The sequence below is a fragment of the Stenotrophomonas sp. LMG 10879 genome (genome assembly GCF_002750935.1).
In the GTDB taxonomy this organism is placed as follows: Bacteria; Pseudomonadota; Gammaproteobacteria; order Xanthomonadales; family Xanthomonadaceae; genus Stenotrophomonas; species Stenotrophomonas lactitubi_B.
Genome location: NZ_PEJT01000017.1, coordinates 1 through 56,220, shown reverse-complemented (window position 1 = coordinate 56,220; position 56,220 = coordinate 1). Strand labels below are relative to the sequence as shown.

At 66.8% G+C, this 56,220-nt stretch carries 53 protein-coding genes and 7 tRNA genes (1 of these 60 only partly in view); 30 read left to right on the top strand and 30 right to left on the bottom strand.

What is annotated here, in order from left to right; genetic code table 11:
- The 3 genes from CR919_RS20060 to CR919_RS20050 form a co-directional block, all read right to left on the bottom strand.
- Positions 1-1,096: the 5' portion of a CocE/NonD family hydrolase gene (locus CR919_RS20060; RefSeq protein ID WP_025878501.1), read on the bottom strand. The gene continues 815 nt to the left of window position 1, outside the view; only the first 1,096 of its 1,911 coding nucleotides appear in the window; it begins with the start codon at positions 1,094-1,096; its stop codon lies off the left edge, out of view.
- Between the two features lie 202 nt (positions 1,097-1,298).
- Positions 1,299-1,685, bottom strand: coding sequence for a DUF4440 domain-containing protein (locus CR919_RS20055; RefSeq protein WP_099821519.1), 387 nt, complete (start codon positions 1,683-1,685; stop codon positions 1,299-1,301).
- On the bottom strand, positions 1,685-3,043 hold the full coding sequence (locus CR919_RS20050; protein ID WP_099821518.1) for an MFS transporter: 1,359 nt from the start codon (positions 3,041-3,043) through the stop codon (positions 1,685-1,687). The genes CR919_RS20055 and CR919_RS20050 overlap by 1 nt, the downstream gene beginning before the upstream one ends.
- Before the next feature lie 105 nt (positions 3,044-3,148).
- Between CR919_RS20050 and CR919_RS20045 the strand changes: the two genes are divergently transcribed.
- Positions 3,149-4,054, top strand: a complete 906-nt coding sequence (locus CR919_RS20045) for a LysR family transcriptional regulator (protein ID WP_099821517.1) — start codon at positions 3,149-3,151, stop codon at positions 4,052-4,054.
- A gap of 102 nt (positions 4,055-4,156) precedes the next feature.
- Here the strand turns inward: CR919_RS20045 and CR919_RS20040 are convergent, their stop codons facing one another.
- Positions 4,157-6,952 (bottom strand): glycoside hydrolase family 3 C-terminal domain-containing protein, encoded by a 2,796-nt coding sequence (locus tag CR919_RS20040; protein ID WP_099821516.1) that lies wholly within the window; start codon positions 6,950-6,952, stop codon positions 4,157-4,159.
- A gap of 336 nt (positions 6,953-7,288) precedes the next feature.
- On the opposite strand from CR919_RS20040, the gene CR919_RS20035 reads away from it, so the two are divergent.
- Together CR919_RS20035 and CR919_RS20030 are read left to right on the top strand one after the other, a co-directional pair.
- A complete protein-coding gene (locus CR919_RS20035) occupies positions 7,289-7,723 on the top strand; it encodes a glyoxalase (protein WP_099821515.1) in 435 nt (144 codons plus the stop codon).
- An 86-nt stretch (positions 7,724-7,809) separates the two neighbouring features.
- Positions 7,810-8,514, top strand: coding sequence for an AraC family transcriptional regulator (locus tag CR919_RS20030; protein WP_099821514.1), 705 nt, complete (start codon positions 7,810-7,812; stop codon positions 8,512-8,514).
- A gap of 8 nt (positions 8,515-8,522) precedes the next feature.
- Here CR919_RS20030 and CR919_RS20025 read toward each other — a convergent pair whose 3' ends face one another.
- A complete protein-coding gene (locus tag CR919_RS20025; protein ID WP_243380363.1) occupies positions 8,523-9,401 on the bottom strand; it encodes a sterol desaturase family protein in 879 nt (292 codons plus the stop codon).
- Positions 9,402-9,755: 354 nt separating this feature from the next.
- Between CR919_RS20025 and imuA the strand changes: the two genes are divergently transcribed.
- From imuA to CR919_RS20005, 4 genes are all read left to right on the top strand, one after another.
- Entirely contained in the window at positions 9,756-10,370 is a 615-nt protein-coding gene (gene imuA / locus CR919_RS20020) for a translesion DNA synthesis-associated protein ImuA (protein ID WP_099821512.1), read from the top strand.
- Between the two features lie 9 nt (positions 10,371-10,379).
- Entirely contained in the window at positions 10,380-11,789 is a 1,410-nt protein-coding gene (locus CR919_RS20015; protein WP_099821511.1) for a DNA polymerase Y family protein, read from the top strand.
- A gap of 5 nt (positions 11,790-11,794) precedes the next feature.
- Positions 11,795-14,905 carry an error-prone DNA polymerase gene (locus CR919_RS20010; RefSeq protein ID WP_099821510.1) on the top strand — a complete coding sequence of 1,037 codons (3,111 nt, stop codon included), beginning with the start codon at positions 11,795-11,797 and terminating at the stop codon, positions 14,903-14,905.
- A gap of 82 nt (positions 14,906-14,987) precedes the next feature.
- On the top strand, positions 14,988-15,494 hold the full coding sequence (locus CR919_RS20005; protein ID WP_099821509.1) for a hypothetical protein: 507 nt from the start codon (positions 14,988-14,990) through the stop codon (positions 15,492-15,494).
- 102 nt (positions 15,495-15,596) lie between these two features.
- On the opposite strand, the gene ptsJ is transcribed toward CR919_RS20005, so the two are convergent.
- A complete protein-coding gene (gene ptsJ / locus CR919_RS20000) occupies positions 15,597-16,883 on the bottom strand; it encodes a transcriptional regulator PtsJ (protein WP_099821508.1) in 1,287 nt (428 codons plus the stop codon).
- Positions 16,884-16,958: 75 nt separating this feature from the next.
- On the opposite strand from ptsJ, the gene CR919_RS19995 reads away from it, so the two are divergent.
- The 10 genes from CR919_RS19995 to CR919_RS19950 all read left to right on the top strand — a co-directional run bounded on the left by CR919_RS19995 (position 16,959) and on the right by CR919_RS19950 (position 25,408).
- Positions 16,959-17,732, top strand: coding sequence for a YggS family pyridoxal phosphate-dependent enzyme (locus CR919_RS19995; protein ID WP_099821507.1), 774 nt, complete (start codon positions 16,959-16,961; stop codon positions 17,730-17,732).
- Positions 17,729-18,442 (top strand): glutamine amidotransferase, encoded by a 714-nt coding sequence (locus CR919_RS19990; RefSeq protein WP_099821506.1) that lies wholly within the window; start codon positions 17,729-17,731, stop codon positions 18,440-18,442. Before CR919_RS19995 ends, CR919_RS19990 begins: the two co-directional genes overlap by 4 nt.
- Entirely contained in the window at positions 18,427-18,651 is a 225-nt protein-coding gene (locus CR919_RS19985) for a hypothetical protein (RefSeq protein ID WP_032975245.1), read from the top strand. Before CR919_RS19990 ends, CR919_RS19985 begins: the two co-directional genes overlap by 16 nt.
- A 68-nt stretch (positions 18,652-18,719) precedes the next feature.
- Positions 18,720-19,247, top strand: coding sequence for a hypothetical protein (locus CR919_RS19980; protein WP_099821505.1), 528 nt, complete (start codon positions 18,720-18,722; stop codon positions 19,245-19,247).
- Entirely contained in the window at positions 19,244-19,783 is a 540-nt protein-coding gene (locus CR919_RS19975; protein WP_099821504.1) for a hypothetical protein, read from the top strand. Before CR919_RS19980 ends, CR919_RS19975 begins: the two co-directional genes overlap by 4 nt.
- 148 nt (positions 19,784-19,931) lie before the next feature.
- Positions 19,932-20,441 carry an RNA polymerase sigma factor gene (locus tag CR919_RS19970; protein ID WP_099821503.1) on the top strand — a complete coding sequence of 170 codons (510 nt, stop codon included), beginning with the start codon at positions 19,932-19,934 and terminating at the stop codon, positions 20,439-20,441.
- Positions 20,438-21,361, top strand: coding sequence for a FecR domain-containing protein (locus CR919_RS19965; protein WP_099821502.1), 924 nt, complete (start codon positions 20,438-20,440; stop codon positions 21,359-21,361). The genes CR919_RS19970 and CR919_RS19965 overlap by 4 nt, the downstream gene beginning before the upstream one ends.
- Before the next feature lie 79 nt (positions 21,362-21,440).
- Positions 21,441-23,915, top strand: coding sequence for a TonB-dependent receptor (locus tag CR919_RS19960; RefSeq protein WP_099821501.1), 2,475 nt, complete (start codon positions 21,441-21,443; stop codon positions 23,913-23,915).
- Positions 23,902-24,702 carry a ChaN family lipoprotein gene (locus CR919_RS19955; protein WP_099821500.1) on the top strand — a complete coding sequence of 267 codons (801 nt, stop codon included), beginning with the start codon at positions 23,902-23,904 and terminating at the stop codon, positions 24,700-24,702. The genes CR919_RS19960 and CR919_RS19955 overlap by 14 nt, the downstream gene beginning before the upstream one ends.
- Entirely contained in the window at positions 24,695-25,408 is a 714-nt protein-coding gene (locus tag CR919_RS19950; protein WP_099821499.1) for an energy transducer TonB, read from the top strand. The genes CR919_RS19955 and CR919_RS19950 overlap by 8 nt, the downstream gene beginning before the upstream one ends.
- Here CR919_RS19950 and CR919_RS19945 read toward each other — a convergent pair.
- The 8 genes from CR919_RS19945 to CR919_RS19910 all read right to left on the bottom strand — a co-directional run bounded on the left by CR919_RS19945 (position 25,405) and on the right by CR919_RS19910 (position 35,416).
- Positions 25,405-25,839, bottom strand: coding sequence for a RidA family protein (locus CR919_RS19945; protein ID WP_049464364.1), 435 nt, complete (start codon positions 25,837-25,839; stop codon positions 25,405-25,407). The genes CR919_RS19950 and CR919_RS19945 overlap by 4 nt on opposite strands.
- A gap of 114 nt (positions 25,840-25,953) precedes the next feature.
- A complete protein-coding gene (locus tag CR919_RS19940) occupies positions 25,954-26,856 on the bottom strand; it encodes a cation diffusion facilitator family transporter (protein WP_099821498.1) in 903 nt (300 codons plus the stop codon).
- A 28-nt stretch (positions 26,857-26,884) separates the two neighbouring features.
- Positions 26,885-29,173 carry an Orn/Lys/Arg decarboxylase N-terminal domain-containing protein gene (locus CR919_RS19935; RefSeq protein ID WP_099821497.1) on the bottom strand — a complete coding sequence of 763 codons (2,289 nt, stop codon included), beginning with the start codon at positions 29,171-29,173 and terminating at the stop codon, positions 26,885-26,887.
- A gap of 20 nt (positions 29,174-29,193) precedes the next feature.
- Complete coding sequence (gene adiC, locus CR919_RS19930; RefSeq protein WP_099821496.1) at positions 29,194-30,546, bottom strand: arginine/agmatine antiporter; 1,353 nt, start codon at positions 30,544-30,546, stop codon at positions 29,194-29,196.
- A gap of 78 nt (positions 30,547-30,624) precedes the next feature.
- A complete protein-coding gene (locus tag CR919_RS19925; RefSeq protein ID WP_099821495.1) occupies positions 30,625-32,067 on the bottom strand; it encodes a DcaP family trimeric outer membrane transporter in 1,443 nt (480 codons plus the stop codon).
- A gap of 520 nt (positions 32,068-32,587) precedes the next feature.
- The gene (gene dsbG / locus CR919_RS19920; protein ID WP_099821494.1) at positions 32,588-33,430 is read right to left on the bottom strand and encodes a thiol:disulfide interchange protein DsbG; all 843 of its coding nucleotides are present in this window, start codon (positions 33,428-33,430) and stop codon (positions 32,588-32,590) included.
- A gap of 30 nt (positions 33,431-33,460) precedes the next feature.
- Entirely contained in the window at positions 33,461-34,264 is an 804-nt protein-coding gene (locus CR919_RS19915; protein ID WP_099821493.1) for a TlpA disulfide reductase family protein, read from the bottom strand.
- A gap of 84 nt (positions 34,265-34,348) precedes the next feature.
- Positions 34,349-35,416, bottom strand: coding sequence for a helix-turn-helix domain-containing protein (locus tag CR919_RS19910; protein WP_099821492.1), 1,068 nt, complete (start codon positions 35,414-35,416; stop codon positions 34,349-34,351).
- Between the two features lie 183 nt (positions 35,417-35,599).
- Between CR919_RS19910 and CR919_RS19905 the strand changes: the two genes are divergently transcribed.
- The 7 genes from CR919_RS19905 to CR919_RS19875 all read left to right on the top strand — a co-directional run bounded on the left by CR919_RS19905 (position 35,600) and on the right by CR919_RS19875 (position 36,976).
- The gene (locus CR919_RS19905; protein ID WP_099821491.1) at positions 35,600-35,998 is read left to right on the top strand and encodes a heavy metal-responsive transcriptional regulator; all 399 of its coding nucleotides are present in this window, start codon (positions 35,600-35,602) and stop codon (positions 35,996-35,998) included.
- Between the two features lie 144 nt (positions 35,999-36,142).
- Positions 36,143-36,218: transfer RNA gene (locus tag CR919_RS19900), tRNA-Ala, on the top strand.
- Positions 36,219-36,271: 53 nt separating this feature from the next.
- Positions 36,272-36,347: transfer RNA gene (locus CR919_RS19895), tRNA-Glu, on the top strand.
- Positions 36,348-36,530: 183 nt separating this feature from the next.
- A tRNA-Ala gene (locus CR919_RS19890) sits at positions 36,531-36,606 on the top strand.
- Positions 36,607-36,655: 49 nt separating this feature from the next.
- Positions 36,656-36,731, top strand: a tRNA-Glu gene (locus tag CR919_RS19885).
- Between the two features lie 44 nt (positions 36,732-36,775).
- Positions 36,776-36,851 (top strand) — tRNA-Ala (locus CR919_RS19880).
- Positions 36,852-36,900: 49 nt separating this feature from the next.
- Positions 36,901-36,976 (top strand) — tRNA-Glu (locus tag CR919_RS19875).
- Between the two features lie 63 nt (positions 36,977-37,039).
- Here CR919_RS19875 and CR919_RS21140 read toward each other — a convergent pair.
- The gene (locus tag CR919_RS21140) at positions 37,040-37,456 is read right to left on the bottom strand and encodes a GNAT family N-acetyltransferase (RefSeq protein WP_133119648.1); all 417 of its coding nucleotides are present in this window, start codon (positions 37,454-37,456) and stop codon (positions 37,040-37,042) included.
- Positions 37,457-37,534: 78 nt separating this feature from the next.
- Here CR919_RS21140 and CR919_RS19870 point away from each other — a divergent pair, with 78 nt between their 5' ends.
- Positions 37,535-38,491, top strand: a complete 957-nt coding sequence (locus CR919_RS19870) for an SOS response-associated peptidase family protein (protein ID WP_165787295.1) — start codon at positions 37,535-37,537, stop codon at positions 38,489-38,491.
- 9 nt (positions 38,492-38,500) lie between these two features.
- On the opposite strand, the gene CR919_RS19865 is transcribed toward CR919_RS19870, so the two are convergent.
- A complete protein-coding gene (locus CR919_RS19865; RefSeq protein ID WP_099821489.1) occupies positions 38,501-38,881 on the bottom strand; it encodes a response regulator in 381 nt (126 codons plus the stop codon).
- Positions 38,882-39,020: 139 nt separating this feature from the next.
- On the opposite strand from CR919_RS19865, the gene CR919_RS19860 reads away from it, so the two are divergent.
- Positions 39,021-39,106: transfer RNA gene (locus tag CR919_RS19860), tRNA-Leu, on the top strand.
- Positions 39,107-39,187: 81 nt separating this feature from the next.
- Positions 39,188-39,754 carry a GNAT family protein gene (locus CR919_RS19855; protein ID WP_099821488.1) on the top strand — a complete coding sequence of 189 codons (567 nt, stop codon included), beginning with the start codon at positions 39,188-39,190 and terminating at the stop codon, positions 39,752-39,754.
- Positions 39,755-39,772: 18 nt separating this feature from the next.
- On the opposite strand, the gene CR919_RS19850 is transcribed toward CR919_RS19855, so the two are convergent.
- Together CR919_RS19850 and CR919_RS19845 are read right to left on the bottom strand one after the other, a co-directional pair.
- Entirely contained in the window at positions 39,773-41,608 is a 1,836-nt protein-coding gene (locus CR919_RS19850; protein ID WP_099821487.1) for a methyl-accepting chemotaxis protein, read from the bottom strand.
- Between the two features lie 255 nt (positions 41,609-41,863).
- Positions 41,864-42,157: a hypothetical protein gene (locus CR919_RS19845; protein ID WP_099821486.1), complete on the bottom strand. Its 294-nt coding sequence runs from the start codon at positions 42,155-42,157 to the stop codon at positions 41,864-41,866.
- Between the two features lie 160 nt (positions 42,158-42,317).
- On the opposite strand from CR919_RS19845, the gene CR919_RS19840 reads away from it, so the two are divergent.
- Together CR919_RS19840 and CR919_RS19835 are read left to right on the top strand one after the other, a co-directional pair.
- Positions 42,318-43,406, top strand: coding sequence for a DUF5694 domain-containing protein (locus CR919_RS19840; protein ID WP_099821485.1), 1,089 nt, complete (start codon positions 42,318-42,320; stop codon positions 43,404-43,406).
- 23 nt (positions 43,407-43,429) lie between these two features.
- Positions 43,430-43,750: a putative quinol monooxygenase gene (locus tag CR919_RS19835; RefSeq protein ID WP_243380356.1), complete on the top strand. Its 321-nt coding sequence runs from the start codon at positions 43,430-43,432 to the stop codon at positions 43,748-43,750.
- A 32-nt stretch (positions 43,751-43,782) separates the two neighbouring features.
- Here CR919_RS19835 and CR919_RS19830 read toward each other — a convergent pair whose 3' ends face one another.
- The 10 genes from CR919_RS19830 to CR919_RS19785 all read right to left on the bottom strand — a co-directional run bounded on the left by CR919_RS19830 (position 43,783) and on the right by CR919_RS19785 (position 53,899).
- The gene (locus CR919_RS19830; protein ID WP_099821484.1) at positions 43,783-44,022 is read right to left on the bottom strand and encodes a hypothetical protein; all 240 of its coding nucleotides are present in this window, start codon (positions 44,020-44,022) and stop codon (positions 43,783-43,785) included.
- A 64-nt stretch (positions 44,023-44,086) separates the two neighbouring features.
- The gene (locus tag CR919_RS19825; protein ID WP_099821483.1) at positions 44,087-46,288 is read right to left on the bottom strand and encodes a PAS domain-containing protein; all 2,202 of its coding nucleotides are present in this window, start codon (positions 46,286-46,288) and stop codon (positions 44,087-44,089) included.
- A gap of 202 nt (positions 46,289-46,490) precedes the next feature.
- Positions 46,491-48,884: a Tex family protein gene (locus CR919_RS19820; RefSeq protein ID WP_099821482.1), complete on the bottom strand. Its 2,394-nt coding sequence runs from the start codon at positions 48,882-48,884 to the stop codon at positions 46,491-46,493.
- A gap of 207 nt (positions 48,885-49,091) precedes the next feature.
- On the bottom strand, positions 49,092-49,307 hold the full coding sequence (locus tag CR919_RS19815; protein WP_025879252.1) for a hypothetical protein: 216 nt from the start codon (positions 49,305-49,307) through the stop codon (positions 49,092-49,094).
- A gap of 757 nt (positions 49,308-50,064) precedes the next feature.
- Positions 50,065-50,517 carry a hypothetical protein gene (locus tag CR919_RS19810; RefSeq protein ID WP_099821481.1) on the bottom strand — a complete coding sequence of 151 codons (453 nt, stop codon included), beginning with the start codon at positions 50,515-50,517 and terminating at the stop codon, positions 50,065-50,067.
- The gene (locus CR919_RS19805) at positions 50,514-50,717 is read right to left on the bottom strand and encodes a PspC domain-containing protein (protein WP_025879254.1); all 204 of its coding nucleotides are present in this window, start codon (positions 50,715-50,717) and stop codon (positions 50,514-50,516) included. Before CR919_RS19805 ends, CR919_RS19810 begins: the two co-directional genes overlap by 4 nt.
- Before the next feature lie 50 nt (positions 50,718-50,767).
- Complete coding sequence (locus tag CR919_RS19800) at positions 50,768-51,136, bottom strand: YfeK family protein (protein WP_099821480.1); 369 nt, start codon at positions 51,134-51,136, stop codon at positions 50,768-50,770.
- Positions 51,133-52,200 carry a class III poly(R)-hydroxyalkanoic acid synthase subunit PhaC gene (locus CR919_RS19795; protein WP_099821479.1) on the bottom strand — a complete coding sequence of 356 codons (1,068 nt, stop codon included), beginning with the start codon at positions 52,198-52,200 and terminating at the stop codon, positions 51,133-51,135. The genes CR919_RS19800 and CR919_RS19795 overlap by 4 nt, the downstream gene beginning before the upstream one ends.
- A gap of 3 nt (positions 52,201-52,203) precedes the next feature.
- Positions 52,204-53,262 (bottom strand): class III poly(R)-hydroxyalkanoic acid synthase subunit PhaE, encoded by a 1,059-nt coding sequence (gene phaE, locus CR919_RS19790; protein ID WP_099821478.1) that lies wholly within the window; start codon positions 53,260-53,262, stop codon positions 52,204-52,206.
- A 22-nt stretch (positions 53,263-53,284) separates the two neighbouring features.
- Entirely contained in the window at positions 53,285-53,899 is a 615-nt protein-coding gene (locus CR919_RS19785; protein ID WP_025879258.1) for a phosphatidylcholine/phosphatidylserine synthase, read from the bottom strand.
- A gap of 345 nt (positions 53,900-54,244) precedes the next feature.
- On the opposite strand from CR919_RS19785, the gene CR919_RS19780 reads away from it, so the two are divergent.
- On the top strand, positions 54,245-54,895 hold the full coding sequence (locus CR919_RS19780) for a class I SAM-dependent methyltransferase (protein ID WP_099821477.1): 651 nt from the start codon (positions 54,245-54,247) through the stop codon (positions 54,893-54,895).
- Between the two features lie 11 nt (positions 54,896-54,906).
- Here CR919_RS19780 and CR919_RS19775 read toward each other — a convergent pair whose 3' ends face one another.
- Both CR919_RS19775 and CR919_RS19770 read right to left on the bottom strand, forming a co-directional pair.
- Positions 54,907-55,395 carry an 8-oxo-dGTP diphosphatase gene (locus CR919_RS19775; protein ID WP_099821476.1) on the bottom strand — a complete coding sequence of 163 codons (489 nt, stop codon included), beginning with the start codon at positions 55,393-55,395 and terminating at the stop codon, positions 54,907-54,909.
- A 40-nt stretch (positions 55,396-55,435) separates the two neighbouring features.
- Positions 55,436-55,948, bottom strand: a complete 513-nt coding sequence (locus tag CR919_RS19770; RefSeq protein WP_099821475.1) for a DUF1249 domain-containing protein — start codon at positions 55,946-55,948, stop codon at positions 55,436-55,438.
- Between the last annotated feature and the right edge of the window lie 272 nt (positions 55,949-56,220).

Genomic DNA, 56,220 nt, shown 5'->3' with positions numbered 1-56,220 from the left:
CGTCGCGGCGGAACTGCAGCGCGGTATCGCCGTCGAACTTCAGCGCCCCCAGCTGGCTGCCGTCATAGTTCACCTGGCTGTGCCGCCACGGCCCCATCACCAGGTAGTTGTGCGTATTGCCGGTATCGCGTCCTTCCATCGCCTGGTAGGCATGGTTGGCGCCCCACATGTCCTCCTGGTCCCACAGGCCCTGCAGCCACATGGTCGGCACCTTCAGCGGCGTCTTCGCCATCACCGCATCCAGCGCCTGGCCCTGCCAGAACGCATCGTATGCGGGGTGCTGTACCAGCTTCTTCCACCAGGTCAGCTGGTCCACGCCGGTAAAGCGGGCGTAGTCACCGGCCGAGCCGATGCGCAGGAAGGTGCTGTAATCGTCGTAGCCCAGCGACGGCAGTGGCGTGCCCTTGCCGCGCTTCTCGGTCTGCATGGCGAAGTAGTTGAAATTGACCTGGCGGAAGGCGCCGTAGTTGAGCCAGTCGTCACCCATCCAGCCATCGACCATCGGGCTCTGCGGCGCGGCCACCTTCAGTGCCGGGTGTGGATCGGTCAGTGCCATCACCACGGTGAAGCCTTCATACGATGAACCGAGCATGCCAACCTTGCCGTTGGTTTCCGGCACATGCTTGACCAGCCAATCGATGGTGTCCCACGCATCGGTGGAATGATCGACCTTGGTACCGTTCAGCGGCCCGCGCAGCGGCCGGGTCATCACGTAATCGCCTTCGGAGCCGTACTTGCCACGGATATCCTGGAACACGCGGATGTAGCCGCCATCGACGAACACTTCATCGCCCTGCGGCAGCAGATCGCGCATGCGCGGAGAATCACTGCGGCTGGCGCGGCCGGCGGCGTCGTACGGTGTGCGGGTCAGCAGGATCGGCGCATTGTGAGCGCCCTTGGGCACCACGATCACCGTATACAGCTTGGTGCCATCGCGCATCGGCACCATCACCACGCGCTTGTCGTAGTCGCGGCCCACATCGGGAGCGACGAAGGGTTTTCCGCTGATATCCGGGGTCATCGGCGGCGTGTCGGCGGCCAGCACGGCGCTGGACAGGCTCAGGGCTACGGCAACAGCAACGGCACGCACACGCATGGACATCACCTCCCGGCAGGAAAGGTTCCAGCCTACTCCCGTAGCCCCCGGCAAAGCGCGTGCCTGCTTTGCATTCTGCGGCGTTTACAGGCAGGACTGATGGCACATGTGCGGGCCGCTGCCGCTGCGTTCGCCGGGCATGGCCCAGCGCTACCCGTTCGCGGACAACCACGATAGCGCCGGGCCATGCCCGGCGGATCCATCACGTCACCGGCACTTCATGCAACGCCAGCCAGCGCCAGCGCCCGTCTTCCTGCCGCAGCACCGCCAGCGATTCCCGCCATGTGGGTTCGCCCGCGCCTACGGCATGTACCTCGCGATAGCGCAGCAGCGCCAGCGGCATCGGCGCTTCCATCGCCTGCACAGCCTCGATGGCGATCTGCAGCCCAGGTCGTGCACCGTGGCCACCCGCGAACAGCGCCTGCACTGCACTGCGGTCCAACCTGCGTCCGGCAATGCCGACCATGCTGAAGTCCGCGCAGAAATGCGCCATCAGATCGTCCAGTGCATCGGCCGCGATCTCCGCGCGGAACCAGGCCTGCAGCTTGTCGTGCAGAAGGTGGATTTCGTGTTCGGCGGTCATGTCCATCAAGCGGTCTCGGTCGTGGAAAGGGAATGCAGCTGCGCGCGGTGCAGCAGCGCCATCGGCAACAGGGTGAGTACGGCGGCCAGTCCCAGCGCCACGCCGGTGGCATGCGCCGGCCACCACTGCATGGCCAAGGCCAGCAGCAGCGCGATGGCGGCGGTACCCAGGCAGAAGCTGAGCTGGCGGTTGAGGTTCCACAGCGCACTGGCATCGCCCAGTGCCTCGGCGTCCACACCATGGAATGCCAGCGTCTGCGCGGTGCTGCTGCACAGGCTGCCACCCGCACCCATCAAGGCGAACAGCATGGCGGCCAGCACGAACGGTGGCTGTGATTGCAGCGCCATCAGCAGCAGACCGCTGGCCTGCAGGACCATGCCCAGCCGCAGTACCGTGCCCGGCCCGACGCACGCCAGCAATCGCCGGCTGCCGGTGATCGCCAGTGCCGAGGCCAGCGCCCACGGCAGCATCAGGGCGCCGATCTGCGCAGCGCTGTAACCGGCGTGGTTCAACTGCAGGGTGCTGGCCAGCTGGCTGCCGATGAACACACCCGGCACCGCCAGATAGACCAGCATCGCCATGCGCAGGCCTCGATGGGACAGCAGCGACCAGCGCAGCAGCGGCTGCGGCTGCCGGCGCGCATGGCGTAGATGAGCGACAGCCAGCACTGTCGCCAGCAGCAGCAACCCTGCACCGGCGAAGCGATGGCCGGGCTCACCCAGCCAGGTCAGCGCCAGCAGCAACGCGCCCAGCGCAGACATCGCGGTGGCCAGTGCATAGCCCTGCAGGCGTGGCGCACTGCGCCGGCCATCGGCTGGCATCCACGCCAGTACCAGGGCGATCGCCAGCACCGCCAGCGGCAGGCTGGCCCACAGCACGCCGCGCCAGGACAGCCACTGCACCAGCAGGCCGCCGAGTGCAGGCGCCAGTGCCGGCACCAGCAACGCCACCAGCAGGATGCGCCGGGTCAGCGCACCGCGTTGTTCAGGCGTGCACTGCCGGTACGCCGCCGCCTGCGCCACCGGAATCAGCAGGCCACCGGCCAGCCCCTGCAGCAATCGCCAGCCCAGCAGCCAGCCGATGGACGGCGCGGCGCCGGCCAGGCCCGCGGCCGCCGTGAACAGCAACAAGGCAAGCAACAACAGGCGACGCTCACCGCAGCGCGCGGCCAACCACGGCGCCAGCGGAATCACCACGCTCAGGCCCAGCATGTAGGCGGTGCCCACCCAGGCCAGGGTGCCGATGTCCGCATGCAGCTCGGCCGCCAGCGCCGGGTAGGCCACCGTGGCGATGAACATGTTGACCAGGTCCAGGGCGAACACCAGCAGGAAGATCGCCTCATGGCGCAGGCGGGGGGACGGCATTGGCGGCGCTCCAGCAGGGAAGCGACCAGCATGCCGTCCGGGCCTTGTTGGAAAAACACGACAACAGCTGCAACACTGTCAAACCTGCTTTGACAATCAATCGCCATGGTCAGCCTCGATCGCTTCGATATCTTCCGCGCCGTGGTCGAGGCGGGCAGCCTGACCGCCGCTGCCGAGCGCCTGGGCCTGAGCCGCGCCGTGGTCAGCTTCAACCTGAAGCGATTGGAGCAGGAACTCGGGGTAACCCTGCTGCTGCGCAGCACCCGCCACCTTGCGCTGACCGAGGCCGGCGAACAGTTCCTGCAGCACTGCGTGCAGGCACTGGATGCTGCGCAGGCCGCGATCGATGCCGCGCGTCGCGACCAGCATCAGCTGCAGGGCATGCTGCGCCTGACGACCACCCCGGAGTACGCGCAGCTGCGGCTGATTCCGGCGCTGGAAGCCTTCCGCACGCAGCATCCAGCGCTGGTGCTGCATCTATCGACCTCGCCGGCACCGGCCGACCTGATTCCCGAACGCTTCGACCTGGCGATCCGTCTCGGCCGCCTGCCGGACTCGGGACTGCATGCCAGCGAGCTGGAGCGGCATCCGTTGTGTGCAGTCGCCGCGCCCGCTTTGCTGGCTCGCCTGCCATCCGCCGATGCTGTCGATGACCCCGTACAGTTGGGCACCCTGCCCCGCCTCGGCTATCCGCGCCTGGCCGATGTGCCGGTGGTCGCAGCGGATGGCAGCGATGCCCTGTTCGCCACCAACCCGGGCAACGCGGTGGTACGCGTGGATGGGGCCAGCAGCCTGCGCGCGTTCGCCGTGGCCGGTGCAGGCGTCACCGTGCTGCCACGCTGGCTGATCGAGGACGACCTCGCCCACGACCGCCTGCGGCCGGTGTTGCGCCAGCACCGCTTCCCGCAGCAGAGCGTGTACGCGGTATACCCGCACAGCAACCAGCCCTCGCCGAAGGTGCGGCAGCTGATCGATTTCCTGCGCGTGTGGTTTGGTGACGACGCCGGCTGAATCCCTCGCCCGCCGGCCATGCCCGGCGAGCGCAGCGGCAACACCACAAACCAACACGGCCCCTTGCGGGGCCGTGTCTTCATGCATCAGGACCGCGCCGTATCAGCGCAGCACCTGCTCCACCAGCTGCACGTCCACGCTCTGCAGCGGCTCGGCAGCATTGCGCGACAGCTGCACCTGGTAGGTGCCGCCATCGATCTTCCACTGGCGGGCCTGTGCATCGTAATGGGCCAGGGTCTTCGGCTCGGCTTCGATGCGGATACGGCGCTGTTCGCCCGGCTGCAGCTCGACCTTGTCGTAGCCGATCAGGCGGATCGGCGTGGTGCTGCCGGCCGGCAGCTTCAGGTACAGCTGGGCGACATCTGCACCCGCGCGCTTGCCGGTGTTGCGGATGTCGACGCTGGCGACCAAGCGCGAACCTTCCACGCTCACCTTCAGGTTTTCATAGGCGAACGAGGTGTAGGACAGGCCGTGACCGAACGCGAAGGTCGGGGTCAGGCCCTTGGCCGCCATCCACTTGTAGCCGACGTTGGCGCCTTCGATATCGAAATCGAACACATCGCCGAACGGCTTGGCCGGCTTGAAGCCGAGGCCATCGATGTGCGGACGCGGAAGCTGCGATTCGTCCACCACCCAGGTCACCGGCAGGCGACCGGACGGATTGGCCTGGCCGGTCAGCAGGGCGGCAATGCCTTCACCGCCGCGGATGCCCGGGTACCAGGCCTGCAGCACCGCCGGCACCTGTGCCAGCCACGGCGTGCGCACCGGGCCATTGGTCTCCAGCACCAGCACGGTCTTCGGGTTGGCCTTGGCCACCGCTGAAATCAGCGCGTCCTGGTTGTCCGGCAACTGCATGTCCGGCAGGTCCACCGATTCGGCTGCCCACTGGGTAGCGAACACGATAGCCACATCCGCCTGTGCCGCGGCCTTGGCCGCAGCGACGGCATTGGTGCCGTCCACATAGGTGATGGTGGCATCCGGACGTGCGGCACGCAGCGATTCCAGCGGCGAGGACGGATGGAAGATCACCGGGCCGGGCCAGGTGGTCGGCAGCACGCCCGGCACCGCATTGGTGCCCTTGGCCGTGACGCCCACCATCGACGAACCACCGCCACCGATCACGCCCTTGTCGGCATGGCCACCGATGATGACGATGCGCTTGGCGCTGTCGGCCAGCGGCAGCAGGCTGCCTTCATTGCGCAGCAGCACGCTGCCTTCTTCCACCGTGCGCTGGGCCACGGCGAAACCGGCCTCTGCGTCGACCTTCTGGTGCTGCGGCGGATTGTCGAAGTTGCCGTGCAGGAACATCGTGCGCAGGATGCGCGCCACCATGTCGTTCAGGCGCGCCTGCGGCACCACGCCGCCGTGCACGGCCAGACGCAACGGCTCATCGAAGAACACCGCCGCATCGAACACTTCACCAGCCGACTGCTGGTCCAGGCCGGCCAGCGCCGCCTTCGAACCGCTGTGCACGCCGCCCCAGTCGGACATCACGAAACCGGGGAATTTCCACTCCTGCTTCAGCACCTGGTTCATCAGGTAGCCGTTCTCGCAGCCGTAGGTGCCATTGATCTTGTTGTAGGAACACATCGCCACGCCCGGACGACCGGCTTCCAGCGCGATTTCGAACGCCAGCAGGTCCGACTCGTGCATCGCCTGTTCGCCGATGCGCACGTCGTGGAAGTTGCGGCGGGTCTCCATGTCGTTCAGCGCGAAGTGCTTCATCGACGAAATGACGTGCTGGCTCTGCACGCCCTGGATCACCGCGCCGACCATCGAACCGGCCAGCAGCGGATCTTCACCGGCGTATTCGAAGTTGCGGCCGTTGCGCGGGTCACGCTGCAGGTTCACGCTGCCGGACAGCAGGATGTTGAAGCGCTGCTGCCAGGCTTCGCGACCCATCGTCGCGCCGCCGGCAAAGGCAACACCCCGGTTCCAGGTGGACGCCGTGGACGGGCCCGACGGCATCGCCGTGGCGAAATCACCCGGGCGGATGCCACCCGGATTGGTCACGCCCACGCCGGCGTCGGCCGACTGCTGCGACGGAATGCCCAAACGCGCCACGCCCGGTACGAAACCGGCCGAACCCACCGCACCTTCCGGCAGCTTGCCGCCATCCTTGCCCAGCCCGAAGTAGCTGTGCAGCATCTGGAACTTCTCGTCCTCGGTCATCGCCTTCAGCAGCAGCGCAGCGCGCGCATCAGCGGTGAGGGTGGTATCCATCCACGGCTGCTCGCCGCCCTTGTCGGCGGCATACGCCAAGGTCAGCAGGGTCGCGCGCAGCGTGCTGCCTTCCACCTTGAACGGCGCACTGCTGGCAGCCTGGAAACCATCGCTGAAATAGCTGGCATCGGCTTCCAGGGCCACGCGTGCCGGGTCGAAGCCGGCGGCCTTGGCCGATTCACCGGCTACCGCACCAAGCAGCACCGCCGGCGCGCCGAGCCGCGAACGCGACACCAACGCCGGCAATTGCGTGGCACCGGCGCCTGCGTCGGTGTAGACCGCCACCGCATGGCGGCCGTCATCCAGACGCAGATAGTTCAGGCCCGGCTGGTCCGGGCCGGATTCGGCGGCGATCGGCAGCCGGGTCAACACGGCCTGGCCGTGCTGGGTCTGGCCATCATCCTTGCCGGCGGCGATGAAGCGGTACTGGTAGCCCAGGCCATCGGCCAGCAACTGCAGCGGATCGACCTGGCCGATGCCGCGCTGCACCTGGCGAACGCTGACCGCGTCCACCTGCAGGGTCTTCAACTGTGCAGCCAGGGCCGGCATCGCGTCCGCTGTCGGCGCCTGCTCCAGGGTCAGCACGGTGAAGGCGGCGGAGTCGGCCCAGGCCGGGGTGGCCAGTGCGGCAGACAGGGCCAGGGACAGGGCGAGCGGCTTTGTAAACGTTTTCATCGGCGGGCGTAATTCCGTTGCCAAGGCAATCGGTCCAGGGAAAGTGCCGCCGAAGGGTGCAGCGTCATGCCGCGCATGCGTTGCCGGGCAACGCCTTGCAGGCCAGAGGACGGACCGGTCTGCGCGCGGGACCCTCCTCCCGTGCGTGACAACCTGCCTGTCCGGGCCGCGCAGGGCGACCCATCATGTGAAGAGTGTGCGAGGGCGTTCATCGCTGTCAACAGGACCTAAGTCACAGGCGCCACCTGCACGATGGTTATCAGCCCATCACCGGCGGTCATCAGCGGGCCGCGCGAGGCTGCCGATAATGGATCTCCCCGGCGACGAATCGAGCCCATGACCGTACATCGCGACTTCGACCATCTCTGGCGCGACCGCTGTGACACCTCCAGCCAGCGCAGCCCGCGCGTGCTGATCCGGGTATTCGTCGCCCCCGGCGAGCTGGAACGCAGCGTGGCCTTCTACGAGCAGCTGCAGGGTGTGGTCGCCGATGCCGGCTTTCCGTTTCCCGAGGCGGGCCTGCGGCTGGCGATGGTCGGTGCGTTCCTGCTGATCGAAGGCTGCGACGAGGCGCTGGCGCCCTTCACGTCGACCACGGGCACGTTGCTGGTCGACGACGTCCGTCCGTATCACGACAGACTGGTGGCCGCTGGCGCCGAAATCATCTTCCCGCTGCAGGTGGTGCCCACCGGTGCGGCGTTCAATGCGGTGCATCCCGATGGCACCGTGGTCGAGTACGTGCACCATCGGCCGGACCCGCAGGGGCGCTGAGGTGGCGCGCCCCACCTCAGTAGATCCACGCCATGCGTGGATGCCTTGCACCCGAAGCCGTGCGGCACCATGACCGCTATCCACGCATGGCGTGGATCTACAATCCCACCATGTCCTCCCCCGCTCTGCCCTGGAATGGCACCCTGCTGCTGGATGCACACGTTGCCGTGCTGCACGGCCACGCCGGTGACAGCGCTGCGCATGCGCACTACGCCCATCAACTGCTGCTGAGCGAAGGCGCGCCCTGGCAGGTCGAGATCGATGGCGTGCGGCAGCAGGGCCAGCGGTTATGGCTGCCCTCCTTCCAGCCACACGCGATCCTGTCGGCTCCCATTGACGGCTGCACGGTGTTCCTCGAACCGGCGCATGCCGACCTCGAACAGATCCAGCAGCATCTCCAGTCGTTGCCAGGCAATGCCGCGCAACTGCACAAGTGGCTGCCACGGCTGAGCCGCCCGCAACCCCTGGACCGTCGCGTGCAGGCGGCGCTGGCCCGCATCACCCAGCACCTGCCCGGTCCGGTGCCCGCCGCCGATATCGCCGAGGCCGCGCATCTGTCGACCAGCCAGCTGCATCGGCGCTTCCAGTCCGAACTGGCCGTGACCCTGCGCGGCTGGGTGCTGTGGCAACGGCTGCGCAGCGCACTGGCGCATCATCTGCGCGGGCACAGCCTGACCGACAGCGCGCATGCCGCCGGTTTCGCCGACCTGCCCCACCTCTCGCGCAGCCTGCGCCGCATGTTCGGCATCGGCGCCGCGCAACTGCAGGGCCTGCAGCTGCACGCGGCCTGACGCCCCGATCAACCGCGCCTGCGCAGACCTTCCGGAAGCTCCGGCACATCGCCATGCGGCAGCTCGCGGAACGGCGCCAGCAGTTGCGCGGAATACGCCTGCGGATAGTCCGGCTGGCTGCCGATGCCCAGATCACGCTGCCCCAGCCGATAGCCCGGCGCATCGAACGCCGTCCCCAGCAGGTGGTCCCACACGGTCAGGAACAAGCCGAAATTGACGTCGCCCGCAGTGCCATAGCGGATGTGGTGGAAGCGATGCAGCGGCGCCCATGCCATCACCCTGCCCAGCACACCCGGTCGCATGTCCACGTTGGAGTGCTGCAACAGCAACTGGATCGCAATGGCAAACGCCAGCACTGCGGCCACCGGCATCGGCATTCCCAGCAACAGCAGCGGCAATACGCCGCCCACTGCTTCGGCGGCCTGGTGCAGCGGGTGTTTCATCAATCCATTGAAACCGTACATGCGGGTGACGCTGTGATGCACCGCATGCAGCCGCCACAACCAGCCGATGCGATGGCTGGCGTAGTGGACCAGGGTGATGCCAAGGTCAGCCGCGATGATCGCCACCAGCACCTGCAGCGCGAATGGCCACTGCATCGGCCAGATGTGCCAGGGCACGATCGCCGCCAGCAGCGGCACCGTGGCGATCGACAGCAGGTTCAGGCTTTCATTGACCAGCGCATGCAGGACGTCGCGCAGGCGGTCGCCATGGTCGTGGTTGAACGCCGGGTCGTATGGCCACATCCGCTCGGCAGCGAACGACACCGCGATGGCCACAGCCAGCAAGGCAAGCAGCCACAGCGGATCACCGTGATGGTGACCGACCCAGCCGATGGCGGCAGCAACAAAACCCAGCAGGAACAACGGGGCATACAGGCGGAGCATCCAGTGCTTCATGGGCAACCCGGGAAGTGAAGGGCCTGCATGTTGGCGGGGCGTACAGGTGGTCGGCTTGAACAAACGGCGCAATCCCCGCGTCGTCCATCCACGCATGGCGTGGATCTACTGTGGCCAAGCCCCCCATTCCCCAGTAGATCCACGCCATGCGTGGATGCTTTACCTCCTTCAGCAAGCTGAAACCCCACCCTCCGATTTCATTAGTAATATTACTCACAAGCCGAGTAGCATGTCCGGTCTCAGCCCCTGATACCGGCCTGTCGATACTCGCTCCATGCCTGCCGTTTCCGCCCACTTCTGTCGCTTCCCGCCAGCCCGGCGCCTCCCTCGGAGGACCGGCTGATGGGCGCCGTCGTCGCCCTCGACCGCCTGCTGGATGGCCGCCAGGTCTGGCGCGGGCCGGCACGCCAGGGGCAGGCCAGCGACCATCTGGCCAGTGGCCACCCGGCGCTGGACGCGCGCCTGCCCGGCGGTGGCTGGCCGGCCAGCGGGCTGTGTGAAGTGCTGCAGGCCGCACCCGGGGTCGGCGAACTGGCCCTGGTCTGGCCGGCGCTGGCAAAGCTGAGCCAGCGCGAACGGCCGATCGTGCTGGTCGCCCCGCCCTACCACCCGCATGCCCCCGCATGGGCCGCCGCCGGGCTCGACCTGGCCCAGCTGCAGATCATCCACGCCGCACCAAAGCAGGCCCTGTGGGCGACCGAGCAGTGCCTGCGCTCTGCTGCCTGCGCCGCCGTGCTGTGCTGGCCGCAGCAGGCCGACGATCGCGCCCTGCGCCGCCTGCAGGTTGCCGCCGACAGCGGCCAGTGCCTGGGTTTCGTGTTCCGCGAGGCACGCGCCGCCCGCAACCCCTCCCCGGCCAGCCTGCGCCTGCAGCTCGACCACGGCCAGGTGCGGGTGCTGAAGTGCCGCGGCGGGCTGCCACCGGCGCAGCCGTTGCCGCTGGCCATCGCCCACTGAGGCCGCGCCATGCACTGGGCCTGCCTGTTGTTGCCGCAGCTGGCGCTGGACAGCGTGCTGCGCCTGCAGCCCGATCCGCAGCGGCCGCTGGTGCTGCTGCAGGGGCCGGCGCAGCGTCGTGTGCTGCGTGCGGTCAGCCCTGCCGCGCGGGCAGCGGGGCTGCGCCCAGGCATGCTGCTGTCGGCTGCGCAGGTACTGGTGCAGGACCTGCAGCTGCATGACTACGATCCCAGCGCCGAACAGCACACCCGGCAGTTGCTGGCCAGCTGGCTGTATGCCACCAGCTCGCTGGTCAGCCTCGATTTTCCGCATGCGCTGGTGCTGGAAATCGGTGCCAGCCGTGCCCTGTTCGGCGATTGGCTGACGATCGAACAACGCCTGCGCAACGGCCTGCACGACCTCGGCTTCCGCCATCGCCTGGTCGCCGCCCCCAACCCGCATGCCGCGCGCGTGCTGGCCAATGTGCACGATGGCCTGGGTATCGATGCACAGCAGTTGCCCGCCGCACTGGCGCAGCTGCCACTGGCGCGTAGTGGCCTGCCCGTTGATGCGGTGACCGTGCTGGCACGCTCCGGCCTGCGCACGCTGGGCGCGGCCTTCGACCTGCCACGCGAGAGCCTGGCCCGCCGCTTCGCCCCCGAGGTGCTGCAGCAGCTGGATGCCGTGCGCGGCCTGGGCAACGCGCCGTTGCGCTATTACCAGCCGCCGGACCGGTTCGATGCGCGCATCGAATTCGAATACGAGATCGAATCCAGCCAGGCCCTGCTGTTCCCGCTGCGGCGCCTGCTGCTGGACCTGGCCGCGTTCCTGTGTTCGCGCGATGGCGGCGTGCAGCGTTTCGACCTGCATTTCGAACACGACCTGCTGCCAGCCAGCGTGCTGACCATCGGCCTGCTGGCCCCCGAACGAGATGCGGCGCTGCTGTTCGAGATCGCGCGCAACCGCATGGAAGCCTTCGCCCTGCCCGCCGGCAGCCGTGCATTGCGCCTGCAGGCCGAGCAGCTGCCGCCGTTCGTGCCGGCCGCACGCGATCTGTTCGATACGCGTCCAGCGCAGGCGATGCCATGGACCCAGCTGCGCGAGCGCCTGCGTGCACGGCTGGGCGATGACGCCGTGCAGCCACTGGCCGTGCAGGCCGACCACCGCCCTGAACGTGCAAGCGGCACTCAACCGCCGGCCAAGCCACCTGCCTGGTGGCCGCTGCGCCCCGGCTGGCTGCTGGATACGCCGCAGCCGCTGCGCGATCCGCGCCTGCGCATCGTCGCCGGGCCTGAGCGGATCGAATCGGGCTGGTGGGACCAGGCCGATGCGCGCCGCGACTATTACGTGGTGGAAACCGCGCAGGGCCAGCGTGGTTGGGCCTTCCGCACGCGCAATGATCCGCATGCACCGTGGATGCTGCACGGCTGGTTCGGTTGAGCCCCATGCACACCGACCTGCCCGGGTACGCCGAGCTGCATTGCCTGTCGGCCTTCAGTTTCCAGCGTGGCGCGTCCACCGCCGAGGAGCTGTTCGCGCGCGCCGCCGGCCAGGGTTACCGCGCACTGGCGATCACCGACGAATGCTCGCTGGCCGGCATCGTGCGGGCCTGGCAGGCGGCGAAGACGCATGGCGTGGCGCTGATCGTCGGCGCCGAATTCCAGGTTGAAGATGGGCCGAAGCTGGCCCTGCTGTGCACCGACCAGGCGGCCTATGCCGGGCTGTGCCAGCTGATCACCACCTGCCGTCGGCGGGCGCCCAAGGGCGAATACCGCTGCCTGCGCGAGGATCTGCATGGACTCCCCGACGGCCTGCTGTGCCTGTGGCTGGACCGGCAACCGGCAGCCACCGATCTGGAACTGCTGCGCCGTTGTTTTCCGCAGCGCCTGTGGCTGGCGGTGGAACTGCATCACGAACACGACGACACGCGCCGGCTGCACCAATTGCAGGCCTTCGGCGAACGCCACCAGTTGCCCCTGGTCGCCAGTGGCGACGTGCACATGCACGTGCGTCGGCGCCGCGCCCTGCAGGACACGCTGACCGCGATCCGCCACCGCTGCAGCGTGGCCGAAGCCGGCTGGCGGCTGTTTGCCAACGGCGAGCGCCATCTGCGCCCACGCACCGCACTGGCCCAGCTGTATCCGCCCGACCTGCTGGCTGAAACCCTGCGCATCGCCGAACGCTGCCACTTCACCCTGGACCAGCTGAAATACACCTACCCACGCGAACTGGTGCCCGAGGGCCACGACCCGGACAGCTGGCTGCGCGCCTTGGTCGAGAAGAATATTTCCTGGCGTTGGCCAAAGGGCATCAAGCCCGCGCAACGTGAGCAGATCGAACACGAGCTGGACCTGATCGCGAAGAAACAGTACGCGTCCTACTTCCTCACCGTGCAGGACATCGTAGGCTTCGCGCGCAGCAAGGACATTCTGTGCCAGGGGCGCGGTTCGGCGGCCAATTCGGCGGTGTGTTTCGTACTGGGCGTGACCGAGATCGACCCGGCACGCAGCAATCTGCTGTTCGAGCGCTTCATCTCCGCCGAGCGTGATGAACCACCGGACATCGACATCGACTTCGAGCACGAGCGCCGCGAGGAAGTGCTGCAGTACGTGTTCAACCGCTATGGCCGCGAGCGTGCCGCGTTGACTGCGGTGGCGATCAGCTACCGTGGCCGCAGCGCGATCCGCGATGTCGCCCGTGCGCTGGGCCTGCCGATGGACCAGGTCAACGAACTGGGCGCGGCGATGGATCATTGGGGCGGCAACATCCCGCTGCCGGAGACCCTGCGCGAGCGCGGCTTCGATCCGGAAACACCGTTGATGCGAAGGCTGCTGGCATTGACCGGCGAGCTGATCGATTTTCCGCGCCACCTGTCGCAGCATCCGGGCGGCTTCGTGATTTCCGAACACCCGCTGTCGACCCTGGTACCGGTGGAAAACGCGGCGATGGCCGACCGCACCGTCATCCAGTGGGACAAGGACGACCTGGACGCCACCGGCCTGATGAAGGTCGACTGCCTGGCACTGGGCATGCTCACCGCCATCCGCAAATGCCTGGCGATGCTACAGCAGCATGGCCTGCATGCAGGGCGGATGGATGCCATTCCTTCCAAAGATGCCAGGACCTACGACATGATCTGCGCCGCCGACACCATCGGCGTGTTCCAGATCGAATCGCGCGCGCAGATGGCGATGCTGCCACGCATGCAGCCGCGCAATTTCTATGACCTGGTGATCGAGGTAGCAATCGTGCGCCCCGGCCCGATCCAGGGCGACATGGTCCATCCCTACCTGGAACGTCGGCGGATCCTGCGCGAACAAGGGCCGGATGCGTTGAACGATCCGGACAATCCACTCTATCCCGCCCGGTTGGAGCGCGTATTTGCCCGCACGCTCGGTGTGCCGTTGTTCCAGGAACAGGTGATGCAGCTGGCAGTGGACGCGGCTGGCTACACCGCAGGCGAAGCCGATGCACTGCGCCGCTCGATGGCCGCCTGGAAGCGTCGTGGCGGCCTGGAACCGCACCGCGAAAAGCTGCTGACCGGCATGTTGGAAAACGGCTTCAGCCTGGAATACGGCGAACACCTGTTCGAGCAGATCAAGGGCTTCGGCGATTACGGTTTTCCGGAAAGCCACGCCGCCAGCTTCGCCCTGCTCACCTATGCCAGCTGCTGGCTGAAATGCCATCATCCGGCCGCGTTCACCGCCAGCCTGATCAACAGCCAGCCGCTGGGCTTCTACAGCCCCGACCAGCTGCTGCAGGATGCGCGCCGGCATGGCATCACGGTACTGCCGGTGGACGTGCGCCACAGCGACTGGGACTGCACGCTGGACTTCAGCAAAGGCGCGGCGGCAATCCGTCTCGGCCTGCGCCTGGTCGATGGCTGCAGCGAACCGGCCGCGCAGGCCATCATGCGCGAACGCGCGCGGCGCCCGTTCGACGACGTCGGCGATCTGTGCCAGCGCACCGCGCTGGACCGGCGCCAGCAGGGCCTGCTCGCCGACGCCGGCGCCCTTCGCGGCCTCAGCGGCCATCGCCACCGTGCGCGCTGGGATATCTCCGGCGTGGAGAACCGCCTGCCGTTGTTCGACCAGGCCCGCGCCACTGCCGAAGCACGCGTGGCCCTGCCCCTGCCCAGCGCCTGGGAAGACATGCAGGCCGACTACCGCAGCACCGGTACCACCTTGGGCCGCCATCCGATGTCGTTCCTGCGCGCGCAGCTGCGAACCCGTGGCTGCCTCGATGCCGCGCAGCTGGCCAACCACGGCCATGGCCGGCGCGTGCGCATCGCCGGCCTGGTACGCATGCGCCAGCGCCCGCAGACCGCCAGCGGCGTCACCTTCCTTACCCTGGAAGATGAAACCGGCATGGTCAACGCCGTGGTCTGGCGACATCTGGCCGACCGCCAGCACCACATCCTGGTAGATACGCAGCTGATGCAGATCGACGGCCGACTGGAACGCGTGGATGGCGTGCAGCATGTGATCGTGCAGCGCATGCACTGCCTGGACGAACTGCTGCAGGGACTGCGCAGCCACAGCCGCGACTTCCATTGACGATACACATCGTCACACAACGAACTGGCCACGACCGACCGGATTCCGCTATCGTCGGCCACGTCCAAGGAAGGAATACACAATGGCGCGTGCCCTGACCCTGACCACCCTGGTGGTCGCCATACTTGCGTTGCTCGTGTCCGGCTGGACCGCCTGGAACCTGCATCGCAGCCAGTCACCGCAACGCGTGATCGAAGCGCGCGGCCTGATCATCCACGATGCCAGCGGCCAGCCGCGGGTGATCCTCGGTGCACCGGTCCCCGATCCCCTCAGCCAGGGCCGCCCGCAGGGGCCGCGTGCCACCGCTCTGTCCGGCCTGATCCTGCTCGGCCCCGATGGCTCCGAGCGCGGCGGCTACGGCACCAGCGACCGGGGTGGCGAAGCCCTGCTGACCCTGGACGATGCCACCGGCACCACCGAAGTCTTCAAAGTGGTGGCCAACCCGGACCGCGGCGCCAGCCTGATGGTCAAGCACCAGAACAACACCGGCGCCATGCTGAGTTCCTGGCAGGGCAAGCCGGAGCTGGTGTTCCTCGACGACAGCGGCCAGTCCTACTACGTGCGCCCCGGCGCCAGCGCCGCGCCCTGATCTGCTTTTGTAGAGTCGAGCCATGCTCGACTTTGCTTCACCTTTGTAGAGCCGAGCCATGCTCGGCTGCCGTTGGCAGAAGCAGTCGAGCATGGCTCGACTCTACCAACCGCACACCGCCGCCAGATCATCGGCAAGGTGCCGCAGCTGCGCCGCCCCCAGCGCTGCACAGGTGATGCGCAGCCCATGCGCCGGTGCAGACACGGCAAAGACTTCCCCCCCACGCACATGCCAGCCACGCGCCGCCAACGCCAGCACCTGCGGTGTGCTGTCGGCGGGCAGGGGCAGCCACAGATTCAAGCCTTCCATCGGCGTGGGTGTGGGCAGCCCACGCGCCTGCAACAGCGCCTGCAGACCCTGCAGCCGCTGCTGGTAGCGCTCACCGGCCGCAATGACCTTCGCCCGTTGCTGCGCCGACTCCAACACCGCACTGACCGCATCCTGCAACAGATGGCTGACCCAGCCGGTGCCCGCCGCCAGCCGCAGACGCAGGCGCGCCGCGGTCTGCTCATCGCAGGCCAGCCAGGCCACGCGCAGGTCCGGGCCCAACGCCTTGGACAACGAACGCAGCAACGCCCACCGCCGACCGTCCATCGGCAACACCGAGTGATAGGCCTGTTGCGAGAGCAGCGCGTAGTGATCGTCGATCAGCACCGCCACCTGCGGATAGCCGGCCAGCAGCTGGCGCAGTGCACGCGCTCGCTTCGCATCCAGGCTGGCACCGGTGGGATTGTGTGCGCGCGGAGTCAGCAGCACCGCGCGTGCACCTGCATCCAACGCCTGCCGCAATGATTCCACCTGCATGCCGTGCGCATCCACCGCCACCGGCAGCGGCGCGTGTCCGGCCGCACCGAGGACATTGAGGCTGCCCAGGAAACAGGGATCCTCCACTGCGATGCGGTCCCCCGGCAGCAGCCACGCCGACAACAGACGCTCGATACCATCGACCGCGCCATGGGTCAGTTCCAGCGCATAGCCCGGCGGGCAATCGGCATCCAACGAAGCCCGTGCCAGGCGTTGCATGCGTGGATCGACCGTCTCCACTCCATACAGGCGCGAGGCCGCCGCGGCCACGCGCAGGCTGGGCAGGCAGCGCGGATCCGGATTGCCGCCGGCCAGTTCATGCAGGGCCAGCCCCGGCGCACTGCCCTCGCGCGCCATCGTCGCCGGCAGGCCGCGCACCACGGTGCCGCGACGCCCTGCCGTACTGGCCAGGCCCGCCGCGTCCAGCCGCTTGTAGGCGGCAGCCACGGTATTGCGGTTGACCCCCAGCTGATCGGCCAGATCCCGCACCGGAGGCAGCACGCTGCCCGCTGACAGATGGCCGCTGCCGATGCCCTCGCGGATGCTGTCGAAGATCGCTTCGGCACTGCTCCCGGTGATTTTCATTTTGTCCTATGCCAAACTATCTCTTGTCCTGTGCCAGTGTATCCCACCCTGGCCACCCCGCACCGGAGGTGCCCCATGTCCCTCGCCCCCGCCGACTGGCCCGTCGCCCAGTCCGTCGAACAGATCGCCGCCAACCTGGCCACCGTTCGCCAGCGCATCGCCAGCGCCTGTGCCCGCGCCGGTCGTGATCCGGCCAGCGTGCGCCTGCTGCCGGTCAGCAAGACCGTCGATGAAGCACGCATCCGCATGGCCGTAGCCGCCGGTTGCCACGAACTGGGCGAAAACAAGGTGCAGGAGGCGCAGCGCAAGGCCGAGGCCATGGCCGACCTGGGCGTGCACTGGTCGGTCATCGGCCACCTGCAGACCAACAAGGCCCGCTACGTCGCACGCTTCGCCAGCGAGTTCCAGGCGCTGGACAGCCTGCGCGTGGCCGAGGCGCTGCAGCAGCGGCTGCTGCTGGAGGACCGCACGCTGGATGTGTTCGTACAGGTCAACACCTCGGCCGAGCCCAGCAAATACGGCCTGGAGCCGGCCGCGGTGGCCGACTTCGTGCAGCAGCTGCCCGCCTTCGACCGCCTGCGCGTGCGTGGCCTGATGACCCTGGCCATCTTCACCCCCGAGGTAGAACGCGTACGCGCCTGCTTCGTGCGCCTGCGCGAGCTGCGCGACCAGCTGCAGCAGACGGCGCCGGCTGGACTCGACCTGTCGCAGCTGTCGATGGGCATGTCCGGTGATTTTGAAGTCGCCATCGAGGAAGGCGCCACCGTCGTCCGTGTCGGCCAAGCGATCTTCGGTGCACGCTCCACGCCCGACAGCTTCTACTGGCCCACCCCGGGAGCACCCGCATGAAGCGCGCCGTTGCCCTGCAGCACGTAGCGTTTGAAGATCTTGGCACCCTGCAGCCGCTGCTGCTCGCGCAAGGGTGGCAGGTGCAGGTCCTGCAGGCAGGCGTGGATGCACTCGATGCCGCCGAAGATGCCGATCTGCTGGTGGTGCTGGGGGGCCCGATCAGCGTCAACGATGGAGCTGCCTATCCGTTCCTCGCCGACAGCATCGCGCTGCTGCAGCGTCGACTGCAGCAGCAGCGACCGACGCTCGGCATCTGTCTCGGCGCCCAGTTGATGGCACGCGCACTGCACGCCGACGTCGCCCCCACCGGTGGCAAGGAAATTGGTTTCGCACCGCTGCTGCTCACCGACGAAGGCCAGCGCTCGCCATTGCAGGCATTGCAGGGCATCCCGGTGCTGCACTGGCATGGCGAAGCCTTCGAACTGCCGGTCGGCGCACGCCGCCTCGCCAGCACGCCCGCCTGTCGCCACCAGGCCTTCGCCATCGGCCACCACGCCCTCGCCCTGCAATGCCATCCCGAACTGGACGCGCGCGAGTTCGAGCGCTGGCTGATCGGCCATGCGCTGGAACTGGCCGCGGCCGGCATCGATCCCATCGACCTGCGCGCGCAGGCCCGTCGCTATGGCGGGCCGCTGGCAGCCGCGGCGACCGCGATGTTCCATCAGTGGCTGCACGACCTACCGGAGACCCGCCCATGCACTACCGCCTGACCATCCAGCACAACGGCATCCATTGGGGCCATGTCGACTGCGACGGTCCCAACGCGCTGCAACGCATCGATGCCATCGCCGCGCGCCTGCCCGCCGCCGAAGGCTTCACCCTGCAACGGCAGAAGGGCATCGGCGAGGAGCGCATCCTCTCCAGCACCGCCGATGGCCTGCGCGTGCTGGCCGCGCAGATCCAGTACCGCGATCTCTGACCATCGCGCCGGGTGCCGGCCAGCGGTCGGCACTACCCGGCTACCCACTCCCGTGCGAAGCTTCACGCATGTTGAAACTGTCACGCGGCACCATCGACGGCCTGCGCATTGCCCCACGCTGGCCCGCGTCACAGGTCATCGTCGAGGCCGAGGTCCTGCAACGCCTGCTCGATGCGCAGGCACGGCTGCCGTCCACCCTGCGCCTGCTGGTCACCCGCGGCTTCGAATGCAGCCAGGGACAGCTGGGCGGCTTCCGGCGCGTGGTCCGGCGGCTGGGCATCGCCGTGTTCCGCTGCTGCTATCGGCATCGCCATGATGAGATCGACGCCATCTTCGGCGCCAATGGCCACGACCTGGACGGGAGCCATGTGGATGTCTCGCTGATCCTGCACGGCCAGCGCCTGCGCCTGCTTCCGCTGGGCGTGTTCACTCCACTGCGCTGGCAGCAGCGCCGCGTCAGCCGCCATGCCGACGCCGTTGCAGCGGCCAAGGACGCACTGCAGCAGTCCGGCTTCGATCTGCACCCCAACGCCACGGAGAGCCTGCAGATCCACTGCGACTACCGCGGCACCACGCTGGCGGAACCGTCGCATTGATCGACGTTCCCCGCGCGCTGCAGGCAAACTGCACCGACCTTCAGCAACGGCTGGGCCGGATCGACAACCTGTCGGGCAGTGGTGAACGCAGCCTCATCATCGAAGGAGAGCTGCTGAGGTTCCCCTATCGTATCTACGCCGACGCCACGGACCTGTTCCGGCTCGCATCCCAACTGCAGGGCGATACGCGCGCCCTCTGCCTCTGCCTGCTCTCGCGTCACTGCGACGGACATGTACGGCAACGTGCGATCGAGACGCTGAGGCCCTCACCGATGCCCTGGGTGCATGCCTTCCAGCTGACCTTGCTGGGGGAGTACGTGGACGAGATCGCATCGGCCGTGGCGATCCAGGCGCAACAGACCGGCCTGCAGCGCTATGCCGCGCTCATCGGCGAGAACCGCGCCTTCGTCGACCTCTGCCGGCAACGCGCCGCCAGCTACTGGGATGCCTACTACCGCGCCCGCTACTCCGGCCTGCACCTGTTCCCGGCCCACCGCCTGCTGCTGCAGATGGCCCACGCCGCGCGCTCGCCGTAGCGCTCTCCGCACTCGCCAGCGCACATCCGCTCGGCACTACCGCAAGACGGGCACCTCCCGTAGATGCAAATGATTCTCCTTTACTGTAAAGTAATGCCGCTGCCCTTGCCGCCGCGGGCTGTTCCCTTCCCCAGCCTTCGCCCGCCCCGTGCCCACACCTGTCGAATCGACGGATGTCGCGCAGCTGTGCGCCGCCCACTATCGGCCGCTGCACGCCCACGTCCGTCGCAAACTCCCACAACGCAGTGACGCCGATGATGTCGTCCAGGAAACTTGGCTGCGTGTCGTCAAAGTCGCCGCCAGCGGCCTGCTCAGCAATGGCCGGGCCTACCTGTATCGCGTCGCCCACAACCTGATCGCCGACCACTATCGCCTGATCCAGCGGCGTCGCGAAGAGGCCCTGGACGACGCGCAGCTGCAGGCCATCGCCGATCCCGCCCCGTTGCCCGAGCAATGCCTGCTCGATGCCGAACAACTGCGCCACCTCGACGCGATCATCGCTGCCCTGCCGCCGCGCTCGCGCGAAGTGTTCCTGCTGGCACGCATCGAACAGCTCAGTCTTGCCGACATCGGCCGCCAGCTCGGCATCAGCCGGCAGACCGCGCATGGCCATCTGCTGCGCGCGCTGGTGGCCCTGCAGCAGGTGCCCGCTGCATGAGCCAGGATCCGATCGCCCGCGAAGCAGCGCGCTGGTGGCTGCATGCGCACGACGAACAGCGCGACGAAGCTGCCTTCAGCCAGTGGTACGAGGCCGATCCGCGCCACGCGGCGCAGTACCAGCACCTGTTGCAGCTGTGGCAGGCCGGCGCCGCGTTGCCGAGCCTGCAACGGCAACAGCAGCGTCGCCAGCGCCGGCGCCTGCGCGAAGCCGGCATCGCCGTGCTGCTGCTGTGTGCGCTCGGCCTCTACACCCGGCACAACGCCCTCCCGCCGGAACAGACACTGCGCACGGCATCAGGCGAAATCGAAGAGGTGCGCCTGCAGGACGGTTCGCGCCTGCAGCTCTCGCCGGACAGCGAACTGGGCGTGCGCATCGATGCCAACCGGCGTGCGCTGCAGCTGCGGCATGGCCAGGCCTGGTTCCAGGTCGCACCTGATCGCGACCGTCCGTTCCAGGTGCATACGCCGCACGGTACGGTCACGGCGCTGGGTACTGCCTTCGACATCGCGGTCAGTGGCGATGCCAGCGTAGTGACCGTCACCGAACACCAGGTGCGCGTGGACAGTGGCTCGGGCAGCAGCGAAGCGGCCGCCGGCCAGCAGCTGCGCTTCGATGGCACGGCGCCCTCGGCCCCGCTAGCAGCAGCCTCGGCGCAGCTGGCATGGCGCGAACGCCGGCTGGCCTGGGTCTCCGCGCCACTGGCTGCCGTCGTCCAGGATCTGGATCGCTGGCACGGCGGCCATACCTGGATCGCCGGCGACGCACTGCGACAGCAACCGGTCACGGTGCTGGCCGACGCGGATACGGCCGCGCGCAGCCGCGACCAGCTGGCCGCCGAACTGCACGTGCGCGTTGTCCGTATCGGGCCCAACCTGCAGGTGTGGCTGCCGGCCAAGGCCTCGTCCGATGCACGCTGAACGCATCGACCCTGACATCCGGGCCGCTGCTGCGTCTTCCCAGGGTGACGACGCACTGCGTCACTCCCTGGAGCCCTCGATGCTGTCCCACCGCCCCCTTGTTCTTGCGCTGTCTCTTGCCTGCGCCGGTATCACCCCCGTGCTTGCGGCCAACGCGCAGGCGCAGACCAGCGCAACCCGCCGCTACGATATTCCCGCCCAGCCGCTGGTCACCGCGCTGGACGCCTACAGCCGCCTCAGCGGCGTGGATCTGGTGATCGGCCGTGCCCTGCCGGCCAAGCAGAGCGCACCCGCGCTGCAGGGTGACTTCGACGACAGCCAGGCATTGGCACGGCTGCTGGCCGGCAGCGGCCTGCGCGCGCGCTTCATCGATGCCCGCCGTGCCACCCTCGAACCGGCGCCAGCCAACACCGGCGACGGCAGCCGCCAGACCGGCCCGCTGCGCGTGCAGGGGCGCACGGTCCATGCCATTGCACCGGGCTCGGGTGCCAGCCAGTACATTCCGGCCACGCAGGATGGCTTCGCGCCGAAGATCGGCAGCGAACGGGTCGCCATGGCCGAACGCCAGGACGGCAACAGCCTGCTGCGCTCGATGCCCGGCACGCACAGCTTCCACTCGCGCAGCCAGCCTGGCCTGCAGGTCAACATCCGCGGCATGGCCGGCGCAGGCCGGGTCAACACCATGATCGACGGCGTCACCCAGACCTTCCGCAACAACGCCGGCCATGGCTCGGGCGGTCCGTTCGCCTACGTGGATCCGTTCCTGCTGGCAGGCGTCGACGTTCAGCGCGGCGCGGTCAGCGGTGGCGAGGGTGCCGGCACGCTGGCCGGCAGTGCCAACTTCCGCACCCTGGACATCGAAGACCTGATCACCGACGGCCGCGACTGGGGCCTGCGTGCAGGCTACCGGCATGGCAACAACGGCTATGGCAGCGGACGTACCTTCGCTGGCGCCTGGCGCCACAGCGAAGATGGTGGCGATCGCCAGTTCGGCCTGTTGGCCGCCGCCAGCAGCAGCCGCAGCAGTGAATACGCCACGTCCCGTGGCCAGAAAAACAGCGCCGACCCCGGCAGCCAGCAGCCCAGCAGCTGGCTGCTGAAGGCGCGCCTGCAGCCCAGCGACCAGCATCGGCTCGACCTGAGCCACATGCGTTATGAAAACGACTTCTACCACAACTATCCCTGGCAGATTTCCGCCCGCAACCAGCGCGCCAGCTACCACTACACGCCCTACTCGCCGTGGATCGACCTGCGCGCCAGCTTCGCCGCCAACAAGACCCGGCTGTTCTATCCGCCGGTGGAAGATTCCAGCTACATCGGCCGGCGTACCCACAGCAGCCTGAGCAGCTGGACCGTGGACAACACCAGCCGTTTCGACATCGGCGCCGTACAGGCTCGCTGGAACACCGGCATCAAGCACCAGTCGGACATCTTCGTTGCTGATACCCCGACCCTGCGTGGTGCCAACCCACAAGGGCGCAGCCAACTCGACAGCGCATTCACCACGCTGGAGCTGCAGTACGACATCTACGCGCTGTCGGCGGGCCTGCGCCAGGACCGCTACAACATCCGCGGCCACGTCCCCACCTGTTCGGATGTGCCTGGGCAATGCCTGGAGATCGGCGGCGGTGGCATCGACGTCGATCGCACCCAGCATGCGCTCAGCCCCAGCCTCTCGCTGTCGGTGCAGGCCACCGACTGGCTGCAGCTGTTTGCCGAAGTCTCGCGCACCTCGCGGCCGCCGCGCGTGCAGGAAATGTTCTTCGAGAAGATCCCGCTGGAAGGGATGAGCGATGCCGACGGCGTCGGCGCCAACCCCTTCCTGCGCCGCGAACGTTCGCGCAACCTGCAGTTCGGCGCCAACCTCAGCGCCAGCTCGCTGCTGGTCGACGGCGACCTGGCGCAGCTGCGCCTGACCCGCTTCGACAACCGCATCCGCGACTACATCAAGCCGCAGTACCTGCTGATCGTGCACCCGCCGGAAGTCGAACCGTTCGTGGTGCCGATCGACAGCGACCCGCAGCTCAACGCGTGGACCGACAGCCTGGACGTGGACGACTTCAGCACCACCACGCGCTGGATGAACCATCCCGGCGTGGTGCGCATGCGCGGCCTGGAACTGGAAGCGCACTACGCCAGCGAGCACTACCACGCCACCCTCAGCTGGACCCGCTCGCGCACCAGCGCGCCAGCGATCGAATTCGTCAACCTGGAAGACATCACCGCCCTGCCCGATCGCTACTGGACGCTGGATGTCGGTGGCCGCTGGTGGCAGCAGCGCGTGCAGGCAGGGGTGCGCGCCGAGTACTCCGGCCCCACCGAAGAAGGCTACGACTTCTTCCAGACCCGCAAGACCGGCGGCACCGGCGTGCTGCTGGATTTCTACGCCAGCTTCAAGCCGCAGGCCAACACCACGCTGTGGCTGAACATCGAAAACCTGCAGAACAAGGCCTATGACAACAATGCCTCGATCGACAGCATCTTCAGCCCGATCCTGGACCGCGGCAACGGCCGTGGCCGTACCGTCTCGGTGGGCGTCAATGTGGCGTTCTAGCCGGCGCTGGCTGGCGCTGGGCCTGATCGCGCTGGCGGCGGCAGCCGGCGCGCAGCCGATGCCCGGCAAGGTGATCGATCTGGCCAGTGGCAAGGCACTGGATCAGGCCGCGTTCGTGCAGCGGGTTGCCGCTGCCGAGCGCGTGCTGCTCGGCGAGCGTCACGATATCGATGCCGACCATGCCGCCGAACGTTGGCTGCTGCAGGCATTGCAGCAGCGGCGTCCGCAGGGTGCACTGGTGCTGGAGATGATCGCCAGCGAACGCCAGCCACGACTGCAGCGTGTGCAGCGCTGGCTGGACAAGGGCCACCGGGCAGAATCGCAGCGCCTGGCCGAACTGCTGGACTGGGATTCCCGCTGGCCATGGACACGCTATGGCGGACTGGTACAGATCGCCATCGAGAGCGGCATCCGTCTGCAGGGCAGCAACCTGTCGCGCGCTGACGTCAATACGCTGCTGGCATCATCGCCCAAGGTGGTGTTCCCGGCCGACGGCGCGCGGCAGCGGTTGTCAGCAGTGGTGCTGGCCCAGCACGCCGACGCCGCGCCCATGCTCGATGGCATGCTTGCCGTCCAGCACGCGCGCGACACGCGGATGGCTCAGTCGTTGATGCAGTCGCCGGCCCCTGCCCTGCTGGTCGCCGGCCGCTGGCATGTGCTGCGTGGCACCGGCGTACCCGGCTATCTGCCAGCCTCTGTGCCAGCGCTGGTGATCGCGCTGGCATCGGCCGACGAAGATGTGGCGGGCGACGACGCCGACCTGATGTGGGTGGTCGGCGATGAGTGAGCGTCGGCAGCACTGGCACGCGGTGATGATCAGCATCGGACTGCACCTGCTGCCGTTGCTGCTGTTCGTCCATTGGGTGTCCACTCCGCCGATGCCGCCGCCGCCAGAACAGGACGTGCGCATCAGCCTGCGCCTGCTGGCACCGGCCACGCCACCGCAGCCGGTGGAAGAACTGCAGTCCGAACGCCCCAGCCAGGCGCAGCAATCGCGGGCAGCCGAAGCGCGGAAAACACCCCCGCCACCGCGGGCCACGGCGGCACCCGAAGGCAACCTCGCCGCCAGCGAGAAGAATGGCGACGGCCACCAGCCTTTGCCCGTGGCCCCGCCTGCGGCCGCGACCGATGCCCGTTCCGCACCGGCATCGATCACGGCCGCACCGCCCGCCCCGGACGCACCACCGGCAGACTTCCAGGCCGGCGCCGCCAGCGACCAGTGGGAAGCCCGCCTGATGGCGCGGCTGGAGCGTTACCGCTACTACCCCGCCGTAGCGAGGTCGCGGCGCCAGCAGGGCACCGCATGGGTCAGGGCCAGCATCAGCCGCGACGGCCACCTGCTGGCATTGCGCCTGGAGCAGTCCAGCGGACAGCCGATGCTGGATGAAAGCGCGCTGCAGACATTCCGCCGCGCGCAACCGCTACCGCGGATTCCAGACGAACTGCCGGCTCCGCAGGAACTGGTGGTGCCGGTGGAGTACTACCTGCGCTAGGCGCTGTAGGCCTCGGCCTCGATCTCGAACAGCATTCCGTCCAACGCCAGCCGCGGCACCGGAATCAGCGTGCAGGTCGGTGCCGGGCGATTGGCCCAGCGCCGCCGCACCTGGCGGGCGATGATGCCCAGGCGATCCTCATCGTGGTCGACCACCAGGATCCGCAGTCGCGCAACATCGGTCAGGTCCGCATGGGCCGAGCGCAGCGCGGTCTGCAGATTGTCCAGTGCCTGCGACACCTGCTCCTCGAAGCTGGGCGACAGGTTTCCCTGGTCGTCTTCGCCGCCCTGCCCAGCGATGTGGATCACACGCGCCGGCAGCCGTACCACCGCCACATGCGAATATCCGTTGGCACTGGGATCGTGCAGGCCGGGGGGATCGAACAGGTCCAGCAGGCCATGGCTGAAGTCCGGAGTGGTCAGCAGGTTCATACCGCATGCCTCGTGGGGAATGCGAGGCAGTCTGCGACCTCAACTGCTGTTGAGGTCAAACCCATTGCATGCAACAGAGCGGTGCACCGCACGCAACGATCGGCTGCAACAACATCACGTCCACGCCGGGTCCGCGGTGAAATCGATCGTCAGCCAGAACGTGCTGCTTCGCGCGTCCATCCGCACCGCGATCTCATCGCGCATCGCATCCACCTCACCCACCGTGCCCAGCGGGGTCGATGGCGAGGTCAGGATGTGGATCTCGATGAACCGCATCCGCCCCATCTTCGCCACATGGCTGGTGAAGCCGGCATAGCCATGCTCGGCCACGAACGCCTGCATCACCTGCTGCACGCGCTCGTCCAGGTCATCGGGTGCCACCTGCAGTACTTCCCGCATGGCCTTCCACGCACTACGCGCCGGCACCGGCAACACCGCCAGGCTGATCAACGCCAGCACCATCGAATCCAGATACGGCACCCAGTGGTGCCACTGCCCACCGTGCAACGCCAGCGCCAACACGAAGGCCAGCACCACCGCCAGGCTCATCAGTCCACCCAGCAGCCAGCCCCGCACATCCAGCCACAGCAATGCTGACTGCAGCCTGCGCGCACGCTGCGCCACGAATACGGCCATGCCCAGGTTGCTGGCACTCAGCAGCGCCGCCCACCACAGCGCGGGCCCGAACTTCACTTCGTGCCCGCCGGTGGTCAATCCAATCACCGCGTTGGCCAGCGCGTACACGCAGGCCAGCGACAGGATCACTCCGCCCAGCGCCTCGACCATCGGCTCCAGGTGCCAATAGCCGTACTGGAAGCGCGGGCTGTGTTCCCGCGCCACCAGCCGCAGCACCGACAACGACACCAGGGTCAGGGCTACGTCAACCAGGCTGTAGATGCCGTCGAACAGGATGGCCTGCGATCCCACCAGCAGGCCACCGATGAAGCCGACCGCGCTGACCGCCACGGTGACCCCGATCGAGAACTTCAGGATGCGTTGCTCGCGCGCGGTATCCATCGTTCGCCGAAGGGCCGACCGTACCGGCTCAGGCCTTCAGCACCTCCACCTTGTAGGACGGCACGTCGCCATCGCGCTCGATGATAAGGCCATGCACGTCCGACTCGAAGCCAGGGAAGCGCGCGTTCTGCTCACGGGCGATGCGCAGCGACTGGATGATCGGCTCGTCGCGGTCGCCGAAGCGCTCGCCCGGCATGATCGTCGGAATGCCCGGCGGGTACGGCACCAGCATCGTCGCAGCGATACGGCCGCTGATCTGCTCGATGTCGACCCGCTCGATCTCACCCTTCACCAGGTGGTTGTAGGCGTCGGCCGGGGTCATCACCGGGGTCGGCAGGTCCACGTACATCTCACGCATCACCTTGGCCACCGCGAACTCCTGGTTGAACGCATGCAGTGCGTCACACAGGTCACGCAGGCCCCAGCCGGCATAGGCATGGGGGTAGTCGGCGGCCAGCGACGGCAACGCCTGGCTCAGCGGCGCGTTGCGGTCGTACAGCTCCTTGAACGCCATCAGTTCGGTGACCAGCGTGCTCCACTTGCCCTTGGTGATGCCCATCGAGAACAGGAACAGCACCGAGTACAGGTTGGTCTTCTCCACGGTAATGCCGCGGCCCCACAGGAACTTGCTCAGCACCGCACCCGGGATGCCCAGCTTGCCCATGCTGCCGTCCATCGAAAGGCCCGGCGTCAGCAGGGTCACCTTGATCGGATCGATCAGCACATAGTCGTCGACCAGGTTCTCGAAGCCGTGCCAATGCGCATCGGGCTGCAGGTACCACTCCTCGCGCTTGGCGACCAGCGGCGCCGGCGTATCGCCCTTGTCCAGGCTGCGCTCGACCTGTGTCGGCTGCCATACGCTGAACCACCAGTCATCGCGACCCAGATCATCGCGCACGTGCAGCATGGCCCGGCGGAAGGCAATCGACTCGTCATGCATTTCCTGCACCAGCGAACGACCGGCATCACCCTCCATCATCTTCGAGGCCACATCGCACGCGGCGATCACCCCGTAGTGCGGGCTGGTCGAGGTGTGCATCATGAACGCTTCGTTGAAGCGCTCGGCATCCAGGTCGCGGCTGGCCGAATTGCGCACATGGATCATCGAGGCCTGCGAGAACGCCGCCAGCAGCTTGTGGGTGGAGTGCGTGGTGAAGATGATCGCATCCTGCTCACGCGGCTTGCCCTTGGCCATGCCGTAGTGGTTCTCGTAGAACGGATGGAACGCGGCATAGGCATACCAGGCTTCATCGAAATGCAGGAAGTCGACCGCGCTGCCGATCTCATCGGCGATCTTCTCAGCGTTGTAGCACAGGCCATCGTAGGTCGAGTTGGTCACCACCGCGATGCGCGGCTTGGAGCCGGCATGGTAGGCCTGGCTGGCCAGCGGATTGGCGGCGATGCGCTGCTGCAGCGCCTCCGGGGTGAACTGATCCAGGCTGATCGGGCCGATGATGCCGTGTGCATTGCGGCTGGGCGTGAAGTACACCGGCACCGCGCCGGTCATGATCAGCGAATGCAGCAGCGACTTGTGGCAGTTGCGGTCGACGAACACTACGTCGCCGCGAGCCACGGTGCCGTGCCACACGATCTTGTTGGCCGTCGACGTACCGTTGGTGACGAAGAAGGTGTGGTCGGCACCGAAGTTGCGCGCAGCCTCGTTCTCGGCGTCCTTGATCGGGCCGGTGTGGTCCAGCAGCGAGCCCAGCTCCGGCACCGAAATCGACAGATCGCTGCGCAGCGTGTTCTCACCATAGAACTGGTGGAAGGCACGCCCGACCGGCGACTTGGTGAAGGCCACGCCGCCGGCATGGCCAGGCGTATGCCAGGAATAGTTCGACTCGGCGGCGTGATGGATCAGCGCCTTGAAGAACGGCGGCAGCAGGTTCTGCATGTAGTCTTCTGCCGCACGCATCACCTGCCGCGAGATGAAGCTCTTGGTGTCTTCAAACAGGAAGATGAAGCCGTGGATGTACTTGAGCAGCTTGCTCGGCACCTTTTCGATAGTGCGCCGCTCGCCATACAGGAACACTGGAAGATTGGCGCGGCGCGCACTCTGCTCGCGCAGGAAGGCGGTCAGGCGCTGGAATTCGCCATCGACCTCCTCGCTGCCGTCGATCGAGATCAGCACCGCCGAAGCGGCCACGTAGGTACGGGCGCCGGCACGGGCATCATCCAGGTTCAGGCCGCACAGCACGCGCTGGTCATTGCTGCGCAGCTCTTCCACCAGCGCACGGATGAGGATGCCGCCGATGCGCGGCGAATCGTAGTCACCATCAATGACGATGACCGGATAATCCAGGGACTTGAAATACACGTTGATTCTCCTTGTCTAACTCAGGAACGCTGCGCGCCGGCCGAAATCGCCGCCGCCTCGCGGGAGCGCTGCCGCTGCTGACGACGCTCCTCGCTGAAGAAGGGATAGAACACAGTGATGAACAGCACGAACAGGAAGGCGTACTGCACGATCGTTCCCGACGAGCCATAGATCGCCCACAGGCAGTACACGACCGTCAGGCTGGTGAGGGTCCAGAACGCACCGGTGTGCACCAGCGTGTGCGAACGTTCCACCACGAAATAGCAGGCCACGCACGAGTAGATGTACGGCAGCAGCGTCAGCACCACCGCTGCCGAGGTGATCACGTCGAACTGGGCCGAGGCGGTCTTCGAGGTGGAGGTCACCAGCACCGCCAGGGTCATCAGCACGGCCACGATCAGCACGCCCTTGACCGGCACGTCGTCCTTGTTGGTCTTGCTGAAGATGCTCGGGAACAGGCCATCATCGGACGCTGCCTTGGCGCTCTGCGCGGTCAGCAGGATCCAGCCGCCCAGCGAGCCGGCGGCGCCGACGAAGGCACACAGGCTGACCAGCGCACCACCCCAACCGCCGACGGCCTTGGCCGCTGCCAGTGCGAACGGCGCGTCGGAGGTCTGCAGTTCACCGTTGGGCACCATGCCCATGATCACCGACGAGCTGGCGATGTAGGCGATGGCGGCCAGGAACACACCGGCCAGGGTGGCGCGGGCCACGTTCTTCTCCGGATTCTCGACCACACCGGCGGTCACCGACGCCGACTCCACGCCGATGAACGCCCACAGGGTGAGTGCCGCCGCGCTGGAGATCGCACCGAAGTTGGACTCACCGGACACGTTGTAGGCGCCCTTGAAGATGTCGGCATCGAAGAAGAACCAGCCGAAGATGGCGATGCCCAGGATCGGCACCAGCGCGAAGCTGGTGGTGACCGTCTGCACGCGGCTGACGAATGCTGGCCCGATCATGTTGGCAAAGCTCAGCGCCCACACCAGGATCAGCACCGCGATGCAGCGCACCAGCGGCTCGGACAGGATCGGGAAGAAATAGCTGAAGTAGCCCACCGCCGCGATCGGGATGGCCACGTTGCCGATCCAGTTGGCGAACCAGTAGATGGTGTTGGTCTGGAAGCCCATGTAAGGACCGAACCAGTCGCGCGCATACGCATACGGGCCGCCTGCCTTGGGTGCCAGCTTGCCGAGCTTGGCGAACACGAACGCCAGCAGCAGCGCACCGGCGGTGGTGATCAGCCAACCCCATATCGAGGCGGTACCGATCTTGGCCAGGCTGGAGGGCAGCAGGAACACCCCTGAGCCCATCATGTTGCCGGCGACGAGGAAGGTGGCTCCGACCACCCCGATTTTCTTTGCTTCTGCCATGACAATCTCCTGTACCTGGCATGGGCCCGGTGAACCCGGGCGTGGGGAATGGCTACGCTGGCGTGCTGCCGCTGGCGCCTACTTGATGAAGTTGTATTGCAGGCTGCCCTGCACCCGGACCGTGTCGCCGCGCGCTCCGCCCTGCTGCTGCAGGCGCCCGTACAGCAGCTCCATGCCCATCGTCCACGACGGTGCCGGGCTCCAGATCAGGTTGAACACGCCGTAGCGGCTTTGCCGGAATGCATCGGTCGGCAGCGCCGCATTGCGCTCCAGGGTCAGCTGGCCGTAGATCAGGTTCGAGCGCCACAGATCCGACCAGTAATGGGTGTAGCCGACGAAGCCACCGTGCAGGTCCAGCGCATCGATGCGTCCATCGGCACCTACCACGGCGTCCAGTCCGGAGCCGGTGAGGTCGGCGGTGTAGCGGCTCAGGCCGCGGCCGCCCAACGCGCCGAACAGCAGCAGATCGCGTTCCCCCACCGAGGCCGAGCCACTGAGCTGCGCGCCACCGGCAAAGACGCGGTCACGACGGGCATCGCCGTCGTAGGCCAGATTGCGCGCCACGACGCCCAGCTGCAGGTGGCCCCAGTCGCGCTCCATGCGCGCGATGGCGCTCACATCCGGCAGTCGATTGACTGCCGCCATCGCATCGCTGGCGCCAGCCAGCTCGGTGTCCGGGTCTTCGGCGGCCAGCGTCAGGGTGTTGCCCTTGCCCAGCGCAAAGCTGTGATGGATGCCGGCCACCAGCAGGTAGCCGGCGCCGCCGGGGCCCGCAAAATCCAGCGTGTCGGGCAGGCTGTCCGGATCCATGAAACTGGAATAGCCATAGCCCGCGTAGGTGTTGCCGAGTTGGCCATAGGCGTGGCGCAGGCGGAATTCATAGCCATCGCTGCTGCCGAAGAAATCATTTTCCAGATAGAAGCGCAGGTTGCCGTGCGTGGTCGGCCGCCGCGCCTCGAAGCTGAAACGCGTCTGCTTGGCGTGGATGTTGAAGTTCGAAACATCCCGATGGTTGCCGCCCACCGGCATCGACGAAGGAATGAACTGATCCTCGTCCCCTGCCCCGCGCGAATCCGCAATCGCATCGAGCTTGGCATAGCCGCCAATGCGGATCACGGTGTCGGTGCCGGGAATGGCGAAGAAGCCTTTCAGGTCCGGATCGGTGGGGCCAGCGGCGCTGTCTGGACGCGAGGCTGCCGTTGAAGGATCGGCCACCGATTCACGCTGTGGCAGCACAGGCTGCGCGACGCCAGGCACCTGGGTGGGGTGAAGGATCCCACTGGTGGTTGGCACATTCAGGGTCGACTGCGCTGCAGCGGGCATCGGCGACGACGCGGCAACGGGGGCCGCAGCTGCATGCTCTTCGCGCCGTTCAAGCTGGTCCAGACGCTGCTGCATGCCTTCCAGCGTCTGCCGCATCGCGTCGATCTCGCGACGCAACGCCTGCGCATCGTCCTGAGCATGCAGCGGCATCGCTGCCATCGCCGTCAGACACCCCAGACTCAGTACCGCCAAGCGCATTGCATCCTCCCTGGACTGAAACTCCCGCTGTGCGGCCGTACAACGCGCGTGCGCCATCCCGACCTCAACGAGCCGTTGCTGGAAATGCAGGTACTGCGTGGACGACCGTTGCCAGCCTGCACGTTGCAGGCAACAGGGCAATGACACTGTCCCGATTGCCAACACTGCGCCGGAGTCGCTCCCACTGCAGCAGTGCTGCCGAAGGGGTGGCGACCGCAGGCGTCTGGGTAACAAGCGCTGGGTGAGAGTGTCGTGAATGGCGTTGCGCGCACGTCCTCTCGAGGGCGTGTCGTATGCGGCATCCATAGCGCAGTGACGCTGTATTCCATGCGCCAAGGCTAGTGCGACTGTCGTTTTTGGCCTTGATTGGGATCAAAGCGAAATGCTTGATGTCAGTCACGATTCAGACGTGACATCTGTTCACGACGTGCGCAGCCCTCATCGCCGCGACTGTCGCAGAAAGCAACAGGCCCGCACGTTGCCATGCGGGCCTGTTGCTCAGTACAGCATGTCGGAGGTCTCAGCGCGGGCCGAGTACCGCCTGCAGATCGTTGCCCTGCGGAAGGCCGGCACGTCGCTGCACCTGGCCCTGCGCATCCTGGAATAGGATGCCCGGCGTACCCTGGAAGCCCATCTCCACCATCAGCACCTGGTTGGCATCCAGCTTGCCAGCGATCTCCCGGCTGATGCTGGGCAGCGGCTTGATGCCACCTCGATCGAACTGATGCTCGTTTTCCAGCAGTGCCGCACTGGGATCGCGTGCGGCCATGATCGCCGCCGCCTTGGCCGGGCTGTCCTCACGGATCACGCCGACCATGATGTGGCGCAACTGCACCTTTCCTGCGTCCACCCAAGGGCGTGCCGCCTCCCAGAACTTGTGGCAGTAAGGGCAGTTGGCATCACTGAAGGTGTACACCACGCGTGGCGCATCGGCCTTGCCGTCACGTACCCAGGCGCTGGCCTCAAGCTTGCTCCACATCTTGGCCGACATCGGCGCGGCAACCAGCTTCTCCAGCGTCTCGGCTGCAACTTCGTTGCCCTCGGCGTCGAACAGGCTGCCCACCAGCACATGCTTGCCATCGGCGGTCACGTAAGCCGCCGCCGGCTGCTGGCCGCCGACCATGCCGGCAAAGCCGCGCAGGCCACCCGGCGCATCGAATTCGGAGACCACCTCGAAGCCATGCTTCTCGATGCCCTTCAGGACAGCCGGCAGCTCGCCCTTCCTGGCGGCGGCCGATGCCGAAGCCGTTGCCGGTGCAGCGGCATCCTTGCCCCTCGGGGTCTGTGCCTGGCTGCAGGCAGCCAGCGCCAGCATGGCCGGCAGCATCAGCGTATGCGCGATGCGCGGGGAAATCGACAACATGGAAACTCCGTAGTGGGATGCCAGCGCAGGCTACCGCAGCCGGCGCAGTTTGTGTTCAAGACCTGCCTGGGTCAGTTCGCCGAGATGCAGTTCCTGCAACCGCCCCTGCGCATCGAAGAACAACGTGGAAGGAAAAGCCCGGACGTCCAGCGTGGTCGAGGCAGCCGAAGCCTCATCCAGCAGGACATTACCCAGCACGATGTGTTCAGCGGCAAGAAAGGTCTGGACCTCTCCAAGGGTCTCGCCCTGGTTGAGGAAGACGAACTGGATGTCAGCATGCTTCTGCTGGGCCGTCGCCAGCACCGGCATCTCGCGGCGGCACGGACCACACCAGCTGGCCCACAGATTCAGCACCAGCGGCTTGCCATGAAACTGCTGCAGGTCAATCGCCCTGCCCTGCAGGTCGGCCACCTGCAGTGTGGGCAGTGGCATCTGCTGGGCCTGCCAGTATGCGAGCCCCTGGCTTGCCCCGCCCCACAACAACAACCCAACCAGCGCACTTGCCAGCACCGGCGCCCGCAACGGGCGCTGCCTGCGCAGCCGCCACAGCGCCCAGGCAAATCCAGCGCCAACGACAACGGGCAGGTGGTACCCGCCATCGGCAATCTGCAGCACGCTCCAGGGAGCTTCACGATAGAGGCTGAAGTGCGCTGCGACAAAGGACAGCCGGCCACACAGCAGACCCACCAGCAAAATGTCCAGCACCATTCCGGCCGCGGGTGGCCGGGCTGGACCAGGCTTCCCACGCGACCAGATCCGCGCAATGGCCATGGCCAGCAGCAGGAAGATCAGGATCAACACCACCGGCATCGGCACCGGTCCAACACTCGACATCAGTTCACCCGCTCTCGCCGCACAGATCTGCATGGTCAAAGCGTCGTGCCCGCGATGCAAGCACGACGCATTCAACCTCGTTGCTCAAGCGGCGCTGCGACCCAGCTGCGTGCCCGGCGAGGCGCGCAGCCCCCGCAGGCTGCCGGCCACGGCAGGCGTCAACGGACGATCGCGGCGCTTGCTGCTGACGTGGCGACGATAGTTGGCGGGCGTCATGCCGACAATGCGCAGGAACAGCCGACGGAATGCACTCTGATCGGCGTAACCCACACCCCAGGCCACTTCATCGATGCTGGCGCCCTGCTGCAGCAACGTCTGCGCCTTGGCCACGCGCAGCCGCTGGCAGTACTCGATGGGCCGCAGCCCGGTCGCCTTCAGGAAACGACGCTGCAGGGTCCGCGGTTCCAATCCGGCGATCTCACAGATCGCCCCCAGCGTGGCCCCACGTGCAGCCGTGGTATGCAACCAGCGCTGTGCCTTCAGCACGTCACGGTCGCCGTGGGCGAAGTTGGCACTGAATCGCTCCAGATCCTGCTGGATGCCGACCGGCACCACGATGCCCAACTGCTGGGCCACCGCGCTGGCCACGCCCTGGCCGTGCAGCCGGTACAGCAGGCGCAAGCCAAGGAAGCGCCAGGCCTGGGCGCCGCCCACGGTCAGCAGATCGCCATCATCAACCAGCGCCCGCTCACTGGGCGCCCAACTGCCGACCTGCACCTGCAGCGCCGGATGGCGGTTGAGGTCAGGGCCCGATACCGTGCGCCCGGTCAGCAGACCGGCCCGCGCCAGCACACTGACCCCGTCACCGGCGGCGGCCAGCAGGCTGCCGCCGTCGTAGTGGGCCCGCAACCAATCCAGCAGGACGTCCTCGGCACGCACCGACGTGCTGGAACTGACCTGCCCCGGCAAGGCGATCACCGCAGGAATGGCCGCGTCCAGCATCTCGGCACCGGCAATGCGATGCACGCCGGTATTGCTGGCGGGTACGATCCAGCGGGTCACCAGCACCCGCTTGCAGGGCCGCCGTTGCTGCTGCGCCAGGCGATTGGCGACGTGCGCCATTTCGGCGAGCACCGATGCAGCCGACGGGTCGCCTCCGGGGTATTCAACCACCGCAACCTCGACGAATCCCTCGTTCCTGATTCCCTCCACTCCCCACCTCCTCTTCCGGTTCAGGCCGTCGAGCGGCCAGTTCAGGCGCAGGGTAGGAACTGCTTTGCCCCGGGGGCTATGAAGAAAGTTGCAAAGTGTGCTGAATGGGCGACGCGGGCAAAGCCTTGACTCTTGACCAGAGTCCAGGGATGACTATGCGCGGCAGGTCCCAAGGAGTCCGCCGTGAACATTGGTCAATTGGCACGCCAGGCCGGCGTCCCCATCGACACCGTCCGCTACTACGAACGTCAGCAGCTTCTGCCCACCGCAGCGCGCTCGGCAGGTGGCTACCGCATCTTCAGCGAGCAGGACCTGCGACGTCTGCGCTTCATCCGCCGGGCAAAAGCGTTGGGCTTCAGTCTCGATGAGATCGGTGAACTGCTTTCCCTCAGTGACCATCCTCCGCAGGACATGGGCAGCGTGCGTGACACCGCGCGGGTACGCCTGCAGGACATCGAACTGCGGATGGCCGAACTGCAGCGCATGCATGGCGCCCTCTCCCAACTGGTCGATGCCTGTCCCGGACATGGCGCGCTCGACCAGTGCCCGATCCTGGCCGCGCTGACCGGCGAAGAGCGCTGAGCCTCTCGCTTCAGCATCGACAGCTGTGCTGCGCGGCATGCGGAAAACGCAGCGGCCTCATTGCGCGCGCTACGTGAAGAAAAGTGCAACAAAGCGCTTGCCAACCCCCGGGGGCACAGCTATTATTTCGCTCCTCAGCGACGTGGGGCCATAGCTCAGCTGGGAGAGCGCCTGCATGGCATGCAGGAGGTCAGCGGTTCGATCCCGCTTGGCTCCACCATACTTTCGGCATTAGGCCGTCGAAAGGTCGCAAAGAACATTGATGAGATCTGCGTCCCCATCGTCTAGAGGCCTAGGACATCACCCTTTCACGGTGGCGACCGGGGTTCGAATCCCCGTGGGGACGCCACTCATCATGAACAACGAGGACCCGGCCGATAACCGGGTTTTTTTTGTTCACCGCCCACCGGCATTCAGGTTGTGGCGTCGGAACGCTTGCTGCCCTTGTGGCAATGAACGATTCGATGAAAAAGCTTCAAAAAAAGCTTCCACAAATGTGAACAGGCAGGTATGATAGGCGGCTCGGTAACACGGGGCCATAGCTCAGCTGGGAGAGCGCCTGCATGGCATGCAGGAGGTCAGCGGTTCGATCCCGCTTGGCTCCACCACTTTCGACATTAGGCCGTCGAGAGTTCTACAACTTGAAGTTTTTCGTGCGTCCCCATCGTCTAGAGGCCTAGGACATCACCCTTTCACGGTGGCGACCGGGGTTCGAATCCCCGTGGGGACGCCAGTTTCAAAGAGGACCCTGCTCCCAGCAGGAATCCGACGTTTCATGGGGCCATAGCTCAGCTGGGAGAGCGCCTGCATGGCATGCAGGAGGTCAGCGGTTCGATCCCGCTTGGCTCCACCACTTTCGGCATTAGGCCGTCGAAAGTTCTACAACTTGAAGTTTTTCGTGCGTCCCCATCGTCTAGAGGCCTAGGACATCACCCTTTCACGGTGGCGACCGGGGTTCGAATCCCCGTGGGGACGCCAATCTTTGAAACCCCGGCTTCGGCCGGGGTTTTTCTTTGCCTGCGGTTCTCCGGTAACCGCAGCTCAGAACCGGCGATACATGCCGATCGAGGCGGGCGCGGTCGGCGCAAAGCCAAACTGCGCATACAGCCGATGCGCTTCGCCATCGGCCAACAGGCTCACATACGCCGACGGCGGCAGGTTGCCCTGCATCCAGTCGCCCAGGCGCTGCATCACCGCCTTGCCCAGGCCCTGACCCTGCAGACGGGGCAGCACGGCGATATCGCAGACCTGCAGGTGGCAACCGCCATCGCCGATGATCCGGCCCATCGCTACCAGCTCGCTGCCCTGGTAGGCACAGACGCCGAAGACGGTGTTGGGCAATGCCCCCGTCGCCGCCTCATGCGTCTTTGCGCTGAGACCGGCCAATGCGCGCAGCTGGCAGTAGTCCTCGACCGTCGGCACCGCCTCGCGGAACTGGATCGTCTCTGGATCGTTCATGCAACGTCTCCTGGAAGGTCGGGCTATCCTGCCGCATCCACGTCGCAGCCGCTGCGACCCATCTTCCGGCAGAGTCCCATGTGCTATTCCGCCCTGATCCGCGCCGACTACGCCAAGCTGGTGCGCGAGTTCGGCGCCGTCCTCTCCCTGGAGGAATTCGCCGAACTGTATGCGCATGATCCCGGCAAGAAACGGCCGAAGACGCCGAAAGCCATGGACGATGGATTTGCAGGCGCGCGCACCGAGCTGGGACGCGACATCGTGGCGAAGATCCAGCAATGGCATGCACAGGAGCGGCAGCAGCTGCAGGCCGAACTGGAACGGCAGCTTGAACGTCGCGACATCGCCAATGCGACCCTGGCCACCCGACCCACGCAGAAGGCGCGCAATGACCTGCGCGTTGCCGGCAACCGCATCGACCGCGCGCAGGCACGGCTGGACGACCTGCACCGGGAACAGTTGCTGCCACGTGACAATCGTATTTTCCCCGGCACCTACGCACCGGTGATGGTCAGCGAGAATGGCCGGCGCGTGATCAAGCCCATGCGCTATCAATGCCGGCTGCCGGACAAGCCTGTGCGCAACGATGTGCTCTACCCGGGCACCTACAATGCGCGGCGGGACAGCCTGGAGGGCTATTGGCGCGGCGCCTTCGGGCTGCGCCACGGCGTGGTGGTGGTACAGGCCTTCTACGAGCACGTACCTCGCCATGCCATCGCCGGCCGCAGCTTGCACAACGACGAGAAGGCACAGGATGTGGTGCTGGAATTCCGCCCCGACCCGCCGCGCGACCTGCTGCTGGCCTGCCTGTGGGCGGAATGGGACGGCCCGGAAGGACGCCTGCTGTCTTTCGCCACCATCACCGATGGACCGTCAATCGATGTCGCCGCTGCCGGCCATGATCGGGGTGTACTGCCGATCCGCGCCGAGCACCTGGACGCATGGCTCACCCCGGACCCGGACAACCTGGCGGCGCAGTACGCCATCCTCGACGACCGCGAGGAGATCCGTTACGTCTACGAGGAAGCCGCCTGAGCGGCTGGATCAGGCGTTGGCGCTGGAACGCCCCACGGCGCGGACCAAGGCCTTGGACAGTTCCGCCGACAGATAGGGCTTGATCAGCAGCACACCGGATTGCATCGCCACTGGCAGTTGTTCAGCGGCCATGCCAGTGGCGAGCACGAACGGCACGCCACGCGCGGCCAGCGCCGTAGCAACCGGTTCGCTGGTCTCGTTGTGGGCCAAGCGGTAATCCAGCAGGGCCACGTCAGGGGCGGCCTCTTCCAGCAGGCGCAGTGCCTCGGCAACGGACGCGGCCAGGCCGACGACCAGAGCACCGGACTGCACCAGCTGCATCTGCAGCAGGGCCGCACTCATCTCGTCGTTTTCAACTACCAGCACCCGCAGGTCCTGCAACGCTGACATAGGCTATCGCTCCCGTGCCTGTTAAGCCTCGCCAGTATAGCCAGCCACCGGCCGATACCGACAATTGAACGCCATTTCAGCTCCGTCCGTCCGCACCTCTATGAACGCCCGCCGGGCTCGGGTACACTAGCCCGCTACTGCCGGTGTGGCGGAATGGTATACGCAGCTGACTCAAAATCAGCCGGGGGTGACCCCATGAAGGTTCGAGTCCTTTCACCGGCACCACGATCAGAGGCCAGGTCCACGACCTGGCCTTTGTCGTTTCCGGTCTTGCCCTGCCCGACCGGCGCCGCCGACACTGCAGCGATGGCATTGCACTCCACTCCCATCCTTCCCCTCGCACTCCCGGCGCATCTGCGCGAACTGGCCCTGCAGGACGCGGTCGCCTGGTCGAGCTATCTGTCGCTGCCGGGCGCGGTCGAGCACACCAGTTGGGGCGATGTCTCTGTAGCGGCTCTGCAGCGGCAGATCGTCGACCATGCGCGCAACGCACGATGCCGCCGTTGGGCCATCCTCGACAGCGACGACCAGCTGCTCGGTACCGTCGGCCTCAACGACATCGACATCGAGCACCGCCGCGCCGAACTGGCCTACGACCTGTCCCCTGCCCACCAGGGACGCGGGCTGGCGACCGAAGCTGCGCGCGCGGTCATCGCCTGGGCGCATATCGCACTGGGTTGCATACGCATCCAGGCCACCGTGCTCGACAGCAACCTGCGATCCATTGCCGTGCTCGAACGCGTAGGCATGCAACGCGAGGGATTGCTGCGGTCCTATCGCCATGTCCGTGGGCAGCCGCGCGACTTTTGGATGTATGCGCACACTCACCCGCAGCTGCATGGCGGCCAGGGCGACGACCGCGCCGCCCCATAGGCCGCGCGCGTCTGCGCCCTACACCACCCGCAGCGCCGGCGCATGCACGCCATGGCCATGCCCCGCCCCCGCGTGCACACGGAACCCCGCCACCGTCTGCAACAGCTGCGACGACTGCTCCTCCATGCTGCACGCAGCCGCTGAGGCCTCTTCCACCAGCGCTGCATTCTGCTGCGTGCCCTGGTCGATCAGATCCACCGCGTGGTTCATCTGCTGGATGTCGTCGCTCTGCTGCTGCGCAGCGGCACTGATCTCGGTCATCAGGTCACTGACCCGGCGCACGTCGACCACGATCTCGTCCATGGTCCGCCCTGCGCTCTCGACCTGCGCCGTTCCGGCGCCGACGTTGGCAACCGACGCATCGATCAGCTGCTTGATTTCCTTCGCCGCACCCGCCGAGCGCTGCGAGAGCTCGCGGATCTCGGTGGCGACCACGGCGAAACCACGACCATGCTCACCGGCACGCGCCGCTTCCACGGCCGCGTTCAGCGCCAGGATATTGGTCTGGAACGCAATGCCGTCGATCACCCCGATGATGTCGACGATGCGACGGGACGAGGCATTGATCACCGCCATCGTCGAGACCACTTCATGCACCACTTGGCCACCGCGTGCGGCCACGTCGGCGGCGCCGCCGGCCAGTTGGCTTGCCTGGCGCGCGTTGGTGGCGGTGCGCTGCACGGTCTCGGCCAGCCCCTTCATCGACACCGCGGTTTCTTCCAGCGATGCCGCCTGCTGCTCGGTGCGCTGGGACAGGTCGTTGTTGCCTTCGGCGATTTCGCTCGCACCCACCGCAATGGTGTCCGCGGCGAACTTGATCTGGCCGATGATCCCGGCCATCGCTTCGACCAGCGCGTTGACGCCGCCGCACAGTTCGGCGATCGGGCCGCTCTTGTCGGCCATGGCGATGCTCCGGGTCAGGTCGCCTTCCTTTGCCGACGCCACCACCTCGCGCGTCTGCGCCACCGCGCGCTGCATGGCCTGGCTCTCATGCACCTGTGCGGTGATGTCGGTGGCGTACTTGACGACCTTGAACGGCCGTCCGCCGGCATCGAGGATCGGGTTGTACGACGCCTGGATCCATACTTCGCGGCCACCTTTGCCCAGCCGCCGGTACTGGCCTGCGTCGTACTCGCCGGAGCCGAGCTTTTCCCAGAACCGGCGATACTCGACACTGGCCCGGTAGTCGGGCTCGACGAACAGCGAATGATGCTGGCCGCGCACTTCTTCCAGCGTATAGCCGGTGGCAGCCAGGAAGTTCGCATTGGCCGCCAGGATGCGGCCATCCATGCTGAACTCGATCACCGCCTGCGATTTGTCGATGGCGGCCAGCTGTCCCGCCGACTCGGCCGCCTGCTGCTTCTGCGCCGTGATGTCGGTCGCGAACTTGACCACCTTGTAGGGCCGCCCGTGCTGGTCAAGCACCGGGTTGTAGGAGGCCTGGATCCAGATCTCGCGCCCCCCTTTGCCGAAGCGCCGATACTGGCCTGCATCGAATTCACCGCGGCCCAGCCGCGCCCAGAAGTCGCGGTATCCGCTACTGCGCGCGTGCTCGGGATCGACGAACAGGGAGTGATGCCGGCCCTGGATCTCATCCAGGCGATAGCCCACTGCCTGCAGGAAGTTGTCATTGGCCTGCAGGATGGTGCCGTCGAGGGCGAACTCGATGACCGCCTGCACCCGATGCAGTGCGGCAACCTGGGCCTCAAGCTCGACGTGCCGCCGATGCTGCTCGGCCACCTCCGTGGCGCGGCGCTGCCTGCCCAACACCCCCTGCAGCGCGCGCAGGGGAGACCAACGGGTGAGCACTTCGGCCGGCGCCTGAGCACCTTCCATGGAGCCTGAAATAAGCATCGTCTGATCCTCGGTGTCCGGGTAGCGGTTGCGACCCGCCGGGCGGGATGCCCGGCGGCAACTTCGATTGCCTGGGACGTGCAGACGCCAACGGGCGTCACTCGAGCGACTGGCAGAAACAGTAAGGCAGCTGCGATCGTCATCAAACAGCGGCGGAGCACACGGCACGGGCCGCCCATTGGAGGCAGCCTCGGGTCCGGCAGCGGGAGCCCGCAGCGGGCTCCAGAGAAGGTATCGGCGGCGCAACCAACTACTTTAGGGGGCCAGCCCCTGGTCGGCAGCGCGCCGCAGAACCCAGCGCAGCAGCATCGTTGCCAGCACCGCCGGCAGGTAGCCCAGACTGCCGCAGACGACCAGCAGCGAGGGCTCCACCAGCGGCCCGCCACCACCGAAGATCCAGCTGCGGGTGGCGAGGACATACAGCGCGAACGGCACCAGCAGCAACGGTGCCAGGCGCCCCAGCTGCCACCGCCATCTGCCGGGCCCGATCCAGCCAGCCAGTGCACCCAGCACGGCGCCTGCGGCTACGATGGTGGCGATTTCATCCATGACGCGCTTCCGGAAGTCTTCCAGCCACCATTCTGGACCAGCGCCGACGGAAAGGGGATGCAGCAGGCGCGCAGAAGGTTGCAATGACCATCGGGACATCCTTTGCCGGCCCGCTGCCGGCAGCATGCGCCCACTTACTGGATTTTTGCTGGGAGGCAGCATGCTTCGACGCTTGAGCGCCATCATCATCCTCAGCCTGTGCAGTGCCGGCGCAGTGGCCAGCGACGCGGGGTTCCGTCCCAACTTCCATCCCGACCAGCTGAAGGGACCACCCGCCGGTCGCCACAACGAAGTACTGGTGCTTGGGACAGCACATCTGTCGGAACTGCCAAAGACCTTCGAGCCGGCCCTGCTGGAGCCCTTGCTGGAGCGTTTGGCACGTTGGCGTCCGGAGGCGATTGCCACCGAAAACCTGTCCGGCCTGCAGTGCGACTTCATGCGTCGCAATCCCAGCCGCTATGCCGAAAGCGTTGAAACCTACTGCTACGACACCGATGAGGCCCGCGTCGCCACCGGCCTCGACGTGCCCAGCGCCAACGCCGAGATGGGACGCCTGCTGTCGGCATGGCCGGCAAGCCCGACAGCAGCGCAGCGTCGGCACCTGGCCGCGGTGTTCCTGGCGGCTGGCGAGCGCGGATCGGCGCAGGTGCAATGGCTGCGTCTGCCCGTGCAGGAGCGCATCGCCGGCGACGGCCTGGATGCTGCGCTGGTCGAGATTCTCGACAAGAGCCTGACCCGTCGCAATGAAACCAACCTGGTGGCGGCAGTCCTCGCTGCCCGCCTGGGGCTGGAACGCCTGTGGGCAGTGGACGACCACACCGCCGATTCGCCCACCCCGCCCGAGGACAGGAAGGCGGCACGCGAAGCGATGATGAAGGCCTGGGACAACCCGCACGCAGACGCACGGCGGGACGCCGACGAGCCGCTGTATGCCAACGTCGGCAAGGTCGATGGCGTGCTGGACCTGTACCGTGCCTACAACCGCCCCGACGTAGGCCTGCAGGCCTACCAGGCGGACTTCGGCGCGGCGCTGGTCGAGCCCTCTTCCCAGGGCTTTGGTCGCAACTATGTGGGCTACTGGGAAACCCGCAACCTGCGCATGGTCGCCAACATCCGCGAAGTGCTGGGCGAGCGACCGGGAACGCGCCTGCTGGCCATCGTTGGCGCTTCGCACAAAGGCTACTACGAGGCCTATCTCAACATGATGCACGACGTGCAGCTGGTGGATGCCGAAGCGGTGCTGCGCTGAGGTCCTGGCCGCGCGCACCTACAATGCTGCGTTTCCTGCACGGGGGTTCCAGCATGCTAAAGGTCATCGCCGAGGATTTCATACATCCTGACGCGGTCGAAATCGTCCTGCCGCTATACCGCGAGCTGGTTGCCTGCACGCGGAGCGAACCTCTGTGCATCGCCTACGACCTGTTCGTCGACCAGAAGGATCCCGGCCACTTCATATTCATTGAGCAGTGGCCGGATCGCGCAGCGCTGGACACCCACTGTGCAACCGAGCACTTCCGCCGCCTGGTCCCCCTGATCGATGCGCACCAGCGCAGTCCGGGCACGTTCCTGCTGATGGATCCGGCTGCGCTGTAGCCGTCCATCGTCTGCCCTGCCCTGCGTGCAGATCAAGGGCGTTGCTGCGCATCACCGCGCCGGGCACGCCAGATCGTCACGCTGGCAGCGACGATGCAGCCCAGCGTGACCAGCAGCATCACCGCCACGCCCCACTGCACCACGGGGACCAGCATCCGGGCCTGCTGATCATCGCGCAGCTGCTCCAGCCGCAGCCAGCCGGACAGAGCCAGGGACCAGCCGATAGTGGCTGGCGCATAGGCACGGACGGCACTCAGGTTCCAGGACCTCATTTCGTTTTCCTGCGGAGGTAGGGTGTTGGCGCAGTATTCGCCGCGCCCCTCTCACAGGCTGAGATCAGCCATCGCCGAGGTCGCTGCCGTCCGCCGACGCGCCGCCGGGCAGTTCACTGCTTTCGCCCTGCACCTGCACGTTGTTGCGGCCCATCGCCTTGGCGCGGTAGCACTGGGCATCGGCGGCGGCGACGGCCTGGTCCACGCTCATGCCGGCGGCAAGCGGCGCGATGCCGATGCTGGCACCGATCCGCAGTTGGTGCTGATCCCACGGAATGGACAGGCTGGACAGGGTATGCAGCAGTTCACCACCGATGCGCGCCGCGCGCCGCGGGCTGCACCCGGACAGGATCACGGCGAATTCGTCACCGCCCAGCCGCGCCACCACATCCGAATCGCGCACGCCATGGCGCAATACGCTGGCCACGGCCCACAGCACGGCATCGCCGGCCAGGTGCCCAAAGGTATCGTTGACCGGCTTGAACCGGTCCAGATCGATATACATGAGTGATGCCGCCTGCCCGGTCCGCTCGACCCGGGTGATCGCCTGCTGCAGATGCACTTCGAAGCCGCGGCGGTTACCCAGTTCGGTCAGCGGATCCATCTCCGCCAGGTGTCTCGCCTCGCGCTCGCGCGCACGCTGCTGGGTGTCATCGCGCAGCACCCACACCGCGCCACGCACCTGGCCCTCGTCATTGCGAAGCCAGGCCCGGGTCAGGTCCACCGGCACCACGGCGCTGCCCATCTGCAGCAGCAGATCGGCATGCAGGTCCACGGCATTGCTTTCCGGATCCAACAGCACGCTGACGTCGAGCTGCGACTGCGGTGCGTATTCGGTAGTCAACGACAGCACGTCCTGCACGCGATGCCCGGCCAGCGACAGCGCACCATCACCGGCAAGCATTCGCACGGCGGCCGCGTTGGCGTATTCGATGCGACCGTCCAGGGCAACGCTGAGCACCAGGTCGGCAACCGCATCCAGGGTGATGCGGCTGCGCTGCTCGCTTTCGAACAGGCGCTGCTCGCTGCTGCGCTGGGCGCTGACATCCTGGATCTGCGACACGAAATGCAGCGGCTCGCCGCGCTCGTTGCGTACCAGCGATACCGACAGCCGTGCCCAGATGGTGTTGCCGTCCCGGCCCACGTAGCGCTTTTCAAGGTGATAGTGGGTGCGCCGCCCCGCCAGCAGATCCTGCACCAGGGCCAGGTCGGTCTGCAGATCGGCCGGATGGGTCAAGCGCTGGAAATCAACCTGCAGCAGTTCCTCGCGCGGGTAACCGAGAATGCGGCACAGCGCATCGTTGACATCCAGCCATCGTCCTTCCAGCGACACCAGTGCCATGCCCAGTGCCGCCGAGGTGAACGCACCGGCGAACTTCTCCGCCGACAAGCGGGCCTCGGCGCGGGCCTGCAGGATTTCAGTAATGTCGATGGCCATGCCGACGTAACCGATACGCGCGCCATCGGCGCCATCCATGCGGCTGATCGACAGGCGCACCTGGCGGCGCTGCCCATCCTTGCGCAGCAGCGTCCACTGTCGCGAATACGTCTGGCCATCGGCACGCGCACTGAGTGCCTCGAACACACCGGGAACCTGTCCGTCAGCAGTCGCCAGCGGTCGCAGCCACGCCTGCAGTTCAACCGGATCGTGGAACGCATCCAGCCGGCGCCCACCCACTACTTCAGCCGCGGTGTAGCCGAGCATCCGCTGTGCGCCCGTATTGAACAGGGTGATGGTGCCGTCGGTGTCGGTGGCGATCACCGCCACTTCGTCTGAGGCGTCGACCACCGCCTGCAGGCGTTGCCGCATCTCCGCCGCATCCTGGCGCGCTTGCTGCAGCTCGGTGACGTCGGCATGGGCACCGGCCATCCACAGCGGCCGGCCCTGACCGTCCCACTCGAACACCCGTCCGCGGTCGTGGATCCAGATCCATTGGCCGTTCTTGTGACGCATGCGCAACAGGCAGACATAGTGGTCGGTGCGGCCATCGAAGTGGTCCTGCAGGGCCGCATCGGACAGCGCCAGATCATCCGGATGGACCAGTGCGATGAAGGTCTTCTGGCAGATCGGCTCCAACTCATCCAACCGGTAACCGACGATCTCGGCCCAGCGTTCGTTGACCCGCATCTGTCCGCTCTGGACGTTCCACTCCCACGTGCCAGCCGCAGTGCCTTCGATGATCATCGCCAGGCGACGGCGCTCTTCGGCCAGTTCCTGCAGCCGGCGCTCCAGCAGTACGTTGCCGCTGTTGCCCTGATCGGCCATCAGCCTCCTCCCCTGCCGACGCAGCTGCCCGCAGGCCGTGGCGAGGTGCCACAGCGGTCACGGAACCAGGCGGATGGTGCTGACGGCATGGCCTCCCCAGCGACAGCGGGGGCCCAGGCGCCCCTTCCAGCGCAAGTGTGCGCATTGCCGGGGAACATCGACAAGTCCCCCACCCGGCCCGCGCCGGGGGGGGACCACGGACTCAGCTGCGCTTGGCCCGTGCGAACGCCTCGGCCAGGGCATTGTTGGCGGGCGGCGCGGCCTGTGCCGGGCGTCCGCCATTGCCCGGGTTGCGGCTCTGGCCACGCCCCTGCCCGGGATTGCCCGCGTCGCGACGGGGCGCCTGCCCCTGGCTGCGTTCATCACGGCTGCCCGGACGGCTGGTGGCCTGGCCGGGCGTGTCATCCAGGCGACGGGTCAGGGCGATGCGCTTGCGCGGCACGTCCACCTCCAGCACCTTCACCTTGACGATGTCGCCGGCCTTGACCACGTCACGCGGATCTTTCACATAGGTATCGGACAGCGCCGAGATGTGGATCAGGCCATCCTGGTGCACGCCGATATCGACGAACGCACCGAATGCGGCCACGTTGCTGACCACACCTTCCAGCACCATGCCCTCGCGCAGGTCCTTGATGTCCTCGACGCCCTCGGCGAAACGGGCCGCCTTGAACTCGGGGCGCGGATCGCGGCCGGGCTTTTCCAGTTCCTTGAGGATGTCGCGCACGGTCGGCACACCGAACGTTTCGTCGGTGAACTGCTCGGCTTTCAACCCGCGCAGGAAGCTGCCGTCGCCGATCAGCGCCTTGATCGGGCGCGCGGTGCTGGCCACGATGCGCTCGACCACCGGGTAGGCCTCCGGGTGCACCGACGATGCATCCAGCGGCTCATCACCATCGGCGATACGCAGGAAGCCTGCACATTGCTCGAACGTCTTCTCGCCCAACCGCGACACCTTCAACAGGTCCTTGCGACGCTTGAACGGACCGTTGTCATCGCGGTGGCGCACGATGTTCTCGGCCACCGTTGAAGACAGGCCTGACACCCGCGACAGCAGCGCCGCCGAAGCAGTGTTGACGTACACGCCGACAGCGTTCACGCAGTCCTCCACCCGCGCATCCAGCGCACGCGCCAGGCGGTACTGGTCCACGTCGTGCTGGTACTGCCCGACACCGATCGCCTTCGGCTCGATCTTCACCAGCTCGGCCAGCGGGTCCTGCAGGCGGCGCGCGATCGATACCGCGCCACGGATCGACACGTCCAGGTCCGGGAACTCCTTGGCCGCCGTTTCCGACGCCGAATACACCGACGCCCCGGCTTCGCTGACCACGATTTTCTGCGGTGCGTTGTCACCCAGCGCCTTGATGGCCTCACCGGCCAGCTTGTCGGTCTCGCGGCTGGCGGTGCCGTTGCCGATCGCGATCAGCTGCACGTTGTGCCTGGTGCACAACTGCTTGATCGTCTGCAGCGACTGCTCCCACTGCCGGCGGGGTTCGTGCGGGTAGATGGTATCGGTGGCGACCAGCTTGCCGGTGGCGTCGACCACGGCGATCTTGCAGCCGGTGCGGATGCCCGGGTCCAGGCCCAGCACGCTTTTCGGGCCGGCCGGCGCGGCCAGCAGCAGATCCTTGAGGTTGTCGCCGAACACCGCGATGGCTTCGGCCTCGGCCTTCTCGCGGGCCTGGTTGAACAGGTCCAGCAGCAGGTGCATGTGCAGCTTGGCCCGCCAGGTCAGGCGGCAGGCATCGAGCAGCCAGCGATCAGCGGGGCGCCCCGCATCGCGGATGCCGGCGTTGTGCGCCACGCGCCCTTCAGCGTACTGATGCCCCGCCTCGGCATCCTTGCCCGGGTCCAGTTCCAGGAACAGGATCTCCTCGCGGCGCGCGCGGAACAACGCCAACAACCGGTGCGAGGGGATCTTCGCCAGTGACTCGGCATGTTCGAAATAATCGCGGTACTTGGCGCCTTCGGTTTCCTTGCCCTCGGCAACGCGGGCACGGATCACGCCCTGCTCGCTCAACCAGCTGCGCAGTTCACCGACCAGCGTGGCGTCCTCTCCCCAGCGCTCCATCAGGATCGCGCGGGCCCCTTCCAGCGCGGCCTTGGTATCGGCCACGCCCTTGTCGGCATCCACGAACGTGGCGGCAAAGACCTGCGGGTCCTGCGTGGGATCGCCCAGCAGGCCGTCGGCCAACGGCTCCAGCCCGGCTTCGCGGGCGATCTGCGCGCGGGTGCGGCGCTTGGGCTTGTACGGCAGGTAAAGATCTTCCAGCCGGCTCTTGGTGTCGGCAGCGAGAATCTCGTTGCGCAGCTCATCGCTGAGCTTGCCCTGTTCGCCGATGCTGGCCAGCACCGCCGCACGGCGGTCTTCCAGTTCGCGCAGGTAGGTCAGGCGGGTTTCCAGGTTGCGCAGCTGGGTGTCGTCCAGGCCGCCGGTGACTTCCTTGCGGTAGCGGGCGATGAACGGAACGCTTGCGCCTTCATCGAGCAGGCCGACGGCGGCGCTGACCTGGGCGGTCTGGGCACCGATTTCTTCGGCGATGGTCTGGGCGATCTGCTGGGCGAGCTGGCGCTGGGCGTGCTTGGCGTCGTGCATTGTTTCCGGCCTGGGCCGCATTGCGGGAAAGGCCCATTCTTGCAATGCGCGGGCGGCAGGGACAAGGCGTTGACAGAACGGCGGTTCAGGCGGCGGGTCCGGATCGGACGCCGGCATCCTGGCAAGTGGGGCTCGGACTGGCCCCGGGGCTGGGATGCCGGCGCGGACGCGCGATGGTGGAGCGCGTCCTGCCGCGTAGTGCGAAGGTCAGCGGTAGTGGCGGGCGGCACGCTGCATGACGATGTCGTCACGCAGGCTCTCAAGCGCCATCAGGCGGACCTTGCCGACACCCTGCAGTTCCATGAACCGCTCCGTGTAGAACTCCGGCCCCAGCGCGGTATCGGCGCGGGATTTGCTGAAGCCGTAGGGCACCACGCCCTTCTCGCCATCCTTGCTACCACCGACATAAAGAACGATTGCCATGTGATGTCTTCCTCCAAATTGCTACTGCGTACTGCACACGATGAGCGGTACTTGCGAGCCCATCTGGGTAGAGCTTACCGCGACCAAGCTGACTGGAACGTCACGAAGACTAATGACGATCGGTTGCATGCAGATGACTGCGGGATCGCAGCAGAATGCTTACGGATCTTTAACTTTCGGCTAACGAATAGAGGGATTCCAGCCAACGGCGCAGCCCCTCGTGGGTGGGTGGGTTGGTCGCGGAATGCAAAAGCCGTCGCGCTGGTCGGCCGGGTTGGGTTCGCGGGGGACGCCGTGAATCCGTCCCTGGAGGCTTGGCCGCGCCATCCATGGCGCGGACACCCCCGCGAACCCAACCCGCCCGCCCTCTGACAGATCTCTGCGGTCTGCAACCCACGGAGAAGAAAAAGAAGATCAAAAGCAAAAGCGATCTGGCCGGCCGCTTTTTTGTAGAGCCGAGCCCACGCTCGGCTGCTTTCAGGCCATTCCGCGAAGCCGAGCGCAGGCTCGGCTCTACACGCGCAAGCGCAGCGCGCGACCCGCTTCTGCTGTTCTTTTTCTTCTCCGTGGCTGGGCGCACACGGAAACTGTCAGGGGTCGGGCAGGTGGGTTGCGCAGGGGCGTGAGCCGCATGGATGCGGCGACCGAGCTTACAGGGACGTACTTGCAGCGGCCCCTGCGCAACCCACCTGCCCGGCCCAATCACATGAATCGCTCTACGCGACCACCCACGAGGGGCTCCGCCGTTGACTGGAAACTACGGCCACCAGCCATGCCCGAACCGCGCGTAATGATCAGCCGCACGCTCGAACGGATTGCGCGCGCTGACGCCACCACACAGCAGATACACCGGCAGGTACAACGGCCCCAGCACCAGGTACTGGTATACGTGCGCACGCTCGTGGTCATCCAGCCGAATCAACGGTTCTACGCCCCACCCCGCCTGATGCGCGTAGGTACGGCAGCACATGCCCAGATCGTAGCCGGTGTGCAGGATCACGTTACCCAGGGTGATCGCTCCGCCCGGCCCCCACGGCCAATGGTCGAACACCACCGCGCAGTCGCGACCGCTCCAGCGCATCTTCGCGCCCCCCAGCAATCCGGCCAGACCGCCAACCAGGCCGATCACGGTATTGGGCACGGTCCACAGCGCGCCCAGCACCTGCAGCGCGCGCAGCCAGATCGGCCAGGGCCGGGACGCGGTGTTCAATCGGCCTCGTTGGGGATCAGCAGCCACAGCAGCAGGTAGACCAGGATGCCCGGGAACGCGGCCGACGCCAGCGAGACCACCACGTACAGCACCCGGACCAGGGTCGGGTTCCAGCCGAAACGATGGGCAATGCCGCCCATCACTCCGGCGATCATGCGGTCGTTCAGCGAGCGCGACAGGGTGCGCGGCACAGCATTCATGGCGAGGTCTCCCGGCTGTCTGGCTGCGGCCACTGTAGCGCCTGCCGTGTCTACGGCGTGCGTTGGCGCAGCGCCTGCAGGCGCGCGCCGAACCACGTCGCAGAGGTCTGTTCGGGCTGGCCGGGGCAGCGGATCCGGTACGCCTTGCCACTCATGCTGCTCTGGCTGGCCGCACGCTCGATGAACTGCTCGGCGCTGTCGACCATGTCCTTCTTCAGCAGGTAGTCGTACTTGCGCTGCAGGTGGGCACGCGCATCGGCGGGTCCGTACCAGCTGCCATTGCGCTGGAACTGGCACTGGGAGCCGTCCAGGCTGCCGATCAGCTGTGCGATCTCGCGGCGCGCATCGGCGCTCGGCGCTGCGCCGGCAAGGCCCGGCGCCAGGGCCAGCGCAAGCGCGACCAGGGGGGAATACTTCATGGCGTGCGTTCCTTCAGCCAGTTGTCGATGGTCGCAGGCACTTCGCGCTGCGCGCGCCCGGAGACGTAGATACCAATATGCCCACCGCGGAAACTGGACTCGGTGTAGTCCTGCGTACCCAGCCGGCCACGCATCGCACGTGATGCATCCGGCGGCACCAAGTGATCCTGTTCGGCGTAGATGTTGAGCACGGGCAGAGTCACTTGCGACAGATCCACCGCCTCTTCACCTATCTTCACCGTGCCGTTCATCAGCCCGTTGCCCTGGTAGAACTGCTTGATGAACTCGCGGAAGGCCTCGCCCGCCAGATCGGGCGAGTCGAAGATCCACTTTTCCATGCGCAGGAAGTCTTCCAGCGCGGCCTTGTCATCGAGGATGTCGAGCAGGCCAACGTACTTCTGCACGTTCAGGCGGAACGGCTTGAGCATCAGGTAGCTGGCATTCATCAGATCGGCCGGGATGTTGCCCAGCGTGTCCACCAGCAGATCCACGTCCACCTGCTGCGCCCAGTGCGACAGCATGTTGTCGGTGGTCTGGAAATCGACCGGGGTGACCATGGTGATCAGGTTGCCCAGCTTCTGCCGGCGCAATGCGGCGTAGCACAGCGCGAACACGCCGCCCTGGCAGATGCCGAGCATGTCAACCGGGCCACCGCTGCGCGCGCGCAGCGCATCCACCGCGCCATCGATGTAGCGCAGCAGGTAATCCTCAAGTGTCTGGTAACGTTCGGAACGGTCCGGATAGCCCCAGTCCAGCACGTACACGTCCTGGCCCAGCGCCAGCAGCTTCTGCACCAGTGAGCGATCGGCCTGCAGGTCCACCATGTACGGGCGGTTGACCAGCGCGTACACGATCAGCAGCGGCGTGCGCCGGACCGGTGCGTTCTCGCCGACGAAGCGATACAGCACCACCTTGCCATCGCGCCAGACTTCCTCGCGGGCGGTGGCGCCATAGTCGACATCCTCCACCTGCGGCAACAGCTTCAACCCCTCCATCAGCTTGCGCTGCATGGCCAGGGTCTCCTGCATCAGGTCATCGGCATTGAAGCCCAGCGGTCCTTTCATGGCTTACGACTTCCGCGTGGCGGTGCGCGAGGTGGTCTTCTTCGCTGGCGCTTTCTTCGCGGCAGCCTTCTTTGCTGGTGCCTTCTTCGCGGCAGGCTTGCGCGCGACGGGCTTCACCCTCGCAGGCGCTGGCTGGGCCACCGGGTCGACCGCATCGGTACCGGCAAGCACCGCCACCTGTGCCTGCAGCCGGCGCAGATTGCGCTCGAGCTCGGCGATGCGACGGTGGGCGGCATCCATCTCGGTGCGGGTCGGCAGGCCGATGCGTTCACTCATCTGTTCCACCTCGCGTTGCAGGCCCGCGCGCAGGCGCATCTGCGCATTGCCCAGCGCCGCGTAGATCTGCTGGAACGGTGCAGACATGGCGACCTTGGCGTAGGCCTCCTCGGCCACTTCGATCCACAGATCGAACATCGCCCGTGCGCTGGTCAGCTGGCTGCCGGGCTGCTCATGGTCGGCCAGGCGCTGCTCGAACAGGTCGAACGCCTCTTCCAGCGCCTGCTTGATCTGCTCGACATAAGCCTGGGAGTGATGCTGGTACTCCTCCTGCGCGCGCAGCAGGGCCTGCCACCGCGCCTGATGCTCGCGGCCGGGCCCGAACGCCGGGCTCTGCAGCCAGGGGCCGGCCAGCGTCTGCAACTGCTGGAACCACGCCGTGAACTCCGGCGCAGCAGCGCCGGCGTGGGTGCTGCCACGGGCGCCCTGCAGCATCCACTGCAGCATGCCGTCGCCCTGCCCCTTCACCGCTTCACGCCAGGCCTGGGCAACCTCGGCGCTGCTGGCATCGCGGCCGGCAAAGCGTGCCGCCACTTCCTGCATGGTGCCGTACCAGCTGCCAGCCTGTTCGCGGAACCGCCGCACCGCCTCTTCCGGCGCGGCCGCGCCGGTCTCGGGCAGCAGTTGGCCCCACCAGTCGAACAGGTGCTTCCAGCTGCCCGGGTCGTCGCCAGCGGGGGCGCCTGGCACAGTCGCGTGGCGCAGGGCATCGCCCCAGGCGCCGAAGTACTGCCGGGCCAGGTTCTCGAAATCGCTGCTGCCAGGGTCGTTGGCCGAGCTGGTCATCGCGCTCCTCCGCAGGGCTGGATCATGGCTTGGGAATGCGCAGGGTCTTGCTGATCATCAGCGACCCGGACAGCGCGAACAGCAGCACCAACGGATGCAGCTGCCAGGGGCCGATCTGCCACTGGCCCAGCCACAGGTCGTGGCCGATGGCATCGGTGCCGGCGGCAATCGCCAGCACGATCACCAGCGCCAGGCTGGTGGGAATCGGCGTTCCCTCGAAGTACTTCACCTTGCCTTCGTCACCGCTCATCGCCTCGGCGGTCACGTTGTACCGGGCCAGGCGGCTGACGCCGCAGCAGACGAAGTAGCTCAGCACCAGCCAGTCCCAGCCGCCCTGCATGCCACAGGCATAGGCCAGCGCTGCCGGTGCGACACCAAAGGAAATGACGTCCGACAGGGAGTCGAGCTCGCGGCCCAGGGTCGAACTGGACTTGCGCCAGCGCGCGATGCGGCCGTCCAGTGCATCGAAAATGAAAGCCAGCGGGATCAGCGCCATGCCGAACAGCAGATAGCCGCGCTCGCCATCCTGCAGGAAACGCATCGCGGCAAACACCGCGCCGGTGCCGCAGAAAGCGTTGGCGAGGGTGAACCAGTCCGCCAGATGGAACTCGCGCAGCATCGAGAAGTGACGTTTCATGAAGTCTCACGGGGCATCAAGGCCCACAGGGTACCGCGAGCGCCGCCACCGGCAACAGCATGGGCTGACCCCGCCCTTCACCCGTCACTCACCGATCCTCACCAGCGGTGAATTTTTCGCCACCCATCTTGACAGCCTAGGGGGGTGGCGCCTGCCAGTGCTTATCCACAAAGTTGCCCACGCGTAATCCACACCCCCTGTGGACAACTGGCTCTCACCGACTGCGACGCTGGACATTTCCTCATCACCTCAAGCCGGGGTTTCCCTACTTCCCAAGCCGATCGGCTGGCGCTATGGTCTGCGGCGGACCCGCCGCCGCCACGTCCGACTCCCCACCCACGGACGATGTTGATGCTGGATGCACGCACCCTGGCCGCGCAGTTGCGGCAGCCCCATGGCGAGGCCGCGCTGGCCGTGAGCGAATCGATGAACCGCAGCAACGGCGCCCTCAACCAGGCCGCAATCGCGTTGCTGGCGGTCGCTCCCGGAGAGCAGGTGCTGGAGATCGGCCCCGGCAACGCCGCCTTCGCGCCGCTGCTGCTGCAGGCCAGCGGCAGTCGCTACGTGGGCGTGGAGCTGTCCAGTGCCATGGTCGACGCCGGCAACCAGCATCTTGCCGCCAGCGGCCTGGCCGGGCGTGCCACGCTGCGCGAAGGCGATGTCCATGCCCTGCCCTTGGCGGATGCCTGCATCGATGCTGCGCTGGCGGTCAACACCCTGTACTTCTGGCCGAACCTGGCCCCCGTGCTGGATGAACTGGCGCGGGTGCTGCATCGCGGCGGCCGGCTGTGCCTGGCCTTCGGCGATGCTGGATTCATGCGCAGCCTGCCCTTCGCCGCCGACTTCGAACTGCATGAGCTGGATGCCGTGGAGCTGGCGCTGCGGGTGTCCGGTTTCAGCGTCACGGCATGGCGTTCGCATCGCGAATGCACAGCCGGCAATGACGGCCAGCAGCGGGAAAAGCACTTCCACCTGCTGCTGGCGCGCCGCCGGTAGGGGCGGCCAGGTCAAAGACGGCTGAAGGACCAGCTCTGCATGCGTCCGTCCCGGTAAGGCATGACGCCGTGGAACGGGCGCGGATCGGCATCGAACACCAGCGGCAGGAAGTTGCGGTCGCCCTCCCACATCGGCAGCTGGTCGAGTTTGTCCACGTCCACCCACTCCAGGGTGCCTTCGTGGTTGCCGCCGTGCGGGGCCCCCTCGAAGCTGTCGATGACGAACACGAAACCGAACCAGTCCTCGCCGTGCTTGCCGAAACCCGGCCAGCTGATGGTGCCGCGCAGGCGCATGGCGGTGCAGTCGATGCCGGCTTCCTCGGCGATCTCACGGCGCATGCCGGCGGCCACGTCTTCGGTCGGTTCGACCTTGCCGCCCAGGCCGTTGTATTTGCCCAGGTGGTGGTCGCCCGCCCGGGTATTGCGATGGATCATCAGCACCTGGCGACGATCGGGCGAGAGCACATAGCCCAGGGTGGCGACGATCGGGGTATATGGCATGTGCGAATCCGGCGGCGGGTCAGCCGTGGATTATGGCCGATCAACGCACCAGCGACAGGCGACGGTCGCCCTCACCCACGGTGTTGCCGTCAGGGTCACGGCGCAGGGTGGCCACGCCATGGCCGCGTTCGGCCAGGTATTCCAGCCATTTGCCGAGGAAGGTGTTCATCCGCATGCGATGGCTGATCAGCTCGGCCGGCGGCGGGTACAGGCCCATGGTGTCCTGCCAGCGGCGGCCGACGTAGCAGTGGGTGGTCTCGGCCTGGCGCGCGTCGCGGTACAGGCGGACGAAGGCTGATGGGTCCGGTTCACCGGTCACCGGGTCGGCCAGGTCGTAGGTCAGGCGCAGCTCCACCGTGTAGCGGTGGCACTCGATCACATCCAGACGCACATCCAGGCCATCGCCCACCGAGGAGACGTAGCTTCCCGCCACCAGCTCGGCCGGCGCGAACAGGCGCACCAGGTGGCGGTAGTTCTCCGCGTACAGCCCCATCAGCCAGCTCAGCCGGCTCAGGCGGGGAATGCGCTCGCTACGGGGCAATGCTCGGGCCATGGGTTGATCCTACACGTTGGCCCTTCAACGTGGGGACAGTTCAACCCGCAGCCAAGCCGCCAACGGCGATCACCCCTGTAGAGCCGAGATCCTATGTTTGTGGTCAAGCCTGCTGGAAGCAGGCTTGACCCACTTTCAGCATGGCTGGATCAAAGTCCCGACCGCTCTTGAAGACGCCCCAGGCGATCTTGGCCAGCTTTCTGGCCAGGATGTTGAAGCTGGCGGTACTGCTGTGGCCGCGTTCGCGGATGGCCGTGTAAAGGGGTTTGCCG

Bases quoted from the DNA above. Each gene is read 5' to 3' on its own strand.
- CR919_RS20055 (WP_099821519.1), bottom strand. From the start codon at position 1,685: ATGGACATGACCGCCGAACACGAAATCCACCTTCTGCACGACAAGCTG.
- CR919_RS20050 (WP_099821518.1), bottom strand. From the start codon at position 3,043: ATGCCGTCCCCCCGCCTGCGCCATGAGGCGATCTTCCTGCTGGTGTTC.
- CR919_RS20045 (WP_099821517.1), top strand. From the start codon at position 3,149: ATGGTCAGCCTCGATCGCTTCGATATCTTCCGCGCCGTGGTCGAGGCG.
- CR919_RS20040 (WP_099821516.1), bottom strand. From the start codon at position 6,952: ATGAAAACGTTTACAAAGCCGCTCGCCCTGTCCCTGGCCCTGTCTGCC.
- CR919_RS20035 (WP_099821515.1), top strand. From the start codon at position 7,289: ATGACCGTACATCGCGACTTCGACCATCTCTGGCGCGACCGCTGTGAC.
- CR919_RS20030 (WP_099821514.1), top strand. From the start codon at position 7,810: ATGGCGTGGATCTACAATCCCACCATGTCCTCCCCCGCTCTGCCCTGG.
- CR919_RS20025 (WP_243380363.1), bottom strand. From the start codon at position 9,401: ATGCTCCGCCTGTATGCCCCGTTGTTCCTGCTGGGTTTTGTTGCTGCC.
- imuA (WP_099821512.1), top strand. From the start codon at position 9,756: ATGGGCGCCGTCGTCGCCCTCGACCGCCTGCTGGATGGCCGCCAGGTC.
- CR919_RS20015 (WP_099821511.1), top strand. From the start codon at position 10,380: ATGCACTGGGCCTGCCTGTTGTTGCCGCAGCTGGCGCTGGACAGCGTG.
- CR919_RS20010 (WP_099821510.1), top strand. From the start codon at position 11,795: ATGCACACCGACCTGCCCGGGTACGCCGAGCTGCATTGCCTGTCGGCC.
- CR919_RS20005 (WP_099821509.1), top strand. From the start codon at position 14,988: ATGGCGCGTGCCCTGACCCTGACCACCCTGGTGGTCGCCATACTTGCG.
- ptsJ (WP_099821508.1), bottom strand. From the start codon at position 16,883: ATGAAAATCACCGGGAGCAGTGCCGAAGCGATCTTCGACAGCATCCGC.
- CR919_RS19995 (WP_099821507.1), top strand. From the start codon at position 16,959: ATGTCCCTCGCCCCCGCCGACTGGCCCGTCGCCCAGTCCGTCGAACAG.
- CR919_RS19990 (WP_099821506.1), top strand. From the start codon at position 17,729: ATGAAGCGCGCCGTTGCCCTGCAGCACGTAGCGTTTGAAGATCTTGGC.
- CR919_RS19985 (WP_032975245.1), top strand. From the start codon at position 18,427: ATGCACTACCGCCTGACCATCCAGCACAACGGCATCCATTGGGGCCAT.
- CR919_RS19980 (WP_099821505.1), top strand. From the start codon at position 18,720: ATGTTGAAACTGTCACGCGGCACCATCGACGGCCTGCGCATTGCCCCA.
- CR919_RS19965 (WP_099821502.1), top strand. From the start codon at position 20,438: ATGAGCCAGGATCCGATCGCCCGCGAAGCAGCGCGCTGGTGGCTGCAT.
- CR919_RS19960 (WP_099821501.1), top strand. From the start codon at position 21,441: ATGCTGTCCCACCGCCCCCTTGTTCTTGCGCTGTCTCTTGCCTGCGCC.
- CR919_RS19955 (WP_099821500.1), top strand. From the start codon at position 23,902: ATGTGGCGTTCTAGCCGGCGCTGGCTGGCGCTGGGCCTGATCGCGCTG.
- CR919_RS19950 (WP_099821499.1), top strand. From the start codon at position 24,695: ATGAGTGAGCGTCGGCAGCACTGGCACGCGGTGATGATCAGCATCGGA.
- CR919_RS19945 (WP_049464364.1), bottom strand. From the start codon at position 25,839: ATGAACCTGCTGACCACTCCGGACTTCAGCCATGGCCTGCTGGACCTG.
- CR919_RS19940 (WP_099821498.1), bottom strand. From the start codon at position 26,856: ATGGATACCGCGCGCGAGCAACGCATCCTGAAGTTCTCGATCGGGGTC.
- adiC (WP_099821496.1), bottom strand. From the start codon at position 30,546: ATGGCAGAAGCAAAGAAAATCGGGGTGGTCGGAGCCACCTTCCTCGTC.
- CR919_RS19925 (WP_099821495.1), bottom strand. From the start codon at position 32,067: ATGCGCTTGGCGGTACTGAGTCTGGGGTGTCTGACGGCGATGGCAGCG.
- dsbG (WP_099821494.1), bottom strand. From the start codon at position 33,430: ATGTTGTCGATTTCCCCGCGCATCGCGCATACGCTGATGCTGCCGGCC.
- CR919_RS19915 (WP_099821493.1), bottom strand. From the start codon at position 34,264: ATGTCGAGTGTTGGACCGGTGCCGATGCCGGTGGTGTTGATCCTGATC.
- CR919_RS21140 (WP_133119648.1), bottom strand. From the start codon at position 37,456: ATGAACGATCCAGAGACGATCCAGTTCCGCGAGGCGGTGCCGACGGTC.
- CR919_RS19870 (WP_165787295.1), top strand. From the start codon at position 37,535: ATGTGCTATTCCGCCCTGATCCGCGCCGACTACGCCAAGCTGGTGCGC.
- CR919_RS19865 (WP_099821489.1), bottom strand. From the start codon at position 38,881: ATGTCAGCGTTGCAGGACCTGCGGGTGCTGGTAGTTGAAAACGACGAG.
- CR919_RS19855 (WP_099821488.1), top strand. From the start codon at position 39,188: ATGGCATTGCACTCCACTCCCATCCTTCCCCTCGCACTCCCGGCGCAT.
- CR919_RS19850 (WP_099821487.1), bottom strand. From the start codon at position 41,608: ATGCTTATTTCAGGCTCCATGGAAGGTGCTCAGGCGCCGGCCGAAGTG.
- CR919_RS19845 (WP_099821486.1), bottom strand. From the start codon at position 42,157: ATGGATGAAATCGCCACCATCGTAGCCGCAGGCGCCGTGCTGGGTGCA.
- CR919_RS19840 (WP_099821485.1), top strand. From the start codon at position 42,318: ATGCTTCGACGCTTGAGCGCCATCATCATCCTCAGCCTGTGCAGTGCC.
- CR919_RS19835 (WP_243380356.1), top strand. From the start codon at position 43,430: ATGCTGCGTTTCCTGCACGGGGGTTCCAGCATGCTAAAGGTCATCGCC.
- CR919_RS19830 (WP_099821484.1), bottom strand. From the start codon at position 44,022: ATGAGGTCCTGGAACCTGAGTGCCGTCCGTGCCTATGCGCCAGCCACT.
- CR919_RS19825 (WP_099821483.1), bottom strand. From the start codon at position 46,288: ATGGCCGATCAGGGCAACAGCGGCAACGTACTGCTGGAGCGCCGGCTG.
- CR919_RS19820 (WP_099821482.1), bottom strand. From the start codon at position 48,884: ATGCACGACGCCAAGCACGCCCAGCGCCAGCTCGCCCAGCAGATCGCC.
- CR919_RS19815 (WP_025879252.1), bottom strand. From the start codon at position 49,307: ATGGCAATCGTTCTTTATGTCGGTGGTAGCAAGGATGGCGAGAAGGGC.
- CR919_RS19805 (WP_025879254.1), bottom strand. From the start codon at position 50,717: ATGAATGCTGTGCCGCGCACCCTGTCGCGCTCGCTGAACGACCGCATG.
- CR919_RS19800 (WP_099821480.1), bottom strand. From the start codon at position 51,136: ATGAAGTATTCCCCCCTGGTCGCGCTTGCGCTGGCCCTGGCGCCGGGC.
- CR919_RS19795 (WP_099821479.1), bottom strand. From the start codon at position 52,200: ATGAAAGGACCGCTGGGCTTCAATGCCGATGACCTGATGCAGGAGACC.
- phaE (WP_099821478.1), bottom strand. From the start codon at position 53,262: ATGACCAGCTCGGCCAACGACCCTGGCAGCAGCGATTTCGAGAACCTG.
- CR919_RS19785 (WP_025879258.1), bottom strand. From the start codon at position 53,899: ATGAAACGTCACTTCTCGATGCTGCGCGAGTTCCATCTGGCGGACTGG.
- CR919_RS19780 (WP_099821477.1), top strand. From the start codon at position 54,245: ATGTTGATGCTGGATGCACGCACCCTGGCCGCGCAGTTGCGGCAGCCC.
- CR919_RS19775 (WP_099821476.1), bottom strand. From the start codon at position 55,395: ATGCCATATACCCCGATCGTCGCCACCCTGGGCTATGTGCTCTCGCCC.
- CR919_RS19770 (WP_099821475.1), bottom strand. From the start codon at position 55,948: ATGGCCCGAGCATTGCCCCGTAGCGAGCGCATTCCCCGCCTGAGCCGG.